The organism is Brevundimonas sp., assembly GCF_016463485.1.
Lineage (GTDB): Bacteria > Pseudomonadota > Alphaproteobacteria > Caulobacterales > Caulobacteraceae > Brevundimonas.
In genome coordinates, this window is the sequence record NZ_JAEMRD010000012.1 from 1 (window position 1) to 44,497 (window position 44,497).

Sequence of the window (44,497 nt, forward strand, 5' to 3'; positions counted from 1 at the left end):
CCGCCCAGCAGCACGTCGACGATCGAATAGATCAGGTTGGAATCGACCGTCAGCAGGCCGTAGTTGTCCAGTTCCTCGGCGCGGAAGACGGCCAGGATCGCCGGCAGGGGAATGGAATTCAGATAGTCGCCGAACCGGATCGACGAAATGTTGTCGAGGCTGACTTCGACGTTGTCGGAGGTGAAGTTGCGCAGGGACGTCGTCATCAGCCGCACCAGGCGGTCGAAGACGATCTCGAGCATCGGCAGCCGCTCGTAGCTGACGAGGGCCGAGTTGATGATGGCCCGGATGCCGGAACGTTCGGAATCGTCCCCGTCGCCGAGGTCGAACCCCAGCAGGTTGTCGATCTCGTCCTGGCTCAGAACCCGTTCGGAGCCCGGCGAGCGGAACTCGTCGGAGGTCGAAGGATCGGTGTCTGCAAAACCGACATCGCTCATTGAACGAGCATCTCTTCGATCAGGACGGCGTCGATCTTGGACGGTGCCGCGATCAGGTTGACGCGGCGCAGGATCTCGGCGCGCAGCTGATAGCTGCCAGACGAGCCGGCCAGGTCTTCAGGACGCAGCTCGCGCAGAAAGCCCTGAAACATGTCCTGCATCCGGGGAGCCTCGGCCTGGAGAGTCGAGGCGAGATCGGCGTCATGCATTTCGAGCGTGAGCTTGAGCTTCAGATAGGTCGGTCGACCATCAGGCGACTGGATGTTCACCGTCATGGGGGCCAGGGTGTAGAAGGTCACGCCGTCCGGCCCCTCCGCGATCACGCCCGCGCCGGCTTCGCCCTCGGCACCCGCGGCCGCACCGTGGCCGGCCTCCTTCTTCTCGCCGTGGCCGCCTTTTTCTTCCTTCTTGGCACCGTGGCCGTCGGCCTTTTCCTCGCCGTGCTCGCCTTCCGCCGCCGCAGGCTTGGGTGACAGGAGGAAGAAGGCCGCGCCGCCACCGCCGCCCAGTACCAGCAATGCCGCAGGGATGATGATGAAGAGCAGAGGAATTTTCTTCTTGGCCGGCGGGGCATCCCCCTCAGCACCCTCGGCGACGGCGAGGGCAGTCGCGGATTCGCCAGCGTCCGCTTTCTTCTTCTTGCCCAGCTTCAGCATGGATGGAGGCCCCGGATGATTCCAGCGTCCAGATGCGGCCGGTTTGGTTAACGGGGCGTTGAAATCCGGCAAATCCTGCCGGGTGCCTAAGCCGGGGATGACTCTCAAAAGCCCGCCGCGCCTGCATTAACCCTGTTGGCACGGTCGTTGCGTAGCACCTTGACGAAGGAGCCAGCTCACCGTGGAAAACGCCGCCTACGTCGCCCTGTCCCGCCAGATGACGCTCCGTCGCGAGCTGGACATCGTGGCGAACAACATGGCCAACTCCGATACGACCGGCTTCAAGGTCGAGCAACTGCTCGTCGGTGCCGAGATCGGTGAGCGGGCCCGCAACGAGGCGATCAGGCCCAGCGCCAGCTTCGTGCTCGACAACGGCGTGGGCCGGGATTTCGGTCAGGGAGCCCTGAAACAGACCGGCCGCGATCTGGATTTCGGCATCGAGGGCGAAGGGGCCTTCTTTGTCGTCAATGATGGAAGCGGCGACGCCTACACCCGCGACGGGGCCTTTACGCTCGACCCGGAAGGCAAGCTGGTCACAAAGGCCGGCGACGCGGTCCAGGGCGACGGCGGCGACATCATCCTGGATCCGTCCAGAGGGCAGGTCACGGTCGGTGACGACGGCACGATCTCGCAGGGAGGCCTGCTGGTCGGCAAGCTCAGCCTCGCCCGGTTCGAGACCCTGTCGGCGCTGTCGAAGGACGGCGACGGTCTTTACCGCAACCGTTCCAACGCGGACCCCATCGAAGCGGCCGGTGCCAAGATCCACCAAGGCAGCCTGGAAGGCTCCAACGTCAATCCGCTGATCGAGATCACGAACATGATCGAGATCAGCCGCGCCTACGAGCGCGTCTCCAAGATGATCGAGAACGTCAACGACCTGTCCCGCCGCTCGGTCGAGCGGCTGGGCCGCAGCAGCTAGGACGAGAACCAGACATGCGCGCCTTGAGAACCGCCGCTTCCGGCATGGCTGCCCAACAGCTGAACGTCGAAGTGATCTCCAACAACATCGCCAACATGAACACGATCGGGTTCAAGCGGCAGCGGGCCGAGTTCCAGGACCTGATGTACCAGAACGTCGAGCGGATGGGGGCCCAGTCGTCCAGCGCCGGCACCGTCGTCCCGACCGGCATCCAGGTGGGTCTGGGCGTCAAGGCGGGCAGCGTCTACCGGATCACCGAACAGGGTACGCCCGGCCGCACAGACAATACCTATGACGTCGCCATCGACGGCAAGGGCTATTTCCAGGTGACCCTGCCCTCGGGCGAGATCGGATACACCCGCGCCGGCAACTTCTCGCTGAGCCCCGAGGGCAATCTGGTCACCGAGGACGGCTATGCGATCGAGCCGGCCATCACGATCCCCCAGAACACGGTCGATGTGACCATCTCCAAGACCGGCGAGATGCAGGCCACGATCGACGGCCAGACCGATCCGCAGGTGGTGGGCCAGTTGGAAATCGCCAACTTCTTCAACGAGGCGGGGCTGGAAGCCGTCGGCGACAACCTGCTGATGGAAACCGCCGCCTCCGGTCCGGCCTCCGTCGCCGCGCCCGGAGAGCCCGGCTATGGGCAACTTCTGCAGGGCTATACCGAATCGTCCAACGTCGACGCCGTGTCGGAAATCAGTTCGCTGATCGTGGCGCAGCGGGCCTATGAGATGAACTCCAAGGTCATCAAGACCGCCGACGAAATGATGTCCGTCGCCTCGCAGGTGAAGAGCTGATGCGCGCGCTCTCTCTCATCATCGCCGCTACGGCGTCGCTGCTGGCCGTGGGATCGGCCATGGCAGGGCCGGTCACGCTCAAGGCCAATCCCGTCGACGAGGACGGCCGGGTCACCCTGGGCGACCTGTTCGACGGGGCCGGATCGGCGGCGAACGTCGTCGTGGCCTCGCGTGCCGGTCCCTCGGTGGTCTTCGACGCCGGCCAGCTTCAGGCTGCGGCGCTGCGCTCGGGGCTTCAGTGGGACAATCCTCGCAACCTCGGACGCGTCGTCGTCCGCGCAGGCATGGCGTCGCCCGTGGCCGCTACGGCTGCGCCCGGTACCCCCGCAGCCGCACGGCCGGGCGCGACGGCCGAAGTCCTGACCTATGCTCGCAACATCGCGACGGGCGACATCATCCAGCCCGAGGACGTCGTCTGGACCACGGTCCAGGCCCATCTGGCCACGGCAGGCGGTCCTCGCGACGCCGAACAGGCCATCGGGCTGTCGGCCAAACGGCCCCTGCGTGCCGGGGCGGCGGTCGCCTCGCGCGATCTCGCCTCCCCCCAGGTCATTGCCCGCAACGACATGGTCGAGGTGGCCTATGAGGTCGGCGGGGTACGCCTGACCGTCACCGGTCGGGCCACACGGGCCGCCGCGATCGGCGAGCCTGTGCCCGTGCTCAACACCACCTCGTCCAAGACCATCGACGCCATCGCCACCGGGCCCGGCCGCGCCATTGCGGGCCCTGCCGCCCAATCTGCACGGGCTCTGGCGGCGCGTGCCAACGCCCTCCTCGCCTCCCGCTAAGGACCTGACCCCCATGCGCAAGACCCTGATCCTCACCGCCTGCGCCGCCAGCCTGTCGCTGGGCGCCTGTTCCACAGCGATCGAGGCCGTACGTGGCCCCGAACTGGCCCCGATCGGCTATCCGGCCGCCCTGGTTCCACAGAGCCAGGTCTATCAGCCGTCGCCCGAACAGCAGGCCGCAATGCGCGCCCAGCAGAACGGGCGGATGGCCGCCAGTGCCAACAGCCTGTGGCGCACCGGGGCTCGCACCTTCTTCGGGGACCAGCGCGCCCGTCACATCGGCGACATCCTGACCGTCAACATCGCGATCGACGACAGCGCCCAGACCTCGAACGCCACCAACCGCGCGCGCTCGAATGACGCGTCGGGCGGGGTCACGAACTTCTTCGGCCTCGAGAACAGCCTCGGTCGCGCATTCCCGGGCGGCTTCGATCCGGGGAACTTGGTCGGAACCCAGGGCCAGATCAATGCGTCCGGCTCAGGCTCCGTGAGCCGTTCGGAGAAGGTCGACCTGACCGTCGCCGCCGTGGTCACCGACATCATGGCCAACGGCAACCTGGTCATCCAGGGTCGGCAGGAAGTGCGCACCAACCGCGAGGTTCGCGAGTTGACCGTTGCCGGCATCGTCCGTCCCGAGGACATCACCGCCGCCAACACCATCAGCCATACCCAGATCGCCGAGGCTCGCATCAGCTACGGCGGCCGGGGCGACATCAGCCGGGTCCAGGCGACCCCGGCGGCCCAGTCGCTGGTCGAGCGGTTCAGTCCCTTCTGACCTGAGGGGCATCACCGCTCGGCTCTCGGAGCCTGTGCGGCAGCCGACGTTCGCCGAACGCGCGATATTTTCGTCACACAGGAGCCGACTGTTAACGAAGGTTAAGCTCGGCCGTGAACTCCACCGTAGCTCTCGCGTTGATCGGAGAACGCGAGACCCTGTCATGTTCAAGATGCTTCTCCCCGCCGTCGCCGCCTTGGGCCTCGTGGCGTTCGCCGCGAAAACCCAGCCGGTTGCGCAGTCGGTGCCGAGCCCTGTCGAGGGCAGCAGCCAGGACGGTCTCGGCTGGCATGTGAGCCATGAGGGTGCGATGGCCAAGCTGGCCTACGGCGTGGCGAACTCCGATCAACTGGCCATGATGGTTACCTGCGCGCCCGGCGACGCAACGGCGGCCGTCTATGGCGACGTCCGTCCCACGGTCACCGCTGCGGTTGCGCTTTCGCCTACGGATGAGACCCGGATCGCCGTGAAGGCCAGCCCCCTGCGCAGTCTGGTCAACGATGGACGCATCAACGTCCATGGTGAAGGTGGCGTGCACCGGATTTCGGCGACACCGGTGGAACGGCGCGCCATCGCCGAGTTTCTGGGTTATTGTGCGCGCAAGCAGGCCTGAGTTTGGGCTACGGGGGCGGGCTGAATGATCTCGACAGCGGCTCTTGCCGCACTCGCCCTGGGAATGCAGGCCCCGTCATGGACGTGGACCCTTTACGAAGGCTCCGGTCCCGTCGTTCTGGCCTATGAACGCCCTGACACGCCGGACTTGCGCACCACACTGGAGTGTTCGGCCGGATCCGGCATAGTCCGCGTATCTGTCTACGACTCAGCGCTGAAACCCGGCTTCGCCACAGTCACGTCCGGCGAACAGACGGCGACGATGGAGGCGGCCCCGGGGGCAGACCATGCCATCGTGGCGTCCCTGAGGACCGACCATCCCGTGTTCAGCCGGTTTTCAACCAGCGGCGCACTGTCCATGACGGTCGGCGAGGCGCGTCAGGACATCCAGTTCGACTCCGTCCACCTTGCCAAGCTGCGGCGCTTCGCCGACCTTTGCGGCGGATGAACCCCAGGATGCCCAAGATGAGAATTCCGGCAGCGATCGTCTTCTTGTCGATCCTCGGCCTGGCGGCTACCGGGTGTTCGACCATCGGGCCCGCGGCTCCGACTGTGTCGGCCCCGGCGACGGCTGCCATGCCCAGGCCCGTCGCCGGCTACGACTGGTTCTATCATGCGGATACGGCCGAAGCGCAGCTGGTCTTTGGCCTGGAAGCCAGCGACGACGTGCAGATGGGCCTGTCGTGCGCGGCCGGCACCGGCAAGCTCGACATCTTCGCCATCGCCGACGCCCCGCGGGACATCCACCTGGAATCGGGCGGCGACACCGAACGTTTCAAGGCCAGTGCCGAGCCCTCGGAACTCCATGATGGAAGTACCCTGACCGCCGGGGCCAAGGCGGACCTGCCGGTCTTCCTGCGCTTTCGGCGACTGGGATGGATGGCTTCGTTGCACGATGGCCGGCGCGACATGTTCGTTGCCCACCCGACGACGATGGCCAACGTCGAACGCTTCTTCGACTTCTGCGGCTAGAGGCCGAGGTCGGCGCGGACCTTTTTCGTCAGCCTTGCGGCGACAATAGCATGGGCCGACGCGAAATGATCAGCCAGATCGGCGTCAGTCCAGCCCTCGGCCGGGCCGGGATCGGCAATGTTGACCCATTTTGCCCGGGCCAGATAGGGCGCTGGCCGGGCGCGACCGGTCTCGGTCAGGACCTCATAGGCGATGTCCGAGACCTTGAACGACACGCCGCCCTCCTGGCCGACCATCACGAACATCTTGCCGCCGACGCGATAGGCGTCGTGATGGTCTCCGAAGGGGTGGTCCAGGGTCGCTGCCGGCAGGGCCAGGCAAACTCTGCCGATCGCAGCCCTGTCCATCCGATCAGGCCTCGACGCCGACGCCGATCGGACAGACAACGCCCGTGCCGCCGATGCCGCAGTATCCGGCCGGGTTCTTGGCCAGATAGCCCTGATGGTATCCCTCGGCATAGTAGAACGGCCCCGCGGGCGCGATCTCTGTGGTGATCTCTCCCCGGCCCGCCTTTTTCAGCGCCCCCTGATAGCCGTCGCGCGACGCTTCGGCCTGAGCCTTCTGGTCATCGTTCAGATAGTAGATGGCCGAGCGGTAGGTCGAGCCGACGTCGTTGCCCTGGCGCATTCCCTGCGTCGGATCGTGCCCCTCCCAGAACACCTTGAGCAACTCGGCGTAACTCGTTTCCTTCGGGTTGAAGACCACCTGAACCACCTCGGCCTGGCCCGTCAGGCCCGTGCAGGTCTCTTCATAAGTCGGATTGGGCGTGATCCCGCCCGAATAGCCGACCGCCGTGACCCAGACGCCGGGCAGGGTCCAGAACTTCCGCTCCACGCCCCAGAAACAGCCCATGCCGAAGATCGCCGTTTCGAAGCCGTCTGGGTGCGGCCCCTTCAACGGCCGGCCCGTGACGAAGTGGACTTCGTCGGTCGGAAGGGGCGTCGAACGCCCCGGCAGTGCCGTCTCGGCAGTCGGCAGGTCGTGGCTCTTTCGGAACAGCATGGGGTTCTCCGGTCTTGCAGGGTCGATAAATCGATTTCCTTCCATATGGGAAGACATCCGGCGCTTGCCCAGCGCCCCGCGCTGTTCTATCAGCCTCGCCTCCCGCCGGACGACCATCCGGCGGCTCGACGAGGCCCGCGGGTCTATCGTGGAACGGACAGGTGGCGGAGTGGTCGATCGCGCACGCTTGGAAAGCGTGTGTAGGTGAAAGCCTACCGAGGGTTCGAATCCCTCTCTGTCCGCCATCGTTTTTCTTCATATTTACCAATAACTTAAGACCGCCCCGCTCGGCCCACGCCGTGCGGGCTTTCCCGCGTCCGATGTCCTGCGATCAGGCTATGCGCCAGCGCAAATTCGCGCTCTCACCTGCCTTCAACGGCCGGCCCGTCTCTGGCGGTCGATGATCCGGTGGAGTTTCCCTGCGATCAGGGATTGGAACAGGGATTTTCGCAAGATCTGGAGTAAGTGAGTCCGAGCCGTCCTGACCCCCACTCCCGGTGGGGTCGGGGGTTTGCTGCCCGCTGCCACGACACGAGGCCCGGACCAGGCAGGGAATTTTTGGAGTGCTGATCAGGGAAAATGTCCGGCTGATCAGGGCCAGGATTCAGACTCTGAGGGAGCGGCGTTGATCGTCCCAGCACAGGGGAAAATCTGCGCCGCGCAGATCCTCGAGGCAGAGCCCGGCGTCTTGACGTCCATCGAGGATGGCCGCCTGTAGATCGGGAGCCAGAAAGGCGAGGCGGATGAGATCGCGTTCGTGTGGGGATGACGGTGCCTGCTGAAGTACGCACTCCGCATCGGACCCGCTAGCCACGAGGTGGTGACTGCGCTTCAGCGCCTTGATCAGGGCCTGGCTCATCCGGCTGCGCTTCGGCGCCTCGCCGCTCAGCCACGCTTTCCCGCCCCGGAACTTCAGCCGGCTCGGGATGTGCACCCACAGCCGCTCGCCCTCGACCTGGACCTGCTCGCTCTCCACAAGGGCGCGGCGCAAGCGATCCATCGTGACCGGCAGCCCTCTTGCTTCCGGTGATAACACGGTTCCATTCAGCGCCAGCTGCACCGTATGCTCATGCACCTCGATCCTCGAAAGGACCGCGAGGGGATCATGGTCCGGCGCCAGACGGTGCAGGGTCTCGATCACCCAGCGCTCCACGGGCAGGGCCGGCAGGCGGTAGATGCCGTCGGGTCGCCGCTCGCCCCGGCCGCGATTGACGCTGCTCGACACATAGTAGCGATGCGCAGCCCCTGACTTGCCGTAGGCGTGGGCCCGGGTCATCGAGACACCATCACAATCGAACACCAGCCCTTTCAGGGCGAGCAGGGGTGCCGGACCGCCGCCGAAGCGGGTCTGACAGGTTAAGTTCGCCAAGTTGAAAGGTGCTTTACCCTTCCTGAAATCAGGCAACGGCGGCAGCCCAAGCGGTCGCCGCATCGGCGCGAAGGCGGCGAAGGGTCGGTCTGCTGATCAGATGGCGTTGGATGTTGAAGGTGTTGTAGATCGCTGCATGGGTGGTGAGGGAACGCTGGGCTGACGCCTGGGATTTGAACCGCTGCTGCTGCCGCTCTCGTCGTCGGATCGGTAGGTGGGAGTTTTCGATCCGGTTGTTCTCGCGAAGCCGGCCGGGTCTATGCAGATGCCTCAAGTTCAGCTGATCGAGAGCCGCGCCATATGAGGCCAGGCCGTCTGTCGTGATCGTCTGCGGATCCACCGGCTGGGTCTGAAGGAGTCGCTTGAGCAGCTTCAACGCAGCCTCTGTGTCCCGCCAGCGCTGGACCAGGACGTCTAGGACCTCACCTTCGTCATCGACCGCGCGCCACAGAAACATCCGCTTCCCGCCGATGTTGCAGACCACCTCGTCCAGGTGCCAGCGCGGCGACGGGGGCCACCGCTTCTTTCTCAGTCGTCTGGCGATGAGAGGCCCGAACTTGATGGTCCGGCAGCGGATCGTCTCGTAGCTGACGTCCACGCCGCGAGCCGCCATCAGTTCCTCTACATCCCGCAAACTGAGGCTGAAACGGAACTACAGCCACACCGCCTGACGGATCACATCGGATGGAAAACGATGGCGCTTGAACGAAATGAGCTTCACGAAAAATCATCCTCATCAGCGGCTTAGCCGTCTTAAGTGGAGACAAGTTAGCGTTGGACTGACAGCACCATCGTACTCGCCTCCCCGCTCATGATCCTCTTCTTCCAGGCCTCTGCTCGGGTGAGCGCAGCGATTAAGGTGGGATCGGCTGGCTGACGGACGATGGCCGTCTCGCCGCGCGGCCCAATGGCCCAGCTTGATCGCTCGACCAGGGGTAGATTCCGGCCGCCGAGCGGGGCGATGGCTCGTCTCTCCCGGATCGCGCATGAAAAAAAGCGTCGGACGTTGCCGCCCAGCGCCTCTGTCGTCTCAGCATCTGGGCACAGGACTCATAGGCAGAAGAGCACAGTCGCTGCGAGGGCGATGGCGGACACGAAGACGGTGGGGCGTCGATCACCCTAGCGCTCACGAAAGCCGGTCCCGAAAGTCCGCGTAATCAAACCGGCGTACCAACTGCAGTGCGTCGGTGTCGCTGTTCCATAGGGCTATCGCCGGCAAGGGCACGCCATTGAACGTCGTGGTCTTGACCATCGAGTAGTGGGCCTGATCGAGGAAGGCGATGCGCTTTCCCGGTGCTGGCAGGTCCGCGAAGAGGTAGTCCCCAATGACGTCTCCAGCCAGACAGGACGGGCCGCCGAGGCGCACCGGAACGCCCTGGTCGCCCTCGTTCAGCAAGGCCGGCCGATAAGGGGCTTCAAGCACGTCCGGCATATGACATGTCGCCGAAATGTCCGTGATCGCCACGGCCACGCCGTTGACGAAGCTGTCGAGGATTTCTCCGACCAGAATGCCTGCGTCCAGAGCGATCGCCTCGCCCGGTTCCAAATAGAGATCAATCCCGTAGCGGTCCTTGATTCGGTTCAGGAACGCTACGAGGTCGTCACGGGCATAGTCGGCGCGTGTGATGTGGTGGCCGCCCCCGAGGTTCACCCATTTGAGCCGGGCCAGCAAACCACCGATCATAGGCTCGAGCGCGTCCCAGATACGGCACAAGGGTTCGAAACCCTGCTCGCAAAGGGCGTGAAAATGCAGACCATCGACGCCCCGCAGGTGCTCTGGCTTTAGTTGGGAGACGGGAAAGCCAAGCCGTGATCCGGACGCGCAAGGGTCATACTTGGCGACCGCCGCCTCGCTGAATTCGGGGTTCAGCCGCAGGCCGACCTGGAAGACGGCTCCCTCGGCACGCACCGCAACGATGACGTCTTCGAACCGTGAGATCTGCGCCGGCGAGTTGAAGATAACCGTGTCCGACAGACGCAGGATTTCCGGCAGATCCTCAGGTCGATACGCCGGAGCGTATGTCGTCAATTCACCTCGGTAATGCTGCCTGGCGAGACGCGCCTCCCAAAGGCCGGAGGCGCAAACACCGTGCAGGTATTCGCCGACCACATCGGCCACAGCCCACATCGAGAATGCCTTCAGGGCCAGCAGCACCTTGGCGTCGCTGCGGTCTGCGACGTCCTTGAGCACCAGCAGATTGCGACGGAGCGCCGCTTCGTCGACCACGAAGCATGGCGACGGCACACGGCTGAGGTCGAACCGGGCAAACGCGCCGGGATCGCCGGCCTGGGTTTCCATCTTGCGATCAGAAGTCGAGGGGCGCGCGCAAGTCCTTGACCTGCCATGGAAGGCCTTGCGCGTTCAGCAATGCCATGAAGGGATCGGGATCGAGCTGCTCCATGTTGAAGACGCCGGCGCCGCTCCATTTGCCTGTCAGCATCAGCGCGGCGCCAATCATGGCGGGAACGCCCGTGGTGTAGCTCACCGCCTGATTGCCGGTCTCCGCGAAGGCCTCTTCGTGGTCGCAGACGTTGTACACGTGAACGGTCTTCTGCCTGCCGTTCTTCTCGCCGGTCGCGATGACGCCGATGTTCGTCTTCCCCTTGGTCACGGGGCCCAGCGACGCGGGTTCAGGCAGCAGGGCCTTCAGGAACTGCAAGGGGATGATCTCCACGCCCTGGAACGTTACGGGGTCGATGCGGGTCATCCCGACATTCTCCAGCACCTCGAGATGTTTCAGATAGCTGTCGCCAAAGGTCATCCAGAAGCGGATGCGCTTGATCTCAGGATAAAACTTCGCCAGCGACTCCAGTTCCTCATGATACATCAGGTACATGTTGCGAACGCCCACCTGATCGAAGTCGAACGCCTGTTTTTGGCTCAACGCGGGGCCCTCAACCCATTGACCGTTCTCCCAGTGTCGTGAGGGCGCCGTGACTTCCCGAAGGTTTATCTCCGGATTAAAGTTGGTCGCAAACGGATGGCCATGATCGCCGCCGTTGCAATCGAGGATGTCGAGCGTGTCGATCCGGTCGAGCAGGTGTTTGCGGACATGGGTTGCAAACACGGACGTGACCCCCGGATCGAACCCGGAGCCCAGCACGGCCATCAGACCAGCTTCGCGGAAGCGCTCCTGATAGGCCCACTGCCAGCTGTATTCGAACTTGGCCTCGTTACGTGGTTCGTAATTGGCCGTATCGAGGTAGCTCACGCCGGCCCTAAGGCAGGCCTCCATGATGGCGAGGTCCTGATACGGCAGGGCAAGATTGACCAGGAGTTGCGGCTTCACGACCTCCAACAGCGCGACGGTCGCGTCGACGTCATCGGCGTCTAGTTCGGCCGTCTCGATCGCAATGCCGGTGCGCTGGAAAACCGAAGACGCGATCGCGTCGCATTTAAACCGCCGACGGCTGGCCAGCGTGATGTGCGAGAACACATCGGGGTTCATCGCCATCTTGTGCACGGCGACCGACCCTACGCCGCCGGCGCCTATCACAAGCACCCTGCTCATCTATTCCGCTCCTGACGCATGCACACATACTATCGGACTGATTCACCGGCCAAGCGGCCCGTATGGCAGTTTTGTCGGATGCCTGTAACCGTCGACTCGTCACCATCGGCGATCGTTAGCGCGGGCTCAATCGGTGCTTCTGTTCGCCGACGGGCCCGGTACATCGCCTCCAAGTACACGGTTGTGTGTTGGCGGATTGCAGGGGCTCGTCGCGGCCGCGTCGGTATTGCTCCTCCTTAGGCGGTCCAAGAATGAGGCTACGAAGTCTCGGCTGGCTACTCGGGACCGGGGCGTCCGGCGCGCAGCACAGGTCAACTAGACATGCGCTTTTGGGTGAACCCCAGGCCGACCCTCGCCGAGATTCAGGGTGGCGCGGCTCCACGATCTCTCCCACGGCGGCACCGGGGATTGTGGTGTCCTGGGGCATCGCGGCAACCTCGGCCCACTGGATATCGGTGCAGCACTGCAAACGGCCGTCAAACACCAGCGCATCTCCCAGACCATAGGCCTGCCCCGGGATAATCACTGATTGACGACGGTTCCGGTCGCGCCGGTCGCGCCCTTAATTCGCGCTAGCACCCTGCGGACCAGCGCATCCGTATCCCCGTCGCTGAGGAAACCTTGCGACAGGGCGGCACTCAAGTCGAGCGGCGGATGGTCCATCGGACTGTCGCCATAAGTCGCACGCAGACGCGTTCCGGTATGCCGTTCCAGCGCCTCGACCAGTGTTGCAATCCGCACGACGGTCGCCGGCAGGTTCCAGGCCCGGTGACGCGGCAAGTCGATCTCGGACATACGAGCCGCATGGATCAGATTGTCCGCTAAGATATCCAGGCTCTGAAGCCAGGCATGGGCGTCGGATTTCACGGGAACCGCGATGTCTCTGCCGTCGAGGGCGGCGTGGAACAGGTCACTCATCCAGGCCGTGGCGAACCCGGCATAGGCGTCACGCGGCCGCGCCACGATTCCCGCCGGTCGGACGGTCCGGCCGTCGATCAGCCCGCGTCGCGTCAGATCGGCAAGATAAAGTTCGACCATCGCCTTGTGCGTGCCATAGCCCCCCGTCGGCCGCAGCGGCGTCCGGTCGTCGACGGGCCCGGACGGTGCCCCCAGTACCGCGATCGTGCTGGCATACACGACGACGGGCTTGTTTTTTGCGGCCACGCCGTCGAGCAGGGCCAGCGAACCGTCAAGATTGACCTGTCGGCCCAAGACAGGATCGCGCTCGGCCGCCCCTCCCGGCAGGGAGGCCAGATGAAAGAGGACATCGACCCCCTCTCCCAGCAGTGCGCGACGAACAGACTCGTCAGCATAGCTCCCCGTCACCACGGCGGCCGTGCTGTGCTCGAACGGCTGAACATCATTGAGTCGAAGCTCGGCGACCCGACCAAGCGCGCCACGCATGATGCGTTGCACGACCGCGCGACCGATGAACCCCGCGGCCCCGGTCACCGCCACCTGCAATCCGTCGGCTTGTTTCAAGGCGTTCATCCCTTCGGCCACGCCGGGGTTCTGCGCCTCAGTCCGCCTTGATCTTGCCCCGCGCGATGAACAGCATCGCCGAGGCCGCCAGAGGCGCGATCAGCATCACCGAAAGGGCGTAACGCAAGGCTTCCTGACCATGGCTCGGTGTCAGCGCATCGCTGACCACGCCGATCAGCAGAGGACCGAAAGCGAACGCCAGCAGCGTCTGGACGATCAGCATCAGGGTCGAGGTCATGCCGCGACGCGTCGGCGTGACCAGCGACACCGCCAGGGCGACGCATGGCCCAAGCGAGCTCGCCAGCATGAAGTTCATCACCGCGATGCCGAGCAGCACGACCGGAAGCGTGGGCGCGAACAGGAATACCGCGAACGCCGGAACCGCCAGCGGCAGGGCGACGATGGGCACCAGCAGACCTGCGCCCCGGTTGCCGGTGCGCTGGATCAGCTTGGTCGCCAGGATGCCGGACAGGATACCGCCTGCAATGCCGCCGATCACGGCCGGGGGACCGACCAAGGCCCCGACCTGGGCCAACTCGACACCGTGCGACCTCAGCAGGAAGGTCGGCGACCAGATCGGCAGACACGCGAGGACCATGTTCGACGCACCGTATCCAAAGGCGAGCCAGGCCATTCCGGGCACAGAGAAGATGGCCTTTAGCGTTCCGATGAATCCGCCTGCCTCCAACGTCTGGTTACTCGTCTTGGCGCGTGGGGTCGGACGCATGGTCAGCAGAACGAGCAGGGCGAACACGATGCCGGCGGCACCGAAGACCTCGAACATCGATCGCCAGCCCAGAGCCGCCGCCAGTATCCCGGCCAGGATCGAACCGACCATCACGCCGACCCCCGAACTGGCTTGGAAGATCGACACCGATCGAGACAACCTGGGTCCGGGATAGTAGTCGGCGAGCAAAGACATCGCGACCGGGAAGACCGCAGCCTCGCCGATCCCGACAAGCATCCGCGCTACGGCCAGAGAATAGAAATCCAGGGTCCATCCGGTCGCCGCCGTTGCGGCGGACCAGACAATGATACCGAGGATGAGGATCAGCTTGCGATTGCCGCGATCGACCCACCGCGCCACGGCGATCCCTGCGACGAGGAAGAACATCGAGAAGGCGAGTCCCGAGACGATACTGATCTGCGTATCGTTCAGCAGCAGCTCCTTGCGCATGGGCTCGATGACGATCCCGAGCAGGGCCCGGTCGGCATAGTTGAACACATTGGCCAGGAACAGCAGGGCCAGGGTATAGGCCGCGATCAGCCCACCACTTGGGGGTGCGGTCGCCTCGGTCTTGGTCGTTTCCATCTCAGTCCTCCACAATCGGGCCGAGCCATGCCGGTGCATGGCCACGAGGCTTTGTTTGTCGTGATCTCGCGCTGGGGCCGGTCACCCGGGCACAGCGGGACGGACAGTCCCCGCGCAGATGCCGAAGCCGATGGGCACACGACCCTGCGCATGGGCCATTGCCCGGATGGTCAGGGTGTCGCCGTCCTCAAGCCAGACGCGCCTGGTACCATCGGCGAACACGACCGGATTGGTGCCGCGCTCGTTGCGTTCGGCAAGACACGCCTTGGCGACATTGGCCGGGCCGGACACCGTGCCGCTGCCCAGCAGATCGCCCGCTTCGAGCGGGGCACCGCTGGACGCCTGGTGCGCGACCATCTGGGCCAGGGTCCAGAACATCGTCTCGAAACCCGTCTCGGCGATGACCACCGGTTCGCTGGTCGCGGTCGACAACTCGGCCGTCATGGCGATCTGGATACCGCCCCTGTCCCGATCCTTGAGATCGAACAGGTGGGGGGGCACCTCGGCCTCGTCGTCAACGCGGCCTCGCGCCGGGACCCGGAAGGGGGCCAGAGCCTCCATCGTCACGATCCAGGGCGAGACCGTGGTCATGAAGCTCTTGCCGAGGTGGGGCCCCAACATCGACTCGAAGAACTGGATACCGCGCGCCGACCAGTCGTTGACCAGGCTGCATCCGAACATCATCGCCTCGGCCTCGGCGACCGAGATCGGCATGCCCAGGGCGTTGCCGCCGCGCAGCCAGACGCCGAACTCCAGCTCGTAATCGAGCCTGCGCTCAGGTCCGTACTGAATCTGGCCGCTGGTGGGCGGGAACTCGAACTGTCCTTTCGGTCGAACCACCGGCGTTCCGCTGACGGCCACGGAACTGGCGCGGCCGTTGTAGCTGACCGGCAGCCGGTCAGCACAGGCTGCCACCGGGCGCCCTCCCCCCGCCGCCATGCGGCGAACGTGCTCGATCGAGGAACAGAAGTCCGCAAACGCCGTCGGCCTCATCGGCAACAGCAACTCGGCCTCGGCCATCGGGACAAGCGCCGCCTCGGCCGCCGCTCGCGGCGGTCCAGTGGTACTGTAAAGCGCGCTCAGCGCCGCACGAAACTGCGACAGGGTCTCGACAGGCAGGGACATCAACGGCAGCAGACTCGGCCCAGCCGCCACGCGAGCAACCTCGCCCAACGGCTCGACGAGTTTCGACAGATCGATAATCCGGTCACCCAGAGCGACGCCGCCACGCGGGCCCGACCCTTCGGTCTGGAAAAGACCGAAAGGGAGGTTCTGTATCGGAAACTCGCAACCGGCCTCGTTGGCGCTGGAGAGCCAGCTTTGGAGGGCCGGATCGTGCGTCGCATTAAGCTTCAGAGACATCGACGCACTCTACTTTCTCGGGAGTCCGCCCCACCATGGTGGTTGAGCTCATATTTCCTTTTACCGGAATAACTGCGGAAACGTGAAAGGCTCGGTGCCAGATCGCGTCGCGGACGGATCTGGCACACGAAGACCGAAGTCATCGCCTCCGCCTTCAGCCTAGAAGTTGACGCCCAGTCGGACCCCAAACGTCCGGGGCGGACGATATTGGGCCGTATAGGCACTGGAAGGCGGTCCCGCTGCAGAGCCCCGTGCCGCGCCAGTGCCGGCGTAGAAGGCTGGCACGTCTTCGTCCGTGAAGTTGTTCACATATCCGGTCAGACGCCAGGCAGCACTCGAATCGTAGGTCAGCGAGATGTCGCCAGTCGTGACGGCATCAGCGAGCATGTAGGGCAGGTAGTCAGAAGACCCGACCCAGGACTCCGATCGGTACTGACCGCGCAGATTGGCCACCAGCTCGGCCCCGTTGGATAGCGGGAAGGTCTGTTCGATGCCGAAGGTCGCCGACCAGTCCGGAGCCTGCTGCGCCGGATAGCCGGCGGTGTTCAGGCCCTGGTTGGTCAAAGATCCCGAGATTTCGGTGTCCAGATGCTGCACGTTGAGGGACAGCAGGGTGTTGTCGGTGACGAGGAACTGCGACTCCAACTCCTGACCCAGGATGTCCACCGATCCGATGTTGGTGGTCAGGAAGACCGAAACGGCATAGGCGTTAGGCGTGCCGAACGGCGCGATTCAGTCATCCCGGCCGAACTGCGACAACTGCTGGTCCTTGTACTCGTACTTGAACACTTCAAAGTTCAGCAGCAGACGACGATCGAAGAAGCGGTTCTTGGAGCCGAGGGTGATCGCGTTAACGTACTCGGGCTCATAGGAGTTGCCCACGACCGTCGTCGGCGTGGCCCCCGTAGCACCTGGACCGAAGCCCGCGAACGGCGTCGCGAAGAAGAACCCTCCCGCCTTGTAGCCGCGCCCATAGGTCAGATAGAGTAATGAATCCGGCGCGATGTCCCATTCGGCCCCCAGGTTGTAGGTCACCTCGGACCAATCTTTCTCGGAGTTGATGGTCAGCGACGGTGGGGCCGCGGGGGTGCTGGTGCCGCCGAACGTCTTGTCGTCGTGCGTGTATCGCAAACCGGACGTCAGGCGGATGTCGTCGGTGACATTCAGGCGAGCAGAGGCGAAGGCGGCCCAGCTCTTGGTCGTCGAGTTGATGACCTGCCGGGTCGGCGAATTGTTGGGGAAGTTGATCAGGATCTGGAAGTTCGCGTCATCCGAATCGTCCAGCAGGAAGCCGCCGACGATGTAGGAGAACCGCGCATCCTCGTTCGAGGCATAACGGGCCTCCAGCGTGTAGCTCTCGCTGGATTCCTGGTTGACCAGGTTAGTGCCACCGACAGTGATGGAGTTCAGATCCGTGGTGCGCAGAGCCGGAATGACCGTCAGGGTACCGCCCCACAGATCGACCTCGGCCAGACCGGTCACACCAAAGAAGGTGTTGTCCATCTTCCCGTCGAAGCGGCAGGGCGAGTTGGCACCGGTCGTGTAGAACCAGTCGTCCCAGTCCAACGAGCCGGTCGAGGTCGGGCTGCGATCGACGCCATCGCAACGGTCGTTCACGTCGATCCAGGGATCGCCGCCCAACGGCTTGCCGTCGGTATTGTACTGGCGATAGGGCGGCGGCCCTGCGAGGACAGAGGCAAAGGTCGAATTCAGTAGAGTCGTGCCGCCGCCCTTGCCGCCCTGATGGTGGTAGTCCAGCCCGAGTTGGAGCGTGACCGCCTCGGTCGGCTCGACCTTGAAGATCAGGCGGCCCGACTGGCCGACGTCGTCCGAAAGGCCGCTATTATAGTAACCCTCGCGGTCAATGATGTTGAACGCCGCGCGCATCGCCACACGGTCGTTGAGGGGCACGTTCAGGGCCCCGTTGATGCGCTTGAGGTTGAAGTTACCGGCCTCGACCGTGAGGTTCCCGCTCCGCTCGCCCATGATCGGCGCGTTGGGGATGATGTTGACCGTACCGCCGGTCTGGTTGCGGCCGTAGAGCGTTCCTTGCGGACCCTTCAGAACTTCGACCCGTTGCAAGTCGTAGTACAGGCCGACCGATCCGGCGACGCGGGTGATCGGCACGCCGTCGTAGTTGAAGCCGACGGTCGCGTCCGTGGTCGGGTTCAGCGTGGCGTTGCCGATGCCGCGAATACTGGTCTGGGGATAGACGTTCGACGACTGGAAGAACTGCACCGAAGGGGCGACCCGTGTCAGGTCGCCGGGGTTGGTTCCGACGTTCTGAAGCTCTTCGGCTGTGACCGCATCGACCGAGATGGCGGCGCGCTGGGCGCTTTCAGACCGACGCTGGGCCGTGACGATGACTTCTTCGATCTGGGTCGCGCTGGGCTCTCGCGGAGCGGTCTGCGCCGAGACCTGCGGGGCCGCCATCACGACGACGATGGCCGTCGAACAGGCAAGCAAAATCCTCTGGTTCATTCTCATCCTCCCTCTTGCGTGCTTGTGCACGCCGGACTCTGCGGCCCCTGATCCCCCCGATTGGGGCAATAATCCCGTTACCGGGAATTGCGCCTTTGGGCAACTCGTATTCCTAAATTCAAGAATTCCTCCGGGCACGAATGCACCGGCTCACACGTTAAGCTTAGCAGGTGCTGAGCAGCCATTGATGTTTCGCCCCAACCGCAATGCTTGCGTCCGCAGACTCCCGTCACGTCGAGATGTCCAGCGGCGGCTCTATGGTCGACAGAACGCGGACGTGCTCGACCATCATCGGATAGCTCCAGCCACCCGAAACCTTGATCCGGAAGGTGAAAAGCAGGAACGGATGCGCGCCGGCAGCGAACATGGCCGCGAAATCCCGCTCCAGCAGCTGACGATGCTCCTCGGCCGACAGCTCCCGGCCTTCCAGAAAGGCCTTCGGTGCCTCCATGTAGCGGTCAGCTACGGCGTCATCACGCGCGATCTCCCAAAGCGCCTTGTTCACACCATAGCGGCTCATGCCCGGCCTCCGTTGAGCTGGTCTTCGCTCCATTCGAGCAGGATCATCAGCGGCTGGTTCCGCGAAGCCACATAATCGTGGAAAGTCGGCGGCGCGCCGTCAGCGACCCCGAACGCGAAGATAAAGCCCAGGAACCCCGGCGTGTTGTTGCCTTGGGCGTACATTTCTTCCCAGGAGGAATGGGCCACCAGGTCGTCAACGTCATTGCGGAGGATCGCAGCATTGATCGTCCGGTCCCAGTCGCTCTCGGGCCGTTCGCTATGGCGCAACATATAGGGCCCCCCGACACCGTTGGTCATATGCCCGGTGCAGATCACCGCCACGCGCAGGTCTTCGTCCCAGTCCTCGACGATCTGGCGAACGAGTCCGCCGACCTTGCGATAACGGCGCGCTGGCGGCACCGGTGGCGCGAGAAAATTCAGAAAGATCGGTGCGACCGGCAGATCGGCCTGTGGCCTCATGAAGTTCAGTGGCACCGAAAAGGCATGGTCGACGATGAACTCGTCAGAATAGGCGAAATCCACCTCGTGCTCAAATCCCTGGGTCAGCAGGTGGCGTGCCAGTCGACCCGCGATCGGAGCGTCATAGGTGTCCAGTCGCCAGTCGCGCTGCTCGTATCCAGGGGGCCCCGCGATCCGCTCGGCCTTGCCGATCAGGAAGGGCGGCATGTTGTTGAAGAAGAACTGGCACAGGTGGTCGCTGCCGGCCATGACGATCACATCCGGCCGCGCATCCTCCAGCCCCAGGCGCATGCGGGCGATCCCGTCCAGCAGGCGCTGGGCGTCCGGCGAGGGGGGATTGGAGCCCTTGCTCAGACCCGGCAGGACCGGGTCGTGCGGAACGACCGATAGGTGAACGATCCTGGCCATGCGTCTGTCGTCTCCCGGTACATGCAGGCCGTCGTGTGTGCCTGCCGACCGTCATCGACGGCCTTTCCCTGAATAGGATGGCCCCGCCGGTGTCTGTCCAATCGGCAGTTGGGATAGCTGGTATCGATAAGTCCGACTTGTGACGTGAACCGCCAGAACCGCATTCTTGCGCCATGACCCATGTCCCGACACCATCCGCCCCGACTGATCAGACGGCGTATGCGGAACGGTATTCCAACGTCGCTATCGCCCTGCACTGGTCGATCGCGGCCCTGGTGCTCACCACCCTTCCGCTGGGCATGTTCGGGGCCGCAAACGACAACCCGGCAGGCCAGCTGGCCACCGATATTCACAAGCCGATCGGCATCCTGATCCTGGCCCTGACGCTGGTTCGGATCGGCTGGCGGCTGACGCACAGACCGCCGCCCTTGTCTGACGCCTGTGCAACCCACCTGAAGTGGATCGCGCGGGTCGCGCACGTGTTGTTCTACGTCCTGCTGCTGCTGTTGCCGCTCAGCGGCTGGTGGATGAGTTCTGCGGTTCCGATAGAACGCCACCCGATCAACTTCGCCGGCCTGGAAATTCCCTTCCTACCGGTGCCGCGCGGCTGGCCGTCAGCCGGGCCCGCACGGATGATGCACGGGAACATGGGCTGGCTGATGATCGGCCTGGTCGTGCTGCACGTCCTGGCGGCGCTCCGTCACCAGTTCATCGACAAGGACAACATCCTGGCTCGCATGACGCCACCCGCCGTCAGCGGCAAATTCAGCAATCTTCTCAAGACACCGAATAGAGATTCCTAGATGACCGATTCCATGACCGAGCGCACCGCCCAGGGGCGCGGGCCGCTGCAACAGAAATTCCCGCACGAGCCGGAGCGGATCCGCAAGGCCGCCGAACTGCTGGTGAACATGCGCCGGCGCGAGATCGAAATCCCCGGAGAGGTCGGCTTCCCCGAAGACACCCGGCCGCGCAATCGCGACGAAGCCCAGCTGATGAACGACATGGTCATCGATCTGCTCGGTTGGCCGGTGCTGGGCTGGAAATTCTATATCAACGCCACGATCCAGCAGGCCCCCCTGCGCACTCCGATCTATCATATCTGGGACAGTCCGGCCGCCCTGACCGAGAAGGATTCCCAGCACCGCTGGATCGAACCGGAACTGGCCTTTCGCGCCCTCAAGGACTTCCCGCCCCGCGACAAACCCTACACCTATCTCGAGGTTCTCGACGGCGGCTTCGAGGCCGTGCCCGTGTTCGAGGTCATCGGGCCACGCTTCCGTTTCGATTCCGCCGCCCATATGCGTCAGGTGGTCAACGGCTACCGCATCAACCCCCGCTTTGACGGCCTGGCAGACGGCAATGCCTCGGGCGGCTATGTGGTCGGCACGCCGGTCAAGGACTGGCAGGATCTCGACTGGCTGAAGATGCGCGTGACCATGACGGCGGGCGACCAGACCCTGGTCGATACGGTGGGCGGCCATCCCCTGGTCGACCCGTTCATCTCCATGTTCCCCCTGGTCAATCTGTTGCGCGAGCGCGACGGCATCAAGGCCGGAATGCTGATGGCCACCCACTCCTATTCCGGCTTCCTGCCGGTTCCGGCGGACGCGAAGGTCGTGTCGACCTTCAGCTATTTCGACCCGATCGAGGCTGTCTTTACCTCGGCGAAGTAGCGGGAGCGACCATGCCGTTCGGCCAGGTTCGAGACATTCAGATCTTCTACGAAGTCGTCGGCTCCGGCCCCCGCCTTCTGTTCATCAACGGCACCAACGCGGACCTGCGGCGCCAGCAGCCGTGGGTCGACAGCCTGAACGACCACTTCACCGTTCTGCGCTACGACCAGCGTGGACTCGGTCGGACGGAGAAGCCCGACAAACACTACAGCATGGCGGACTATGCCGACGACGCGGCGGCCCTCATGGACGTCGCCGGCTGGGATCAGGCCTTGGTCCTCGGCGTCTCTTTCGGCGGATCAGTGGCCCAGGAACTGGCGCGGCGGCACCCCGAACGGATCAGCCGCCTGGCGCTCGCCTGCTCCAATCCCGGTGGGTCCTATGCCTATCCCCTGCTCGCGCTGAGCCAGAAGGACCCCGACACAAGGGCCCGGACCATGCTGTCGCTCGACCTGCGACAGTCGGCGGAATGGCAGGCGGCGCACCCCGGCGTGACCGAGGCGCTGCTGGAACAGGGGCGGAAGCGCGGCGGATCGCCCGATCCGATTGCCCAAATGGGGGCCCGTCGCCAGCTCGAAGCCCGCGAAGAGCACGACTCGATCGGCTGGCTGGATCAGATCAAGGTACCGACTGGCCTGTTCGGCGGTCGCTACGACGGCCTGGGCACCATTGCCGCCCAGGAGGCTCTGGCGGCCGGCATCCCCGACGCGACTATGCAGCTGTTCGAGGGTGCCCACAGCTTCCTTGGGGAGGACAAGACCGCCATCCCGGCCATCGCGGCCTTCCTGAAGGCCGAGATCTCCACCTAGTCTCGCCCTGTCCCCGCGGGAACCCCTTCCCCGATCTGTTTCAGCCGCTGGACCAGCCAGGCGATGGCGGGGTCGTTTTTCCGGCGAGACGACCACTGGGCGATCTCACGGATCGGCGGCAGTGTGAACGGCATCTCGAACAGCGACAGAGGCAGGAACTCGGCCATCCGCAACGCCAGTCTGCGGTGCATGGTGGCGATCCGATTGGTGCCCACCAGAAGTCCGCCGACAGAGGTGAAGTCCGCCGCGATGACCTCGACCCGGCGTTCGATCGCTCGCGTCCCGGCCGCCGTCGCCTCATAGCTGGCGGTCTGGCGACCGAACCGCACCGAGACGTGGCCCAGCGTCTGGTACAGGTCCAGGGTCATCGGCCCGGCCAAGAAAGGGTTGTCGCGCCATCCCGCGATCACGAAATCCTCGGTGAATAAAACCGAGTGCGGATGGTCGGTCGAGATCACATTGTCGATGCCGATCAGAAGATCGGCGTGCCCTCGCTGAAGAGCGTCCACCGGCTGTTCGACGATCGGCACCAGCTCGAAGCGGATGCCCGGCGCCTCGACCGCGCAGGCCACGATGGCCGGCCGCATCAAGGTGTCGAACACATAGTCGGTCGCCATGATCGACAGTGTCCGATCCGACGTCGCCGCATCGAACGGCTCGGCCACGACGATAGTGGCGCGAATCTGTTCGAGCACCAGCCGAACCGGCTCGATGAGCTCTTCCGCCCGCGGGGTCAGGGTCATGGTCCGACCGGTCAGTACCAGCAGGTCGTCCCGGAAATATTCCCTCAGCCGGGCCAGGGCGCCGCTCGCCGCCGACTGGCTCATGTTCAGGCGATCGGCGGCCAGCGACACGCCGCGTTCCTGAAGGAAGGCGTCCAAGGCTATCAGCAGGTTGAGATCAAGTCGCTCGAAACGCATGGCCCCTCCGCTGCGATGTGAAACATCGGTCTACAGAGTCTGCCGCTCAAAGGCACCACCGCCCATGTCGCGAGAGTCGCCGTGATCACCGGCGATATGACCGTTGACCTCGCCTCCAGGTCCGTCCACGTTCACGACTATTCTGAAAACAGGAATATGCGTCGGATTGTGTTCTTCGCGGCAAGACGAATAGATTGAGCACATGACAGCAGTTGTAGCATCCAAAGACGTCGTTTCGCCCAAGCGTGCCAAAGGTCGGCCAGTGACCGGCGAAAACGATGTCGGCCGCGAACGCTTGATCACGGCGGCCCAGACCCTGTTGAAGACCCTGCCGCCTGCGCGCGTGACGATCTCTCGCATCGCTCAGGAAGCCGGCGTCGATCCTGCCTTGGTCCGATATTACTTCGGCGACCGGACGCGACTGCTCATGGCCGTGGCAGCGAAGGTAACGGCGCAGGGACCTCATGCCGGCGGACGGACCCTGGCTCCCCAAGCCGCCTTGATCGAGCACATCCGCAAGACCTTGGCCCTGGTCCGTTCAGCCCCCTTCATGCACCGGTTGATGATCGAGGAACTGACCGACGCCGGTACCGAGGACAGCCGGGCGCGGACACGGGGCATGAACGCCGATCTGGTCGAGTTCTACCGCGAACTGCTCGACGCCGACGCCGGTGAGACCCTGCGTGAGGTTAATCCCCTGTTCCTGCACCTGGTCATCCTTGGGGCCAGTGACTTCTTCGTATCGGCCGATCCGATCATCACCCCCCTGGTTCCAGCCGATACCGACAAGGAGGCCCTTGCTGCGGAGTTCAACACCTTCTTGGTCGACCTGCTCCTGAACGGCCTTAAGCCCCGCTAGCAAGCCGCCGACGTTCCCAAAAAGAATTGGATGGGGCCCGCACCGACAGGCGCGGCACCCTTGGGCGTTCGATCACCCTGCGAGTTTCGGCAAAATCAAAGGGCGGCACACTTGCGAATCATTCTCGAAATTCGATTGAGATATATCTTCGGATATGTTCTTCTAGGTCGTCTTTGATGCCGAGGTTTCCATGTCCGATCGCCACGCCGTCGTCCGCACCCGCCATGAACTGAAACGCCGTCGTCTGACCGTGATCGCGCGCGATCAACTGACGCCGCGCATGGTGCGGGTCACCTTCGCCGGTCCTGACCTGACCGATTTCGTCAGCCTGGGGCACGACGACCACGTCAAGATCTTCTTTCCGGGCGAAGGCCCTGCCGTCGAACCAACCCTGGGGCTGCGCGGCCCCGTCTATCCGGAAGGCGTCACCCCGCCGCCCATGCGCGATTTCACGCCCAGAAGCTTTGACCCCGTCACCGGCCTGCTGACCGTCGATTTCGCCCTGCACGAAACGGGACCCGCCACGACATGGGCCGAGACCGCCTCCCCCGGCCAGAGCCTGGCCATCGGCGGCCCGCGCGGATCGATGGTCGTTCCGGACGACTTCGACTGGTATCTTCTGGCCGGGGACGAAACCGCCCTGCCCGCCATCGCGCGCCGACTGGAGCAGCTTCGGCCGGATGCGGTCGTCCTGGTCGTCGTCACCGTGGTGGATGCCGACGACGAGATTTCTCTGCCGACCACGGCAAACACCTCCGTGCGCTGGGTCCATCGCCCCTCCCGACAGGCCGCCGACCCAAGCCCTCTGCTCGGTGCCCTTGCACAGACGGCGTTGCCCGAAGGCGAAGGCTATGCCTGGATCGCGGCCGAGAGCGGTGTCGCCAAGGCTGCCCGGGCTCACCTCGTCGAACGTGGTCAAAATCCCTCCTGGCTAAAGGCGGCGGGCTACTGGCGCGCAGGAGACGTGGCCGTCCACGACCACATCGACTAAGGGTCACCGAGAAACCGTTCTTGCGGAGCCACGCCTTGATTCACGAAATCGCCGAGATCGACGTCATCGAAGGCCACGAAAACGCCTTCGAGGCTGCGGTGGCCCTGGCCGCACCGCATTTCAAGGCGGCCCGTGGGTGCCGCAGCCTGGCGCTGAACCGCTCCGTGGAAAACCCGCAGCGTTATCGCCTTGTCGTCGGCTGGGACACGGTCGAGGATCACATGGTCCACTTCCGTGAGAGCGAGGCCTTCCAGATCTGGCGTGGGCTGGTCGGCCCACACTTCGCCGCCCCGCCGCGCGTCGAACACCTCACGACCGTCATCGACGGCTTCTGAGACCGCAGGATCTCGACCGCGCCTGCCCCGTCTCTAGCGGAATTCGGGCCTGCGTCCCTCGGTGACATGGACGTCCGGCAGGGGCCTGCCGTCCACCGTTGCAGGAGTCGCGTCCAGAAGAACGAACGCGATCCGCGCGACCTTGTCGGTCGTGTTGCGCCAGGCGTGGATGGTGCCGCGCTGGATGACGATCTCGCCCGCCTTGACCACGGTGATCGCCCCGTCGTCGAGGATCAGCTCGACCTCTCCGGTCAGGACGATGCCGTAGTCCAGGCTGCTGGTCCGGTGCATCGGCGAGCACCCGCCGGGCATCATGTCGATGATGCGCAGGACCGACCCGCCGGGCAGGGTCAGCCCACCCGCGCGTTCGCGCCCATGCTCGGCCGAGTCCATGTCGATGGGCGCACCCGAGGTGGTCCAGACCACAGCGGCGCTGGAAACCTTGCTGGGGTTCATCCGCATCGCCAAAGCCGTGTCCTCGGCGACCACGGCACGTCCTTGCGTGTCATGGCCGGTGATGACACAGCGCACGGAGGCGGCCGGCGTTTCGGTCTGCATGGATTCAACTCCTTTGAAGGGTTCGGTCAGAGGGTCAGCTGCCGTCCGTGATCACGGTCCCGCCGTCGACGATCAGCACCTGGCCGTTGACGAATCCTCCGGCAGGCGCGGCCAGAAAGACGCAGGCCCCGGCGATCTCCTCGGGTTGGCCCATGCGACGCAGCGGCGTCATCTGCATCCGCCGGGCCATGACCGCCTCGTCGGCCTTGAACACGTCGGCCAGACCGGTCTCGATCAGGCCGGGCGCGATGGCGTTGGTCCGCACGCCACGAGGCCCCCACTGCACCGCCAGATTGCGGGCCAGCTGCATGACGCCCGCCTTGGCCATGGCATAGGCCTCGATCTTCGCATTGCCGCGAACACCAGAGATGCTGGCCATCAGGATCACCGACGCCCCCGGTCGGCCCTCCATGACCGGCAGGGCGTGTTTGGTCAGCAGGACCATGGACCGCAGGTTGATGTGGATCACTCGGTGGAAGGCCGTCATGTCCACGGGCGATGCCGAGGGTCCGCCCGTCACGCCGGCGTTGGACACCAGGATGTCGATGCCGCCGAACATTTCCGTCGTCTTCGCGACCAGGGCGGCGACGGCAGCGTCGTCACCGACGTCGCAAGGGATACCCGTCGCTCCGAGTGCGCTCGCTGCCGCAGCGGTGTCTTCAGCATCCTCGCTCGACACGACGACCGTAGCGCCATGGGCGATCATCGCCTCGGCAATTGCGTAACCCAGCCCCCGGGTGGAGCCCGTGACCACCGCAATCTTTCCCGACAGGTCGAACAGGTTCGTCATCGTTCCATCCTCAAATCCCTTAGCTATTGCCGGCGGTTATTCCCGATTTACGGAATACAGACGCGACCGACAAGCCAAGAACGAATCCAACGAGAGATATTGCACTCGTCCCTCTTATTCTTTATATTAGGAATAATGACCGCCAAGTGCCATTTCCAAGGGAGACGTCGAACCTAAATCTCTTCGCACCGATGTCCAGGCAACCTGCCTCGCTACCTCACGACGCAATACTGTCGGCGTTCAAGCTACCCTTTGCGGTCCATTACGCGCGACTCTGACCTGCACCGCCCCTTATCAGTGCGGCCTGCCGCGTCTGGAGTTCAACCGCCCCCAACCTCCCAAACATCGAGAGTCTTGCATTTCCTGTTATCAGGAATTATGACCTCGCGAAGCACTCAACCGGATATTCGATCATGACCGCTCAAGTGACAGATCTGCACTACGTCGCACACGCCGTACCCGACCTCGCCTCTGAGCGTAAGTTCTATGGCGAGACCTGGGGTCTGGTCGAGGTCGGCGACGCGGACGGCAAGGTCTATTTCGCCGCCGAAGGCTCGGCCCATCCCTACGTCATCCGCCTGCGCGAGGACGCCGAGCAGAAGACCGACCTCATCGGCTTTTCGGCTGACACCCGGTCCGACGTCGACACCGTCTTCGCCCAGGCCCTGGCGGCCGGGGCCAAGCCGATCCGCGAGCCCGGCACGGCCGACGGTCCGGTCGGCGGCTATTCGGCCCGGTTCTTCGACCCGGACGGAAGGGCGATCGAGGTCATCACCGACACCGCAAAGCGCGTGCCGCGAGAACTGGCCACCGGTGAGGCGATTCCCGTCGGCCTCAGCCACATCGTCCTGCACTCGCCCGACATGGCCGGCCTGCTCAAGTTCTACGAGGACGCGCTCGGCTTCCGCGTGTCCGACTGGGTCGGCAAGTTCATGGTGTTCCTGCGGTGCAACCCGGCCCATCACCGCTTGGCCATCATGGGCGGGCCACCCTCGCTAAACCACGTCGCGTTCGACGTGTCGTCGGTCGATGAAATGATGCGCGGTCTGTCGCGCCTGACCAAGGAAGGCGTGACCCTCAGCTGGGGCCCAGGTCGTCACACGGCGGGCAATAACACCTTCACCTACTACATCACGCCTAACGGCAATGCGGTTGAATACACCTCGGATCTTGAACAGATCGACGAGGCGACCTGGACCCCGACCACCTATCCCATGAGCGGCGACATCGTCGACCAGTGGGGCACGGGACGGATCATCCCAGGCAACGTTCCCCATGTGACCAAGGATGCGGACAAGGGTCTGTGGCAGATCCCGGCTTGAACCGGGACGCGCGGGGGAAATCACCATGGTAGACAAGGTACTGGTCGTCGGTGGCGGCATCGGCGGAATGTCGGCCGCGCTGGCCATGTCGCAGCGGGGCGTGAGCGTCACCCTGATCGACAATGATCCCAACTGGCGCGTCTATGGCGCGGGCATCACCATCACCGGGATGTCCCTGCGCGCTTTCGACGAGCTGGGCGTTCTGGACGAGATCCGGAGACGCGGCTTCGTCCACACTGGGATGCGGCCGATGCGGTTCGACGGCGAGCGGATTCCGGGCCCTCCGCCGGCACCGGAAGGCGCGCCGCCGATCATGTGCGGCGGGGGCATTATGCGGCCTGTGCTGCACGACATCCTGTCGACCCGCGTACGGGCGGCGGGGATTGAGGTTCGACTCGGTGTCACCGTCGATACGTTTGAACAGGATGACGACGGCGTAGACGTCGTCTTCACCGACGGGGTTGAAGAGCGTTACGACCTGGTCGTCGGGGCCGACGGTATCTTCTCCAAGATGCGCGGCATGATCTTCCCCGACGCGCCCACGCCACAGTTCACCGATCAGGGCTGTTGGCGGATCGTCGCCGATCGCCCGCCCGAGGTCGAGCGCGCCGAGATCTATTTCGGCGGCCCGCTGAAGGTGGGAATGTCGCCGATCTCTCAGGATCAGATGTATGTTTTCCTGCTGGAGCACGTGCCCGGCAATCCATGGTTTGCCCCCGAAACCCACGTCCAGCATCTTCGCGATCTGCTGGCCCCGTTCGGAGGCAACCTGACGGCGGTGCGAGAGAACCTGGGTGAGCATTCCCAGATCGTCTATCGCCCGCTTGAGTGGCTGCTGGTGCCCGATCCCTGGTACAAGGGACGCGTTGTTCTGATCGGCGACGCGGCCCATGCAACGACGCCGCACATGGCCTCAGGCGCAGGCGTCGCGGTCGAGGACGGCCTGGTGCTGGCTCAGGAACTGGACAGGACCGACGACGTCGCCATGGCCCTGCGGGCCTTCATGGATCGCCGGTTCGAGCGCGCCAAACTGGTGGTCGAGACCTCGGTACAGCAGGGCCGCAATGAGATAGCCGGCACCGAGCGGCAGCAGCAGACCAACATCCTCGCAGTGGCCACCAAAACTCTGGCCGCCGCCTTCTGACACGGCGGGGTCGCCGTGGCGCGACCCCGACCGCATCCCTGGACAGGACTCGAACATGAGCTTGCTTGACCCGCGCATCGCGGCCCCGCGTACATTGGAAGAGCTGAAGGCCGATGTCGTTCGTCGCGTCGAGACCAACGGCTATCCCGGCCGGGGCATTCGCCTAGCCGATGCGAAGGCCGCGACCGCCGCCCTGGCCTCGCTGAAGCCCGACGACTGGGCCAAGGTCTGGACCGACGCCGGCGACCGCGTCGTTGCCGAAGCCGAAGCAGCGACTGCACCCGACGAACGGCGCGAACTCTACAAGACCGCGTTTTCAACCTACACCATGGGGCGCTTCCCGACGCCCACGACACCGGGCAAGAAGACCGCCTACGGCAAGGCCCTGTCGGCCTATATGCGCTACGCCGAGTTGTTGCCGCAAAAGCTCGAGGTGGTCCGCATCCCGTTCGAGGGCTCGGAGATCATCGGCTATTTCCGTAAGCCGGACGGCACCGGCCCTTTCCCCTTGATGGTCCAGTGTGGCGGTTTGGACTTCTGGAAGGAACAGGTGGCCGACGAAGCCCTGAACTACATTCCGCATGGCATCTGCGTTTTCGGCGTCGATATGCCCGGCACCGGCCAGGCCCCGATCAAGGGTGATGTGGGCTCCGAGCGGATGTTCACCGCCATTTTCGACTGGGCAGAGACCCGCCCCGACATCGACGCCACCCGGATGTTCATGCGCGGTGTCAGCTGGGGCGGTCACTGGGCCACCCGCGTCGCCATCACCGAGAAGAATCGCCTGCTGGGTGCCATCAACCACGGCGGCGCCGTCCACCACTTCTTCCAGCCCGAATGGCAGCTCAAGGCTCTGGGCACCCGCGAATACATGCTCGACCTGTTCGGAGCCCGCGCCAACGTCTTCGGTGTGAAGACGCTGGACGAGTTCCTGGAGTACGGCCCGCGAATGTCGTTGCTGATCGATGACCAGATTGACAAGCCGTGCGCCCCGATGCTGGTCTTGAACGGGGCCAAGGACAGCCAGGTCCCGATCGCCGACCAACTGCTGCTGCTCCAGCGCGGCGACGCCAAGGAGGCCTGGATCAACCCCAAGGGAGTCCACATGGGCTTCGGCGCCGGCTATGGCCCCGAACGCACCATCAAGGAAATCATCCTCCCCTGGCTGCTCAAAAAGCTGGCCCAGCATGAAGCAACCAGGGTCGAGGGCGGCAAGACGCCAGCAGCCGCATGATCACGCTGACCGTAACGCTGCGCACGGGCGAAGTGCGAAAGATCGAAACCAAATCCGGCGTCTCCGTCATGGAGGCGATCCGGGACGGCGACGTTGACGAGATCATGGCGGTCTGCGGCGGCTGCTGCAGCTGCGCGACATGCCATGTCTACGTCTCCGATCGGGACTGGAACCGGCTGTCGCCCGCAAGCGAGGGCGAACAGGACCTCCTGGAGTTCAGCGAACACCCGACCGCGCGGTCGCGGCTATCGTGCCAGATCAAGCTTTCGGATGCCCTGGATGGCCTGTCTGTGACAATCGCGCCCGAAGACTGACCGCCCTCAGCCTTGCGCCACGTATTTTGTAACGAGATAGGCCTTCAGCCCTCGTGACCGCGCTCGGAGCTGCGGCCGCTTTCCTTGCCTCAGCCGAACGGGGTTCCGGTCCGGTCAGGATCGTGAAATTGATCCCGATCATGCCAACCGGTAAGGCATCGGCTCTGTTGGCCGGAACACTTCTGTGCCGTCAGCCCTCTTCGCGGCGTTGCAGCCGATGATAGCCCTCTTGCTTGCGGGCCTCGTCCAGACGCATGCCCGAGGCGATCAGGTCACGGATACGGCCCTCGGCCACCTCAATGGCCTCGGCGATCTCCAGCACCTCGTCCTCGCGCGCCTTGGGGATGACCACGACGCCGTCAGAATCGCCGCGCACCAGATCGCCGGGATGCACGCGGGCGTCGCCGATGTTGACGACCTGGCCCACGGCCTCCAGCGAGACGCGGTCCTTGCCGGTGCGCATCGAATAGCTGCGGCTGTACATCGGATAGCCGAGATCCAGCGCCAGATGAGTGTCGCGACAGGCACCGTCGATCACCGTGCCGCCCAGCTTCCGCGCATGACCGCAGGCCGTCATGATGTCTCCCCAGACGGTCGCGTCCGGGCGTCCGCCGTTGTCGATCATGACGATATGGCCTTCCGGCACATCGTCGATGAAGTCGCCGACCGTGCCGCCCGGGCCCGTGGGTGCATAGGTGACGGTGAAGGCGCGCCCGGCCAGCCGAAACCTGTGGTCCAGCGGCTTGATGCCCAGGCACTGACCGGGGATGCCCAGCTTGTCCAGCGCGTCCGACAGGGTGGCGGTGTCGATGTGGCCGACCCGTTCAACATTGGCGTCGGCCATGCTCAGTTCTCCAGAAGGTGTTCGTAGTTGCCGCCCATGACCTGGCTGACGGGCTCACCTGACATGACGGCCTTGGTCATGGCGGCTTCCTTGACGGCGATGTTCTCGGCGGCGGCCAGGACCTTGAGGATCAGATCGGCGGGAACGAAGGCGGCTCCGCTCGAGTCGGCCACGACATAATCGCCGTTCGCGACCGTCGCCTCGCCGACCGTGATCGTTCCGCCGGTCTCGGCCTCGTGGATGCGGCCGCGCGCCGTGCGGGCCGTGCCGCCGCGGGCATAGACGGGGAAATCGATGTCGGCCGCCTCGTCGATGTCGCGCGCGAAGCCCTCGACGATGACGCCCAAGATCGCCCGACCCTTGGCGGCGTTGGACAGGATCCCGCCCCAGCCGGCGCATTCGATGCCCGTCTTTTGCTCGACCACGATCACCGCCCCGGCGTCCGAGGTATCAATGGCGGTGGTGCACAGATGGCGCGACGGCGCGCATTCTGGCGGCTTGCCGGCGGCGAGCCGGACGGTCGTCACCCGGCCCGAAATGCGCCGACGCACCGACAAGGCCTTCAGGCCCGTGACCGAGGGCGTGGCGCCGACCTGGTCGAGCGCATCGGAGACGGCGCAGGCGTCGAGCCGGGCCAGACGGATCAGGATGTCGTCGCTCATGCTTCAGTCTTCTTGTCCCAGGCCAGCCAGCCGTTGGCCGTGCCGGTGCCAGCTGCCGAGCGGTAGCAGGGCACATAGGCGATCAGGTCGCCGGAGAGATCGGTCTCGAACAGACAGCCCGCCGCCGCGATCCAGTTCTTCAGCTCTGACGTTCCGGCTTGGAAATACTCCTCGCCGATCGCGCAAAGGGTCTCGGCGTCGTGGGCCTGGATAGCGTCGACGACCATGGCGTCGAAGGCCTCGTCGATGACGAAATGGCTCATGCCGCCCGAGCCGAACACGGCGACGCGGGCATCGCTGTCCCAAGCGCGGATCGCGCGCCCGACCGATTGACCGAACTCGAAGCAACGCCGCGCCGTCGGCTGGTTCGGCGGGAAGAAGGTATTGGCGAACAGGGGCACATTGGCGACCGGCTTGTCGCGCATGATCTGGCGATAGATGAAGCCGAAGGCGTGGCCGATGCCGCTGTGCCAATTGTCGGGGGTCTCCAGCAGCTTGGAGGCCCGGGCGACGTCGAAGCCGTCGCCGACGGCTTGGCGGATGATGCGGTTGGCCAGTTCCGGGTGACCCGGATATTCGGTGTACTGCGGCGGCTTGTGCCCCCATTCCGAGGCGTGGATTCCGGGCGGGGACTTGGCGGCCTGTTCCGGCGTCGCCGGCGCGTTCCAGATCGTCTCGCCGTTGAACACGGTCAGGGCCGGGATCAGGTTGTCGAGGAAGACCTCGTGCTGGTCATTGCCGAAGATGACCGCGACATCGACGCGGGCCTCCTCGAAGATGTCGGCCAGCCTGTCGATGCCTTCGCGACACAGCGCCAGACGACGGGTGCGCTCTGCCAGGGTCGCCTTGGCCCCCAGGTCCTCGTCCTTGCGCAGTTCGACGAGCGCGGGGAAGTCGTAGGTCGAACCCCGGAACGGGTGGTCCTTCTTGGCCTTGTCGGCGGGCAGGCGCAGCAGCCACTCTTCGGGGGTAGTCGACAGCGTCGGACCATGGGTGGTCCAGGCGCCCAGAACGATCTCGGCCATCGGGAACTCTCCTAGACGTCCAGCTTGAACACGCGGCGGGCGTTGTCCTCGAAGATCTTCTTCTTGTCGGCGTCGCTCAGGAAGTCGAACTTGGCGATCGTCGGCGCGATGTGATCCATCGTGTGTTCGTGACCGGGCTCAAGCTTCTTGGAGCCGACGCCGGGGCATTCCGAGCCGAACAGGCACTGGTCCACGCCGACCGTCTCGATCAGCAGCCGCAGCGCGCCCTCGGTGTACAGAACGGTGTCGTAGTAGAGCTTGCGCATCCCTTCCGAGAACTTCTTCGTCGAGCCAGGATTGATCGAGCCGGCTTCGAAGCGGCCCAGCTGGTAGGGAATGGCCCCACCGCCGTGGCTGACCACGATCTTCAGGTCAGGGAAGTCCGTCAGCACATCCGAGTTCACCAGATTGAAGACGGCGATCGTCTCTTCATTGATGAAATGCAGGCTGTAGGGCGACCGGTCGGCGCGCGATCCGGTCGGGTGGATATGCGCGGGAATGTCCATCTCGCACAGCTTCTCGTACAGCGGATACCAGTAGCGGTCACCCAGGCCCGGGTGATCCGTCCGGGTGTTCTCGTACGGGTCGGGGTTCAGCATCATCCCCTTGAACCCCAGCTCGTTGATGCAGCGGTCCATCTCCTTGAAGGTGTTCTCGATTGGCTCGCCCGCCACCTGAGGCAGGCCGCCGACTCCGATGAACCGGTTCGGGATCAGCGTCGTATTGCGGTGGATGATGTTGTTGCACTCTTCCACGAACCAGTGGACCACGCGGCCTGGTTCGACGGACGACATCATCTGGAACGGACGCGGCGAGATCAGCTGCATGTCGGTGCCATGCTTGTCGAGCATGTCCAGGTGACCGCAGGGGGCCATCTCGACCTTGTTGGCGGCGGCGCGGATCTGGTCGTCCGAGACCCGGACGCCGCCGCGACCGTGCGATCCGCGATGGGACAGGATGTTGGCCTTGTAGGCCCAGAGTTCGGGAGGCGCGCTGACGTGGCCGTGGCAGTCGATGATCACGTCCACTCTCCCGGGCTGGCCTACGCCAATTTTGCACTCACCGATGCGCAGTTGCGCAGACGTCTGTATATCCACCGCCTTGCTCTACTTGCAAGGGCATACTCCTCACGAAAAGAGAAACAGGTCCCTTTTTGCCTGGCGAATCAGCAGACGTCTCCTCATATAGACGAGAACACGGCACAGCAAGGATGTGACGATGCCCGTTCAGTCCATGGAATGCCACGACACTGGGACCTTGCCGCAATCCGAAGCATCGAGGACGTGCTGGACCACGGCTTGATGACCGCTGCGGCCTTGCCTGCTGGTCCGGTCTATCTGACCCTGCCGCGCGAGGTTCTTTCAGCACCATCGGAACCTCATGTCGTCGAGGCCAAGCCACTGGCACCGACCACCCGCGCCGCCCACGACCCGGATGCGATACGGCGGCTGGCCGCGCTGATCGATGCCGCCGAATGCCCCCTCCTTGTGACCTCCGCATCCGGGCGTGATCCCACGACCGTGCAGCCTTTGGGCGATCTCTGCAGCCGGTTCGGCATCGGCATCCTGGAAGCCAAGTCGCGCTACGTCTGCGCGGCCGCCGATGATCCCTATCACCTCGGCCAGTCGGTCCATCCCTATCTGGGCGAGGCAGATCTCTTGATCTGCCTGGAGACAGACGTGCCTGGCTCCCGGAAACGCGAGAGCTTCCGCCGGACACCCGCATCGTGCACGTCGGGGTGGATTCGCTGTTCGTGGACTACCCGCTGCGCTCCTTCCGGGGCGATCTGTTCGTCACCAGAGCTGCGGGGCAGTTGTTCGGACCGCTGGGCGAGGCCCTGGCCGCAATCGCTGACGAAGGTCGAAGGGTTACCCGCACCAGACGGATTGCCGCCTTGCCGACGCCCGCCACGAGCGTCGTCGCAAACGCCTGGCACCACTGCTTGACCAGCCGCGTATGACCAAGGACTGGCTCAACCACTGCCTGAACGAAGCGCTCCCCGACGACGCCGTCGTCGTCGACGACTACTGGGTGGATCGCGAAATCTTCGACGCGAGAACGGCGGGCAGCTTCTACATGCACTCCCCGGCGGCGGGTCTGGGCTGGGGCATGCCGGCGGCGATCGGCGCAGCGCTCGCGGCACCCGATCGGCCGATGGTCTGCCCCCTGGGGGACGGGGCCTATCTGTTCGGGAATCCGGCATCGTGCCATCAGGCGATCGCCATGCACGACACGCCGCTTCTGACGATCCTCTGCAACAACGCCCGCTGGGGCGCGGTCCAGACCTCGACCATCGGCGTCTTCCCTGAAGGTCACGCGGCCCGGGGCCCCAAGCCCGCCCCGCTCAGCGACCTGCGCCCTGTCCCCGACTTCGAGAAGTATGTCGAAGCCTCGGGCGGATATGGCGAACGGATCGAGGATCGCGCCGCCGTGCCTGACGCCATCCGCCGCGCCATCCGCATGGTGCGCGAGGACGGTCGACAGGTCCTCCTGAAAATCATCTGCGAGTGACCACGGCGGTACACATGGGCCTGGAGGCGCCCCGACGCCACATCGCCGTTCTGGCGCTCTCGCTGGGTACAGGCATGCTGGTCGTGGACAACGCCATCGCGACAGTCGCCCTGCCGACCATCGCGCGGTCGCTTCAGATTTCGTCGGCCGCCGCCGTTGTGGTCGTGACGGTCTACCAGGTCGTTATGCTGATGAGCCTGCTGCCCTTCTCGGCCCTCGGCGACCGGGTCGGCCATCGTCGCCTCTATCAGACCGGCCAGGTGGTCTTTCTGATCGCCAGCCTGGGCAGCGCCATGGCCACGAGCCTGCCAATGCTGCTGGCCACACGGTGCCTGCAGGCCCTGGGGGTCGCGGCTGCGCTCAGCGTCAGTTCCGCCCTGCTGCGTGCCACCTACCCGGCTGACAGGCTTGGGCGGGGGATCGCGCTGAACGGTTTGATCGTGGCCATAGCCTCTGCCACCGCGCCCACCCTCGGCGGGCTGATCTTGAGCTACGCATCTTGGCGGTGGGTGTTCGCGGCGGCGGTGCCGTTTGCGATCCTGTCCTTGCTCCTCGGTCAGATCTTGCCGAACCCCAAGGCCCACAGCACCCGTTTCGACTTCGTCGGCGCAGCCCTGTGCGCGGCGGTGTTCGGCCTGCTGATGACGGGACTCAGTCTGCTGCTTCGCGGCAATCTGCCGGTGGGCGCAGGTCTGATCGCGATCGGCATTCCATTGGCCATCGTGGTCGTGCGGCGCGAGTTGGGTTCCTCACGACCGATCCTGCCCGTGGATCTCCTGGCCCGCGCTACCTTCGCCCTGCCGGCTGGAGCCCTGCTGTTCGCTTTCTGCGGCACACTGTCATTCATGGTCGCCCTGCCGTTCCGCCTGCACGCAGCGGGAATGTCGACCGGCACGATCGGTGTGTTGCTGGCAGTTTGGCCGGTAGCAATGATGATGGCCGCCCCGGTCGCCGGTTTCCTGGCCGACAGAGCCCCCAAAGGACTGCCCGGCGTGATCGGCATGGTCATGGCCGCCACCGGGTTGATCATCGCCGGGTTTCTTCCGGGCGACAGCGGCTTTGGCCTGTTGGCAATACCCATGGCCCTGATCGGTGCGGGGGTCGGCATCTTCATGTCACCGACATCGCACCTGATCGTCGGCGCGGCCCCACGCGACCGGGCCGCCTCTGCTGGGGCGCTGGTATCCTCCACGCGGTTCGTGGGCCAGGCTCTGGGCGCCGCGGTGGCCTCGGCCTTTCTGGCCACACGCTTCGGAGCGGGGTCGGCCCCGGCTTTCTTTTCGGCAGGGCTGGCGCTGTGCTCGGCCGGCTTTTCGCTGTTCAACCTTCTGCGCGGCGGCGGTCAGCGTCGCATTCAGCCCACCGAAGTGATCGATGTCGAAACCTGATCCGATAGGGGCACCATCCCCTATTCGACAGGTCGCGCCGGTCAGTGTACTGATCACCCCGATTCGACGAGCCCATGTGGGGCGGTTTCGAAAGATCGGGGCCACGCCTTGCCTGCACGTTCCGCGACAAGCGCGCCCGACCCCAACAGCGTCGATGCGCTCTACAAACGCCCCGGCTTCCTGCTGCGCCGAGCCCATCAGATCAGCGTATCGTTGTTCATGGAAGAAAGCGCCGAGTTCAACGTCACCACGACCCAGTACGGCGTCCTCGTCATTCTGCGTGCATGTGAAAACCTGGATCAGATTGGCCTGTCAAAGAAGGTTGGGCTGGATCGCTCCACGACCGGCCTGGTGGTGAAGCGTCTGGAAAGCGAAGGCCTGGTCGTTCGGGTCGAGGATCGGGCCGACCGCCGTCGCAAGGTCATCGTCCTGACCGGCAAAGGGGAGCGCAAGCTGGAGAACCTGCGCGACGCCGCCCGGGTGGCACGCGAACGCGCCCTTTCAGCCTTCTCCCCGGAAGAAGGGGCCGAGTTCCTGCGTCTGCTCGAGACCTTCGTCGGCACCTTCAACGAGGTGACACGCGCCCCGATCGTGCTTGACGACGATTGAGCCGCGTCAGCGCGCCCGGCCGGTGAACGGCGTGCCCGGGACAATGTGGGTCGGGGCGTCCTTGGCGAACCCGTACAGATCCAGCGTGCGCTCGCCGCGACGGATGGCGTCGATCTTGGCGATCTCGTCGGCCTCGCGTCGCTGCGCTGCCAGAACGATCTCGTCGACAAGGTCGATCGGCAGCGCAACTACCCCATCCCGGTCGCCGACGATCAGATCGCCCGGCTGGATCAGCACATCGCCCATCAGGACCGCTTCCTGAAGCCAGGCCGTCGCGTCGTAGTCCTTGCCTGTGCCCCGGATGCAGACCCCGTTGGAAAAGACCGGGAAATCCATGCTGGCGAGACCGGCGGTATCACGGACACCCCCGTCGATCACCAGCCCTCCGAGGCCCTGCGCCATCGCCGCCTCGTTCAGGATGTCCCCCCAATAGCCGGCCTCCACGCCGCCGCTGACATGGACCACCAGAATGTCGCCTGGGCGAGCCAGGTAAAGGGCGTGGTGGATCTGCAGATTCGACAGCGCGGGGCAGTGAACGGTGAAGGCGGGCCCGGCCAGCGTCATGGATTGATCAACCGGCTTGATCGCGGCGGGCAGAGCCCCGATCCGACCAGCCGCCTCGTGCAGGGTAGCGGTACCCAGGCGACGGGCTTCGGTTAGAAAATCGGAGGACAAGGTTGGCGTCATCGTTATCTCGGGTTGATAGCAGGATGACCGCCGACTTCAACGGCGCCCGGGGTTCTGGCAGATATCATCAGACGTAATACCTTCTAAGATTCAAATCGACCAGAGGCGTTGTGACGGTAGCCGAAAGCGCCTCGCCGTTCATGAAAAAGGGCCTTTATATTGACGGCATTGCTTCATTTTTTCCCCGATAGGGAATGATTGGGGCATTGAGGTTCCGTCAATTTCAAAAAGGGTATTTGAACAGACGTCTTTCCATTGGTAAGGAACGAGAACCGGTACTGACCAACGACACCGGACAGACGGGGCCAAGGAGGCGACGTGAAGATCGCGATTATCGGGGGCGGGATAGCCGGGCTGGCTCTGGCCATCGGCTTGCATCGCAGGGGCGTTGAAAGCCGTGTTTACGAGGCTGCGCCGCAGCTTCGCGAAATCGGGGTGGGCATCACCCTGCTGCCTCACGCCATGCGCGAGATCGCCGAGCTGGGCCTGCTCGACGCCATCCGGGCCGTCGGAATCGAGACGCAGAACAGCGAGTTCTACAATCGCTTCGGCCAGAAACTTTACGGCGAACCGCGCGGCGTTGCCGCCGGCTATGCCCTGCCCGAGGTGGCGATCAATCGCGGGAAACTCCATACGATTCTGTATGCAGAGGCACTCGCCCGCCTGGGACCCGACGGCATCGTCACCGATCACAGCCTCGCTGACATGGCTCAGGACGAGACGGGGGTCACCCTTCAGTTTTGTCAGACTTCCAGTGGCCAGGCCCTGCCAGAGGTTCGCGCCAACATCGCCATCGGCTGCGACGGGGTGAACTCCGCGACGCGCAAGATCTTCTATCCCGACGACAAGGTCGTCTTCACCGGCATCAACACCTGGCGCGGCGTGACGCGGCGCAAGCCGATCCTGGACGGCAGCACCTATTTCCGGGTCGGGTCGCTGCGGACCGGCAAGATGGTCATCTATCCGATCTCGAACTTCGACGATGGCTCGGGCGACCAGCTGATCAACTGGGTGGCCGAGATCGAGCGGTCGTCCTCGACGATGAACGACTGGAACAAGGGCGGCCGCCTGGACGACTTCCTGCCGACATTCAAAGATTGGCGGTTCGACTGGCTGGACGTTGGTGCACTTATCAAGGGGGCCGACCCGATCCTGGAATATCCGATGGTGGACAAGGATCCCCTGTCGCAGTGGACTTTCGGGCGCGTGACCCTGGCCGGCGACGCGGCACACCCGATGTATCCGCGCGGCTCGAACGGCTCGGCGCAAGGCCTGATCGATGCGCGCACCCTGGCCGATCTGCTGGCCTCCGGGGGCGATCCGCAAGCGGCGCTGAAGGCCTATGAGACCGCCCGCCTCGCACCAACCGCAAAGATCGTTCAGACCAACCGGACGTCGCCGCCGGACATCATCAATCTGCGGGTTGAGGAGCTGACCGGCGACCGCCCGTTCGTGCATTTGGACGACCACATCACCCAGGACGAACTTCGGGCGCTGTCGGACAACTACAAGCGCATCGCCGGGTTCTCCGTCGAGGCGGCCGCCGCGAAGTAGATGGAAGGAAACCCGTCATGGACGCTGCAACCAACGAGATGCTGACCCGTGTCGGCCCCGGCACCCGCATGGGCGAGATGCTGCGCCGCCACTGGACGCCGATCGCCGGCGTCACCGATTTCGACGACAAAACCCGCATCAAGGCTATCCGCCTGATGGGGGAAGATCTGGTTCTCTACAAAGATCTGTCCGACCAGTATGGCTTGGTCCAGCGCGCCTGTGCCCACCGCCGCGCCGACCTGTCCTACGGCTTTGTCGAGGCGTGCGGCCTGCGCTGCAACTATCACGGCTGGGCCTATAACGAGACCGGCCAGTGCGTTGAGATGCCTTATGAGGATACTGTCGCCGCCCGCGCCAAATACAAGGACAAGGTCCGCATCACCGCTTATCCGGTGAAGGAACTGGGAGGGCTGCTGTGGACCTATATGGGTCCCCTGCCCGCGCCGGAGCTTCCGAACTGGGAGCCGTTCAACTGGACCAACGGCTTCACCCAGATCATCATTTCCGAGATCCCCTGCAACTGGCTGCAGTGCCAGGAGAACTCGATCGATCCGGTCCATTTCGAGTGGATGCACACCAACTGGTCGCGTCGCCAGACCGACCTGATGGCCGAACTTGGGCCCAAACATCTCCAGGTCGCCTTCGACGAGTTCGACTACGGCCTGATCTACCGTCGCCAGCGCGAAGATCTGCCCGAGGACCACACGATGTGGACGGTAGGCCGCGTGTGTTTGCTGCCCAACTGCTTCTTTCTGGGCGACCATTTTGAGTGGCGCGTCCCGATCGACGACGAGAACACGCTCAGCATCGCGTGGGTGTTTGTACGCGTCCCCACCGACGCCGAACCCTATGTGCAGGACAGTATCCCGACCTGGCACGGCCCGATCAAGGATGCCAAGACTGGCCGCTGGATCAGCACCCATGTGATGAACCAGGACTTCGTGGCCTGGGTCGGACAGGGCGTTGTGGCCGATCGGACCAAGGAAAAATTGGGCCTTAGCGACCGCGGCATCCAGATGCTGCGTAAACAGTTGATGGCCGACATGGATGCGGTCGAACGGGGTGAAGATCCAAAGGGCGTGATCCGCGATCCCGAGATCGCCGCCTTCGTCGAACTGCCGATCGCCGAGCGCGAACTGCTGGTAGAGGGCATCCCGCTGGACGAGTTCCGCACCCACCCCCTGATGGGGCGTCATCTGGAACGCTTTCTGTTCCAGGCGGGTCAGCCGCCCGAGGTCTGGAACGCCTACTGCAAGGCTATGGGGATCGAAGGCACGGCCGCCATCGACGATCGCCTCGTGATAAGAATCTGAGGTCCAGGGTCTCGGTCATGTCGCACGCCGTCCTCAGCAACGAACAGTCCAGCCAGCTCCAGGCGCTTTATGATGAGATGCGCCCCGCCAGCCTGACGCCGCTTTGGGAGGTGCTGGCCTCGCTGGTGACGCCCGAGCCCGCATCGGCCGTCGTCGCCCACAAATGGCGCTTCGACGACGCCCGCGACTATCTGATGCGCGCGGGCGACCTGATCAGCGCGGCCCAGGCTGAACGTCGCGTCCTGATCCTGGAGAATCCCGGCCTGCCCGGCGCCTCGCGCATCACCAACAGCCTGTATGCCGGCCTTCAGCTGATCCTGCCGGGCGAGGTCGCGCCCTGCCATCGCCACACCCAGTGCGCGCTTCGTTTCGTCATGGAGGGCGACGGCGCCTTCACCGCGGTTGATGGCGAGAAGGCTGTCATGCGCCCGTTCGACCTGGTGCTGACGCCGGGCGGCCAGTGGCACGACCACGGCAATCCGACCGACAAGCCCATGATCTGGCTGGACGGGCTGGACATCCCGACCGTCAGCCATTTCGACGCCAGCTTCTCGGAAAAGCTCGGCGCCGACGCCCACCCCGAGACTGTGCCTGCGGGCGACACCTCCAGCCGTTACGGCCAGAATCTGCGCCCCATGCGCGGCAGCGTCGCCGACCGTCGCCCGGCGCATCAGCCGCTGTTCCACTATCCTTACGCCGAATGGCGTGCCGCTCTCGACCGGCTGGCCACCTCCGCCGAGCCCGATCCGCACCTGGGTCATGCGCTGGAGTTCCTGAACCCGGCCGACGGCGGCTCCATCATGCCGACCATCTCGGCCCACGTCCGGCTGCTGCCGAAAGGGTTCGCGACCAAGGGTCGCCGTTCGACCGACGCCAGCATCTACGTGGTGGTGGAAGGGTTGGGCCAGGCCTGGCTGAATGACGCCCCCATGACCCTGGCCCCGCGTGACGTGCTGGTCGTCCCGTCCTGGACGACACTGCGGTTCGAGGCAAAAGACACCCTGGTTCTGTTCGGTTATTCAGACCGGGCCTGCCAGGAAAAACTGAACCTATTCAAGGAAGAAAACGCGTGACCTTGACCTTCTCGCCGATGGCGCCCATCCTCGCCCCCACGACCAAGGGCGAAAGCTTTCCCGTCCGCCGCCTGTTCTGCATCGGTCGCAACTATGCCGCCCACGCCCGCGAGATGGGCCGCGATCCCGACCGGGAGCCGCCCTTCTTCTTCACCAGCTGGGCCGAGACAATCGTGCCGGACGGCAGCGTCATCGCCTATCCTCAGTCGACGACCGACTATCATTACGAGATCGAGCTCGTCATCGCCATCGGCGCCTCGGGCCGCAACGTCCCGGTCGAGGATGCGCCCGGACTCATCTATGGCTATGCCGTCGGTCTGGACATGACCCGTCGTGACCTTCAGCTCCAGGCCCGCGAGACGGGGCGTCCCTGGGATGCGGGCAAGAACGTCGAACAGTCCAAGCCGCTTGGCCCCATCTACCCGGCGTCAGAGTTGGACCCTTCGAAAGGCGCCATCACACTGGACGTGAACGGGACGCGGAAGCAGACCGGCGACCTGGCCGAGCTGATCTGGTCGGTGCCAGAGATCGTCGCCCATGTCTCGGCCTTCTACCGGCTGGAGCCGGGCGATCTGATCTTCACGGGCACCCCCGCCGGCGTCGGTCCGGTGGTTCAGGGCGACACCCTCGTCGGGGCGATCGACGGCCTCGGCAAACTGACCGTCACCGTCGGCCCCCCCGCGCACTGAGCCCGCACCCCATGATCCTGCACGGCTATTTCCGCTCGTCCGCCGCCTGGCGGGTGCGTATTGCGCTCCAGCTCAAGGGGCTGACGGTCGAGCACCGCTATCAGCACCTGCGAAAGGGCGAACAGCTGTCGCCGGAATATCTGGCCATCAATCCGCAAGGCCTGCTGCCCAGCCTGATCCTGGACGACGGCGCGGTCCTGACCCAGTCGCTGGCCATCTGCGAATACCTGGACGAACAGTACCCCGAACCGTCGCTGCGGCCTTCCGACCCGGTGGCGCGCGCCCGGGTTCGCGCCTTCGCCCAGGTCATCGCCTGCGACATCCACCCGGTCCAGAACCTGCGGGTGCTCAAGGCCCTTCAGGCGCGCGGCCAGACGCAGGACGACGCCAACGTCTGGGCCCGGGACGTGATCGACGGCGGTTTCGACGCGCTGGAGACGCTGGTAACCGGCCAGACCGGCCCCTTCGCCTTCGGCGACACCCCGACCTTGGCCGACATCTGCCTGGTGCCCCAGATGGCCAATGCCCGGCGCTTCGGCGTCGATCTGCGCTGGCCTCGCCTGTCCGCCATCGAGGCGGCCTGCCTGGCCCTGCCCGCCTTCGCCGACACTCATCCGGACCTGCAGCCGGACGCGGAATAGGACCCCGTCATGAAGGTCGTCATCGTCGGCGCCGGCCACGCGGGTGGGTCGGCCGCGTCCCTGCTGAAGGCCACCGCCTTTGAGGGCGAAATCCTTCGCCGTCCACACCGCCTTCCACAGCCGCTTAAACCAGGATCGCCACCTCACCAGTAGAGACACGTCCAAAACACAACGCTCGGCCGCCCTGGCTGTGTCGGAGAGGCTCGCTGGATAAGACCCGCCTGCCCTGCCCGAACTCCCCTCATCTTAGACAAGTTGCCGTTGGACTGACAGCACCGCCGCACCATTTCGGCATTGAGGATGGCGCAGGTTCCCGGCCCCGACAGCCGCTCGCCCAGCCCCGCATCCTCATCGGCCAGCATCGCCCGCAACGCACCCAGCGACCCCGCGTCGATATCCCGCTCGCGCCAGCCCGCCAACTCGGCCAGGGCTCCGAACATCAGCACCCGCGCCATCAGCCGCCCGTCATCGACATCGGCCGCGATACCGCCGGCGCCGCCCCCCGACGCCCGATCTCGAAATCGTGGCCCCTGGGCTTGCGTGAGATGGCCTCGCGGATCGCAGCCTGGAGCGGAGCGTCGTCGCCGGGATGGTCGCGCAGCACGGCCCGAAGGTCGGCGTGGTCGTCCTGGCCCAGACAGACGAACAGGGTCCCGGTGCAGGTCACCCGCACCCGGT

The 44,497-nt window shown here is 64.7% G+C and carries 48 protein-coding genes, 1 tRNA gene and 3 pseudogenes; 27 read left to right on the top strand and 25 right to left on the bottom strand.

Translation table 11 applies throughout. The features are described 5' to 3' along the window. Together JHC99_RS03500 and JHC99_RS03505 are read right to left on the bottom strand one after the other, a co-directional pair. Positions 1 to 437, bottom strand: a pseudogene (locus JHC99_RS03500) (flagellar motor switch protein FliM); the annotation flags it as partial. Further along, entirely contained in the window at positions 434 to 1,093 is a 660-nt protein-coding gene (locus tag JHC99_RS03505; RefSeq protein WP_292152076.1) for a flagellar basal body-associated FliL family protein, read from the bottom strand. The gene JHC99_RS03505 and the pseudogene JHC99_RS03500, both read right to left, overlap by 4 nt. Positions 1,094 to 1,274: 181 nt before the next feature. On the opposite strand from JHC99_RS03505, the gene flgF reads away from it, so the two are divergent. From flgF to JHC99_RS03540, 7 genes are all read left to right on the top strand, one after another. Continuing rightward, positions 1,275 to 2,012 (top strand): flagellar basal-body rod protein FlgF, encoded by a 738-nt coding sequence (flgF, locus tag JHC99_RS03510; protein ID WP_292152077.1) that lies wholly within the window; start codon positions 1,275 to 1,277, stop codon positions 2,010 to 2,012. 14 nt (positions 2,013 to 2,026) lie between these two features. Continuing rightward, positions 2,027 to 2,815, top strand: coding sequence for a flagellar basal-body rod protein FlgG (gene flgG / locus JHC99_RS03515; protein ID WP_292152078.1), 789 nt, complete (start codon positions 2,027 to 2,029; stop codon positions 2,813 to 2,815). Then, complete coding sequence (gene flgA, locus JHC99_RS03520; RefSeq protein ID WP_292152079.1) at positions 2,815 to 3,603, top strand: flagellar basal body P-ring formation chaperone FlgA; 789 nt, start codon at positions 2,815 to 2,817, stop codon at positions 3,601 to 3,603. Before flgG ends, flgA begins: the two co-directional genes overlap by 1 nt. 13 nt (positions 3,604 to 3,616) lie before the next feature. After that, on the top strand, positions 3,617 to 4,378 hold the full coding sequence (gene flgH, locus JHC99_RS03525; RefSeq protein WP_292152080.1) for a flagellar basal body L-ring protein FlgH: 762 nt from the start codon (positions 3,617 to 3,619) through the stop codon (positions 4,376 to 4,378). Positions 4,379 to 4,541: 163 nt separating this feature from the next. Beyond that, on the top strand, positions 4,542 to 4,991 hold the full coding sequence (locus JHC99_RS03530; protein WP_292152081.1) for a hypothetical protein: 450 nt from the start codon (positions 4,542 to 4,544) through the stop codon (positions 4,989 to 4,991). Positions 4,992 to 5,015: 24 nt separating this feature from the next. Beyond that, a complete protein-coding gene (locus JHC99_RS03535) occupies positions 5,016 to 5,438 on the top strand; it encodes a hypothetical protein (RefSeq protein ID WP_292152082.1) in 423 nt (140 codons plus the stop codon). A gap of 128 nt (positions 5,439 to 5,566) precedes the next feature. Beyond that, positions 5,567 to 5,962 (top strand): hypothetical protein, encoded by a 396-nt coding sequence (locus JHC99_RS03540; protein WP_292152083.1) that lies wholly within the window; start codon positions 5,567 to 5,569, stop codon positions 5,960 to 5,962. On the opposite strand, the gene JHC99_RS03545 is transcribed toward JHC99_RS03540, so the two are convergent. Then, positions 5,959 to 6,309, bottom strand: a complete 351-nt coding sequence (locus JHC99_RS03545; RefSeq protein ID WP_292152084.1) for an MmcQ/YjbR family DNA-binding protein — start codon at positions 6,307 to 6,309, stop codon at positions 5,959 to 5,961. The two genes, JHC99_RS03540 and JHC99_RS03545, sit on opposite strands and share 4 nt — an antisense overlap. 4 nt (positions 6,310 to 6,313) lie before the next feature. Continuing rightward, on the bottom strand, positions 6,314 to 6,964 hold the full coding sequence (gene msrA, locus JHC99_RS03550) for a peptide-methionine (S)-S-oxide reductase MsrA (protein WP_292152085.1): 651 nt from the start codon (positions 6,962 to 6,964) through the stop codon (positions 6,314 to 6,316). A gap of 155 nt (positions 6,965 to 7,119) precedes the next feature. Here msrA and JHC99_RS03555 point away from each other — a divergent pair. Next, positions 7,120 to 7,209: transfer RNA gene (locus JHC99_RS03555), tRNA-Ser, on the top strand. Between the two features lie 359 nt (positions 7,210 to 7,568). Here JHC99_RS03555 and JHC99_RS03560 read toward each other — a convergent pair. The 11 genes and pseudogenes from JHC99_RS03560 to JHC99_RS03605 all read right to left on the bottom strand — a co-directional run bounded on the left by JHC99_RS03560 (position 7,569) and on the right by JHC99_RS03605 (position 19,871). Further along, on the bottom strand, positions 7,569 to 8,369 hold the full coding sequence (locus tag JHC99_RS03560) for a hypothetical protein (RefSeq protein WP_292152086.1): 801 nt from the start codon (positions 8,367 to 8,369) through the stop codon (positions 7,569 to 7,571). Beyond that, positions 8,362 to 9,054 (bottom strand): annotated as a pseudogene (locus JHC99_RS03565) (IS6 family transposase). The gene JHC99_RS03560 and the pseudogene JHC99_RS03565 overlap by 8 nt, the downstream one beginning before the upstream one ends. Before the next feature lie 405 nt (positions 9,055 to 9,459). Next, entirely contained in the window at positions 9,460 to 10,632 is a 1,173-nt protein-coding gene (locus tag JHC99_RS03570) for a carboxynorspermidine decarboxylase (protein WP_292152087.1), read from the bottom strand. 7 nt (positions 10,633 to 10,639) lie between these two features. After that, positions 10,640 to 11,845: a saccharopine dehydrogenase family protein gene (locus JHC99_RS03575; protein WP_292152088.1), complete on the bottom strand. Its 1,206-nt coding sequence runs from the start codon at positions 11,843 to 11,845 to the stop codon at positions 10,640 to 10,642. Between the two features lie 522 nt (positions 11,846 to 12,367). After that, positions 12,368 to 13,327 (bottom strand): NAD-dependent epimerase/dehydratase family protein, encoded by a 960-nt coding sequence (locus JHC99_RS03580; protein ID WP_292152089.1) that lies wholly within the window; start codon positions 13,325 to 13,327, stop codon positions 12,368 to 12,370. Positions 13,328 to 13,364: 37 nt separating this feature from the next. Further along, positions 13,365 to 14,639 carry an MFS transporter gene (locus tag JHC99_RS03585; protein WP_292152090.1) on the bottom strand — a complete coding sequence of 425 codons (1,275 nt, stop codon included), beginning with the start codon at positions 14,637 to 14,639 and terminating at the stop codon, positions 13,365 to 13,367. Positions 14,640 to 14,720: 81 nt separating this feature from the next. Continuing rightward, positions 14,721 to 16,001, bottom strand: coding sequence for a fumarylacetoacetate hydrolase family protein (locus tag JHC99_RS03590; RefSeq protein ID WP_292152091.1), 1,281 nt, complete (start codon positions 15,999 to 16,001; stop codon positions 14,721 to 14,723). Between the two features lie 159 nt (positions 16,002 to 16,160). Next, positions 16,161 to 16,667, bottom strand: a complete 507-nt coding sequence (locus tag JHC99_RS18730; RefSeq protein ID WP_366927703.1) for a hypothetical protein — start codon at positions 16,665 to 16,667, stop codon at positions 16,161 to 16,163. 66 nt (positions 16,668 to 16,733) lie between these two features. Beyond that, positions 16,734 to 18,482, bottom strand: coding sequence for a TonB-dependent receptor (locus tag JHC99_RS03595; RefSeq protein ID WP_366927704.1), 1,749 nt, complete (start codon positions 18,480 to 18,482; stop codon positions 16,734 to 16,736). Between the two features lie 229 nt (positions 18,483 to 18,711). Beyond that, positions 18,712 to 19,002, bottom strand: coding sequence for a hypothetical protein (locus JHC99_RS03600; protein WP_292152092.1), 291 nt, complete (start codon positions 19,000 to 19,002; stop codon positions 18,712 to 18,714). Then, on the bottom strand, positions 18,999 to 19,871 hold the full coding sequence (locus JHC99_RS03605) for a hypothetical protein (protein WP_292152093.1): 873 nt from the start codon (positions 19,869 to 19,871) through the stop codon (positions 18,999 to 19,001). The genes JHC99_RS03600 and JHC99_RS03605 overlap by 4 nt, the downstream gene beginning before the upstream one ends. Positions 19,872 to 20,044: 173 nt before the next feature. Here JHC99_RS03605 and JHC99_RS03610 point away from each other — a divergent pair, with 173 nt between their 5' ends. From JHC99_RS03610 to JHC99_RS03620, 3 genes are read left to right on the top strand one after another with little or no spacing between them, the layout of a single operon-like run. Then, positions 20,045 to 20,674, top strand: coding sequence for a cytochrome b (locus JHC99_RS03610; RefSeq protein WP_292152094.1), 630 nt, complete (start codon positions 20,045 to 20,047; stop codon positions 20,672 to 20,674). After that, positions 20,675 to 21,547: a hypothetical protein gene (locus JHC99_RS03615; protein ID WP_292152095.1), complete on the top strand. Its 873-nt coding sequence runs from the start codon at positions 20,675 to 20,677 to the stop codon at positions 21,545 to 21,547. Between the two features lie 11 nt (positions 21,548 to 21,558). After that, positions 21,559 to 22,356, top strand: a complete 798-nt coding sequence (locus JHC99_RS03620; RefSeq protein ID WP_292152096.1) for an alpha/beta hydrolase — start codon at positions 21,559 to 21,561, stop codon at positions 22,354 to 22,356. Here JHC99_RS03620 and JHC99_RS03625 read toward each other — a convergent pair. Continuing rightward, positions 22,353 to 23,276, bottom strand: a complete 924-nt coding sequence (locus JHC99_RS03625; RefSeq protein WP_292152097.1) for a LysR family transcriptional regulator — start codon at positions 23,274 to 23,276, stop codon at positions 22,353 to 22,355. The two genes, JHC99_RS03620 and JHC99_RS03625, sit on opposite strands and share 4 nt — an antisense overlap. 262 nt (positions 23,277 to 23,538) lie before the next feature. Here JHC99_RS03625 and JHC99_RS03630 point away from each other — a divergent pair, with 262 nt between their 5' ends. The 3 genes from JHC99_RS03630 to JHC99_RS03640 all read left to right on the top strand — a co-directional run bounded on the left by JHC99_RS03630 (position 23,539) and on the right by JHC99_RS03640 (position 25,461). Next, positions 23,539 to 24,135: a TetR/AcrR family transcriptional regulator gene (locus tag JHC99_RS03630; RefSeq protein WP_292152098.1), complete on the top strand. Its 597-nt coding sequence runs from the start codon at positions 23,539 to 23,541 to the stop codon at positions 24,133 to 24,135. A 190-nt stretch (positions 24,136 to 24,325) separates the two neighbouring features. Beyond that, entirely contained in the window at positions 24,326 to 25,126 is an 801-nt protein-coding gene (locus JHC99_RS03635; protein ID WP_292152099.1) for a siderophore-interacting protein, read from the top strand. Between the two features lie 35 nt (positions 25,127 to 25,161). Then, positions 25,162 to 25,461: an antibiotic biosynthesis monooxygenase gene (locus JHC99_RS03640; RefSeq protein WP_292152100.1), complete on the top strand. Its 300-nt coding sequence runs from the start codon at positions 25,162 to 25,164 to the stop codon at positions 25,459 to 25,461. Positions 25,462 to 25,494: 33 nt separating this feature from the next. On the opposite strand, the gene JHC99_RS03645 is transcribed toward JHC99_RS03640, so the two are convergent. Beyond that, positions 25,495 to 26,019, bottom strand: a complete 525-nt coding sequence (locus JHC99_RS03645) for a cupin domain-containing protein (RefSeq protein ID WP_292152101.1) — start codon at positions 26,017 to 26,019, stop codon at positions 25,495 to 25,497. A 34-nt stretch (positions 26,020 to 26,053) separates the two neighbouring features. Further along, positions 26,054 to 26,809 (bottom strand): SDR family NAD(P)-dependent oxidoreductase, encoded by a 756-nt coding sequence (locus tag JHC99_RS03650; protein WP_292152102.1) that lies wholly within the window; start codon positions 26,807 to 26,809, stop codon positions 26,054 to 26,056. A gap of 413 nt (positions 26,810 to 27,222) precedes the next feature. Here JHC99_RS03650 and JHC99_RS03655 point away from each other — a divergent pair, with 413 nt between their 5' ends. Genes JHC99_RS03655 through JHC99_RS03670 form a run of 4 tightly spaced genes read left to right on the top strand, consistent with a single transcriptional unit; the run spans position 27,223 to position 30,823 of the window. Further along, positions 27,223 to 28,131: a VOC family protein gene (locus JHC99_RS03655; protein ID WP_292152103.1), complete on the top strand. Its 909-nt coding sequence runs from the start codon at positions 27,223 to 27,225 to the stop codon at positions 28,129 to 28,131. A gap of 25 nt (positions 28,132 to 28,156) precedes the next feature. Further along, entirely contained in the window at positions 28,157 to 29,275 is a 1,119-nt protein-coding gene (locus tag JHC99_RS03660; RefSeq protein WP_292152104.1) for an FAD-dependent oxidoreductase, read from the top strand. 55 nt (positions 29,276 to 29,330) lie between these two features. Continuing rightward, positions 29,331 to 30,509: an alpha/beta hydrolase gene (locus JHC99_RS03665; protein WP_292152105.1), complete on the top strand. Its 1,179-nt coding sequence runs from the start codon at positions 29,331 to 29,333 to the stop codon at positions 30,507 to 30,509. Next, the gene (locus JHC99_RS03670) at positions 30,506 to 30,823 is read left to right on the top strand and encodes a 2Fe-2S iron-sulfur cluster-binding protein (protein ID WP_292152106.1); all 318 of its coding nucleotides are present in this window, start codon (positions 30,506 to 30,508) and stop codon (positions 30,821 to 30,823) included. The genes JHC99_RS03665 and JHC99_RS03670 overlap by 4 nt, the downstream gene beginning before the upstream one ends. A 190-nt stretch (positions 30,824 to 31,013) precedes the next feature. Here the strand turns inward: JHC99_RS03670 and JHC99_RS03675 are convergent, their stop codons facing one another. The 4 genes from JHC99_RS03675 to JHC99_RS03690 are packed head-to-tail and all read right to left on the bottom strand — an operon-like array spanning position 31,014 to position 34,376. Then, positions 31,014 to 31,667 carry an RraA family protein gene (locus tag JHC99_RS03675; protein ID WP_292152107.1) on the bottom strand — a complete coding sequence of 218 codons (654 nt, stop codon included), beginning with the start codon at positions 31,665 to 31,667 and terminating at the stop codon, positions 31,014 to 31,016. Positions 31,668 to 31,669: 2 nt separating this feature from the next. Beyond that, complete coding sequence (locus tag JHC99_RS03680; protein ID WP_292152108.1) at positions 31,670 to 32,329, bottom strand: hypothetical protein; 660 nt, start codon at positions 32,327 to 32,329, stop codon at positions 31,670 to 31,672. Then, positions 32,326 to 33,354, bottom strand: a complete 1,029-nt coding sequence (locus JHC99_RS03685; protein ID WP_292152109.1) for a hypothetical protein — start codon at positions 33,352 to 33,354, stop codon at positions 32,326 to 32,328. The genes JHC99_RS03680 and JHC99_RS03685 overlap by 4 nt, the downstream gene beginning before the upstream one ends. Positions 33,355 to 33,365: 11 nt before the next feature. After that, positions 33,366 to 34,376, bottom strand: coding sequence for an amidohydrolase family protein (locus JHC99_RS03690; protein WP_292152110.1), 1,011 nt, complete (start codon positions 34,374 to 34,376; stop codon positions 33,366 to 33,368). Between JHC99_RS03690 and JHC99_RS03695 the strand changes: the two genes are divergently transcribed. The 4 genes from JHC99_RS03695 (at position 34,353) to JHC99_RS03710 (ending at position 37,862) form a co-directional block, all read left to right on the top strand. Continuing rightward, positions 34,353 to 35,300, top strand: a complete 948-nt coding sequence (locus JHC99_RS03695; protein ID WP_292152111.1) for a hypothetical protein — start codon at positions 34,353 to 34,355, stop codon at positions 35,298 to 35,300. The two genes, JHC99_RS03690 and JHC99_RS03695, sit on opposite strands and share 24 nt — an antisense overlap. A 10-nt stretch (positions 35,301 to 35,310) precedes the next feature. Continuing rightward, positions 35,311 to 35,865, top strand: coding sequence for a thiamine pyrophosphate-dependent enzyme (locus JHC99_RS03700; protein ID WP_292152112.1), 555 nt, complete (start codon positions 35,311 to 35,313; stop codon positions 35,863 to 35,865). Then, entirely contained in the window at positions 35,862 to 37,253 is a 1,392-nt protein-coding gene (locus JHC99_RS03705; RefSeq protein ID WP_292152113.1) for an MFS transporter, read from the top strand. The genes JHC99_RS03700 and JHC99_RS03705 overlap by 4 nt, the downstream gene beginning before the upstream one ends. 108 nt (positions 37,254 to 37,361) lie before the next feature. Beyond that, positions 37,362 to 37,862: a MarR family transcriptional regulator gene (locus JHC99_RS03710; RefSeq protein WP_292152114.1), complete on the top strand. Its 501-nt coding sequence runs from the start codon at positions 37,362 to 37,364 to the stop codon at positions 37,860 to 37,862. Between the two features lie 6 nt (positions 37,863 to 37,868). Here the strand turns inward: JHC99_RS03710 and JHC99_RS03715 are convergent, their stop codons facing one another. Further along, positions 37,869 to 38,537 carry an RraA family protein gene (locus JHC99_RS03715; protein ID WP_292152115.1) on the bottom strand — a complete coding sequence of 223 codons (669 nt, stop codon included), beginning with the start codon at positions 38,535 to 38,537 and terminating at the stop codon, positions 37,869 to 37,871. Between the two features lie 330 nt (positions 38,538 to 38,867). Between JHC99_RS03715 and JHC99_RS03720 the strand changes: the two genes are divergently transcribed. Genes JHC99_RS03720 through maiA form a run of 5 tightly spaced genes read left to right on the top strand, consistent with a single transcriptional unit; the run spans position 38,868 to position 43,819 of the window. Beyond that, on the top strand, positions 38,868 to 40,103 hold the full coding sequence (locus JHC99_RS03720) for a flavin-dependent oxidoreductase (protein WP_292152116.1): 1,236 nt from the start codon (positions 38,868 to 38,870) through the stop codon (positions 40,101 to 40,103). 17 nt (positions 40,104 to 40,120) lie between these two features. Further along, positions 40,121 to 41,416, top strand: a complete 1,296-nt coding sequence (locus JHC99_RS03725; protein WP_292152117.1) for an aromatic ring-hydroxylating dioxygenase subunit alpha — start codon at positions 40,121 to 40,123, stop codon at positions 41,414 to 41,416. Positions 41,417 to 41,433: 17 nt separating this feature from the next. Next, positions 41,434 to 42,489 (top strand): gentisate 1,2-dioxygenase, encoded by a 1,056-nt coding sequence (gene gtdA / locus JHC99_RS03730; protein WP_292152118.1) that lies wholly within the window; start codon positions 41,434 to 41,436, stop codon positions 42,487 to 42,489. Further along, the gene (locus JHC99_RS03735; protein ID WP_292152119.1) at positions 42,486 to 43,178 is read left to right on the top strand and encodes a fumarylacetoacetate hydrolase family protein; all 693 of its coding nucleotides are present in this window, start codon (positions 42,486 to 42,488) and stop codon (positions 43,176 to 43,178) included. The genes gtdA and JHC99_RS03735 overlap by 4 nt, the downstream gene beginning before the upstream one ends. Positions 43,179 to 43,189: 11 nt before the next feature. Beyond that, a complete protein-coding gene (gene maiA, locus JHC99_RS03740; protein WP_292152120.1) occupies positions 43,190 to 43,819 on the top strand; it encodes a maleylacetoacetate isomerase in 630 nt (209 codons plus the stop codon). Between the two features lie 143 nt (positions 43,820 to 43,962). On the opposite strand, the gene JHC99_RS18735 is transcribed toward maiA, so the two are convergent. Both JHC99_RS18735 and JHC99_RS03750 read right to left on the bottom strand, forming a co-directional pair. After that, a complete protein-coding gene (locus tag JHC99_RS18735) occupies positions 43,963 to 44,274 on the bottom strand; it encodes a hypothetical protein (RefSeq protein WP_366927705.1) in 312 nt (103 codons plus the stop codon). After that, positions 44,274 to 44,497: pseudogene (locus tag JHC99_RS03750) on the bottom strand (GTP 3',8-cyclase MoaA); the annotation flags it as partial. The gene JHC99_RS18735 and the pseudogene JHC99_RS03750, both read right to left, overlap by 1 nt.

Excerpts from the sequence above, each read along its gene's own strand:
- JHC99_RS03505 (WP_292152076.1), bottom strand. The coding sequence starts at position 1,093 with ATGCTGAAGCTGGGCAAGAAGAAGAAAGCGGACGCTGGCGAATCCGCG.
- flgG (WP_292152078.1), top strand. The coding sequence starts at position 2,027 with ATGCGCGCCTTGAGAACCGCCGCTTCCGGCATGGCTGCCCAACAGCTG.
- flgA (WP_292152079.1), top strand. The coding sequence starts at position 2,815 with ATGCGCGCGCTCTCTCTCATCATCGCCGCTACGGCGTCGCTGCTGGCC.
- flgH (WP_292152080.1), top strand. The coding sequence starts at position 3,617 with ATGCGCAAGACCCTGATCCTCACCGCCTGCGCCGCCAGCCTGTCGCTG.
- JHC99_RS03530 (WP_292152081.1), top strand. The coding sequence starts at position 4,542 with ATGTTCAAGATGCTTCTCCCCGCCGTCGCCGCCTTGGGCCTCGTGGCG.
- JHC99_RS03535 (WP_292152082.1), top strand. The coding sequence starts at position 5,016 with ATGATCTCGACAGCGGCTCTTGCCGCACTCGCCCTGGGAATGCAGGCC.
- JHC99_RS03540 (WP_292152083.1), top strand. The coding sequence starts at position 5,567 with ATGCCCAGGCCCGTCGCCGGCTACGACTGGTTCTATCATGCGGATACG.
- JHC99_RS03545 (WP_292152084.1), bottom strand. The coding sequence starts at position 6,309 with ATGGACAGGGCTGCGATCGGCAGAGTTTGCCTGGCCCTGCCGGCAGCG.
- msrA (WP_292152085.1), bottom strand. The coding sequence starts at position 6,964 with ATGCTGTTCCGAAAGAGCCACGACCTGCCGACTGCCGAGACGGCACTG.
- JHC99_RS03570 (WP_292152087.1), bottom strand. The coding sequence starts at position 10,632 with ATGGAAACCCAGGCCGGCGATCCCGGCGCGTTTGCCCGGTTCGACCTC.
- JHC99_RS03575 (WP_292152088.1), bottom strand. The coding sequence starts at position 11,845 with ATGAGCAGGGTGCTTGTGATAGGCGCCGGCGGCGTAGGGTCGGTCGCC.
- JHC99_RS03585 (WP_292152090.1), bottom strand. The coding sequence starts at position 14,639 with ATGGAAACGACCAAGACCGAGGCGACCGCACCCCCAAGTGGTGGGCTG.
- JHC99_RS03590 (WP_292152091.1), bottom strand. The coding sequence starts at position 16,001 with ATGTCTCTGAAGCTTAATGCGACGCACGATCCGGCCCTCCAAAGCTGG.
- JHC99_RS03595 (WP_366927704.1), bottom strand. The coding sequence starts at position 18,482 with ATGAACCAGAGGATTTTGCTTGCCTGTTCGACGGCCATCGTCGTCGTG.
- JHC99_RS03600 (WP_292152092.1), bottom strand. The coding sequence starts at position 19,002 with ATGAGCCGCTATGGTGTGAACAAGGCGCTTTGGGAGATCGCGCGTGAT.
- JHC99_RS03605 (WP_292152093.1), bottom strand. The coding sequence starts at position 19,871 with ATGGCCAGGATCGTTCACCTATCGGTCGTTCCGCACGACCCGGTCCTG.
- JHC99_RS03610 (WP_292152094.1), top strand. The coding sequence starts at position 20,045 with ATGACCCATGTCCCGACACCATCCGCCCCGACTGATCAGACGGCGTAT.
- JHC99_RS03615 (WP_292152095.1), top strand. The coding sequence starts at position 20,675 with ATGACCGATTCCATGACCGAGCGCACCGCCCAGGGGCGCGGGCCGCTG.
- JHC99_RS03620 (WP_292152096.1), top strand. The coding sequence starts at position 21,559 with ATGCCGTTCGGCCAGGTTCGAGACATTCAGATCTTCTACGAAGTCGTC.
- JHC99_RS03625 (WP_292152097.1), bottom strand. The coding sequence starts at position 23,276 with ATGCGTTTCGAGCGACTTGATCTCAACCTGCTGATAGCCTTGGACGCC.
- JHC99_RS03635 (WP_292152099.1), top strand. The coding sequence starts at position 24,326 with ATGTCCGATCGCCACGCCGTCGTCCGCACCCGCCATGAACTGAAACGC.
- JHC99_RS03645 (WP_292152101.1), bottom strand. The coding sequence starts at position 26,019 with ATGCAGACCGAAACGCCGGCCGCCTCCGTGCGCTGTGTCATCACCGGC.
- JHC99_RS03650 (WP_292152102.1), bottom strand. The coding sequence starts at position 26,809 with ATGACGAACCTGTTCGACCTGTCGGGAAAGATTGCGGTGGTCACGGGC.
- JHC99_RS03655 (WP_292152103.1), top strand. The coding sequence starts at position 27,223 with ATGACCGCTCAAGTGACAGATCTGCACTACGTCGCACACGCCGTACCC.
- JHC99_RS03660 (WP_292152104.1), top strand. The coding sequence starts at position 28,157 with ATGGTAGACAAGGTACTGGTCGTCGGTGGCGGCATCGGCGGAATGTCG.
- JHC99_RS03665 (WP_292152105.1), top strand. The coding sequence starts at position 29,331 with ATGAGCTTGCTTGACCCGCGCATCGCGGCCCCGCGTACATTGGAAGAG.
- JHC99_RS03670 (WP_292152106.1), top strand. The coding sequence starts at position 30,506 with ATGATCACGCTGACCGTAACGCTGCGCACGGGCGAAGTGCGAAAGATC.
- JHC99_RS03675 (WP_292152107.1), bottom strand. The coding sequence starts at position 31,667 with ATGGCCGACGCCAATGTTGAACGGGTCGGCCACATCGACACCGCCACC.
- JHC99_RS03680 (WP_292152108.1), bottom strand. The coding sequence starts at position 32,329 with ATGAGCGACGACATCCTGATCCGTCTGGCCCGGCTCGACGCCTGCGCC.
- JHC99_RS03685 (WP_292152109.1), bottom strand. The coding sequence starts at position 33,354 with ATGGCCGAGATCGTTCTGGGCGCCTGGACCACCCATGGTCCGACGCTG.
- JHC99_RS03700 (WP_292152112.1), top strand. The coding sequence starts at position 35,311 with ATGACCAAGGACTGGCTCAACCACTGCCTGAACGAAGCGCTCCCCGAC.
- JHC99_RS03725 (WP_292152117.1), top strand. The coding sequence starts at position 40,121 with ATGGACGCTGCAACCAACGAGATGCTGACCCGTGTCGGCCCCGGCACC.
- gtdA (WP_292152118.1), top strand. The coding sequence starts at position 41,434 with ATGTCGCACGCCGTCCTCAGCAACGAACAGTCCAGCCAGCTCCAGGCG.
- maiA (WP_292152120.1), top strand. The coding sequence starts at position 43,190 with ATGATCCTGCACGGCTATTTCCGCTCGTCCGCCGCCTGGCGGGTGCGT.
- JHC99_RS18735 (WP_366927705.1), bottom strand. The coding sequence starts at position 44,274 with ATGGCGCGGGTGCTGATGTTCGGAGCCCTGGCCGAGTTGGCGGGCTGG.